The organism is Achromobacter sp. DH1f, from assembly GCF_000633435.1.
GTDB classification, from domain to species: Bacteria; Pseudomonadota; Gammaproteobacteria; order Burkholderiales; family Burkholderiaceae_B; genus Achromobacter; species Achromobacter deleyi.
In genome coordinates, this window is sequence record NZ_AYMF01000043.1 from 1 (window position 1) to 55,688 (window position 55,688).

The 55,688-nt window shown below is 66.5% G+C and carries 51 protein-coding genes (1 of these 51 running past the window's edge); 19 read left to right on the plus strand and 32 right to left on the minus strand.

Going from position 1 to position 55,688, the window contains the following annotated elements:
• Nucleotides 1-131: 131 nt before the first annotated feature.
• The 5 genes from U858_RS0131095 to argB all read right to left on the minus strand — a co-directional run bounded on the left by U858_RS0131095 (nucleotide 132) and on the right by argB (nucleotide 5,253).
• Entirely contained in the window at nucleotides 132-1,181 is a 1,050-nt protein-coding gene (locus U858_RS0131095) for an Ldh family oxidoreductase (RefSeq protein ID WP_025141014.1), read from the minus strand.
• A gap of 12 nt (nucleotides 1,182-1,193) precedes the next feature.
• Nucleotides 1,194-2,687 carry a DASS family sodium-coupled anion symporter gene (locus tag U858_RS0131100; protein WP_025141015.1) on the minus strand — a complete coding sequence of 498 codons (1,494 nt, stop codon included), beginning with the start codon at nucleotides 2,685-2,687 and terminating at the stop codon, nucleotides 1,194-1,196.
• 287 nt (nucleotides 2,688-2,974) lie between these two features.
• Complete coding sequence (slmA, locus tag U858_RS0131105) at nucleotides 2,975-3,550, minus strand: nucleoid occlusion factor SlmA (protein ID WP_025141016.1); 576 nt, start codon at nucleotides 3,548-3,550, stop codon at nucleotides 2,975-2,977.
• A gap of 54 nt (nucleotides 3,551-3,604) precedes the next feature.
• On the minus strand, nucleotides 3,605-4,351 hold the full coding sequence (locus tag U858_RS0131110) for a pyrimidine 5'-nucleotidase (RefSeq protein WP_025141017.1): 747 nt from the start codon (nucleotides 4,349-4,351) through the stop codon (nucleotides 3,605-3,607).
• The gene (gene argB, locus U858_RS0131115) at nucleotides 4,351-5,253 is read right to left on the minus strand and encodes an acetylglutamate kinase (RefSeq protein WP_006391819.1); all 903 of its coding nucleotides are present in this window, start codon (nucleotides 5,251-5,253) and stop codon (nucleotides 4,351-4,353) included. The genes U858_RS0131110 and argB overlap by 1 nt, the downstream gene beginning before the upstream one ends.
• Nucleotides 5,254-5,588: 335 nt before the next feature.
• Here argB and U858_RS0131120 point away from each other — a divergent pair, with 335 nt between their 5' ends.
• Nucleotides 5,589-6,377 (plus strand): MetQ/NlpA family ABC transporter substrate-binding protein, encoded by a 789-nt coding sequence (locus U858_RS0131120; protein ID WP_025141018.1) that lies wholly within the window; start codon nucleotides 5,589-5,591, stop codon nucleotides 6,375-6,377.
• Nucleotides 6,378-6,495: 118 nt separating this feature from the next.
• Here U858_RS0131120 and U858_RS0131125 read toward each other — a convergent pair whose 3' ends face one another.
• Genes U858_RS0131125 through U858_RS0131140 form a run of 4 tightly spaced genes read right to left on the minus strand, consistent with a single transcriptional unit; the run spans nucleotide 6,496 to nucleotide 8,830 of the window.
• Nucleotides 6,496-6,990: a peroxiredoxin gene (locus U858_RS0131125; RefSeq protein ID WP_025141019.1), complete on the minus strand. Its 495-nt coding sequence runs from the start codon at nucleotides 6,988-6,990 to the stop codon at nucleotides 6,496-6,498.
• Entirely contained in the window at nucleotides 6,987-7,733 is a 747-nt protein-coding gene (locus U858_RS0131130; protein WP_025141020.1) for a BON domain-containing protein, read from the minus strand. Before U858_RS0131130 ends, U858_RS0131125 begins: the two co-directional genes overlap by 4 nt.
• On the minus strand, nucleotides 7,730-8,323 hold the full coding sequence (locus tag U858_RS0131135) for a phosphoheptose isomerase (RefSeq protein ID WP_025141021.1): 594 nt from the start codon (nucleotides 8,321-8,323) through the stop codon (nucleotides 7,730-7,732). The genes U858_RS0131130 and U858_RS0131135 overlap by 4 nt, the downstream gene beginning before the upstream one ends.
• Nucleotides 8,324-8,353: 30 nt before the next feature.
• Nucleotides 8,354-8,830: a YraN family protein gene (locus tag U858_RS0131140; protein WP_025141022.1), complete on the minus strand. Its 477-nt coding sequence runs from the start codon at nucleotides 8,828-8,830 to the stop codon at nucleotides 8,354-8,356.
• A 69-nt stretch (nucleotides 8,831-8,899) separates the two neighbouring features.
• Here U858_RS0131140 and rsmI point away from each other — a divergent pair, with 69 nt between their 5' ends.
• Together rsmI and U858_RS0131150 are read left to right on the plus strand one after the other, a co-directional pair.
• A complete protein-coding gene (gene rsmI, locus U858_RS0131145) occupies nucleotides 8,900-9,829 on the plus strand; it encodes a 16S rRNA (cytidine(1402)-2'-O)-methyltransferase (protein ID WP_025141023.1) in 930 nt (309 codons plus the stop codon).
• Nucleotides 9,830-9,832: 3 nt separating this feature from the next.
• Entirely contained in the window at nucleotides 9,833-10,465 is a 633-nt protein-coding gene (locus tag U858_RS0131150) for a methylated-DNA--[protein]-cysteine S-methyltransferase (protein WP_025141024.1), read from the plus strand.
• Between the two features lie 4 nt (nucleotides 10,466-10,469).
• Here the strand turns inward: U858_RS0131150 and U858_RS0131155 are convergent, their stop codons facing one another.
• Together U858_RS0131155 and rapZ are read right to left on the minus strand one after the other, a co-directional pair.
• Nucleotides 10,470-11,432, minus strand: coding sequence for a septal ring lytic transglycosylase RlpA family protein (locus U858_RS0131155; RefSeq protein WP_025141025.1), 963 nt, complete (start codon nucleotides 11,430-11,432; stop codon nucleotides 10,470-10,472).
• Nucleotides 11,429-12,301, minus strand: coding sequence for an RNase adapter RapZ (gene rapZ, locus U858_RS0131160; protein ID WP_025141026.1), 873 nt, complete (start codon nucleotides 12,299-12,301; stop codon nucleotides 11,429-11,431). Before rapZ ends, U858_RS0131155 begins: the two co-directional genes overlap by 4 nt.
• A 201-nt stretch (nucleotides 12,302-12,502) precedes the next feature.
• Between rapZ and U858_RS0131165 the strand changes: the two genes are divergently transcribed.
• A complete protein-coding gene (locus U858_RS0131165; protein WP_025141027.1) occupies nucleotides 12,503-13,258 on the plus strand; it encodes a c-type cytochrome in 756 nt (251 codons plus the stop codon).
• A gap of 12 nt (nucleotides 13,259-13,270) precedes the next feature.
• Nucleotides 13,271-14,554, plus strand: a complete 1,284-nt coding sequence (locus U858_RS0131170) for a cytochrome c (RefSeq protein ID WP_025141028.1) — start codon at nucleotides 13,271-13,273, stop codon at nucleotides 14,552-14,554.
• Here the strand turns inward: U858_RS0131170 and U858_RS0131175 are convergent, their stop codons facing one another.
• The 9 genes from U858_RS0131175 to U858_RS0131215 form a co-directional block, all read right to left on the minus strand.
• Nucleotides 14,555-15,988 (minus strand): PLP-dependent aminotransferase family protein, encoded by a 1,434-nt coding sequence (locus tag U858_RS0131175; protein ID WP_025141029.1) that lies wholly within the window; start codon nucleotides 15,986-15,988, stop codon nucleotides 14,555-14,557.
• Nucleotides 15,989-16,010: 22 nt separating this feature from the next.
• Nucleotides 16,011-16,937 (minus strand): HPr(Ser) kinase/phosphatase, encoded by a 927-nt coding sequence (gene hprK / locus U858_RS0131180; RefSeq protein WP_006216298.1) that lies wholly within the window; start codon nucleotides 16,935-16,937, stop codon nucleotides 16,011-16,013.
• Nucleotides 16,938-16,957: 20 nt separating this feature from the next.
• Entirely contained in the window at nucleotides 16,958-17,413 is a 456-nt protein-coding gene (locus U858_RS0131185) for a PTS sugar transporter subunit IIA (protein ID WP_006224727.1), read from the minus strand.
• A gap of 407 nt (nucleotides 17,414-17,820) precedes the next feature.
• Nucleotides 17,821-18,159: a ribosome hibernation-promoting factor, HPF/YfiA family gene (gene hpf / locus U858_RS0131190; RefSeq protein WP_025141030.1), complete on the minus strand. Its 339-nt coding sequence runs from the start codon at nucleotides 18,157-18,159 to the stop codon at nucleotides 17,821-17,823.
• Nucleotides 18,160-18,380: 221 nt separating this feature from the next.
• Complete coding sequence (gene lptB, locus U858_RS0131195; RefSeq protein WP_025141031.1) at nucleotides 18,381-19,175, minus strand: LPS export ABC transporter ATP-binding protein; 795 nt, start codon at nucleotides 19,173-19,175, stop codon at nucleotides 18,381-18,383.
• A 33-nt stretch (nucleotides 19,176-19,208) separates the two neighbouring features.
• A complete protein-coding gene (lptA, locus tag U858_RS0131200) occupies nucleotides 19,209-19,850 on the minus strand; it encodes a lipopolysaccharide transport periplasmic protein LptA (protein WP_025141032.1) in 642 nt (213 codons plus the stop codon).
• A complete protein-coding gene (gene lptC, locus U858_RS0131205) occupies nucleotides 19,847-20,479 on the minus strand; it encodes an LPS export ABC transporter periplasmic protein LptC (RefSeq protein WP_025141033.1) in 633 nt (210 codons plus the stop codon). The genes lptA and lptC overlap by 4 nt, the downstream gene beginning before the upstream one ends.
• A gap of 33 nt (nucleotides 20,480-20,512) precedes the next feature.
• Nucleotides 20,513-21,121, minus strand: a complete 609-nt coding sequence (locus U858_RS0131210) for an HAD family hydrolase (protein WP_025141034.1) — start codon at nucleotides 21,119-21,121, stop codon at nucleotides 20,513-20,515.
• Nucleotides 21,118-22,107 carry an SIS domain-containing protein gene (locus tag U858_RS0131215; RefSeq protein ID WP_025141035.1) on the minus strand — a complete coding sequence of 330 codons (990 nt, stop codon included), beginning with the start codon at nucleotides 22,105-22,107 and terminating at the stop codon, nucleotides 21,118-21,120. The genes U858_RS0131210 and U858_RS0131215 overlap by 4 nt, the downstream gene beginning before the upstream one ends.
• Before the next feature lie 105 nt (nucleotides 22,108-22,212).
• On the opposite strand from U858_RS0131215, the gene purT reads away from it, so the two are divergent.
• From purT to U858_RS0131255, 8 genes are all read left to right on the plus strand, one after another.
• Nucleotides 22,213-23,430, plus strand: a complete 1,218-nt coding sequence (gene purT, locus U858_RS0131220) for a formate-dependent phosphoribosylglycinamide formyltransferase (protein ID WP_025141036.1) — start codon at nucleotides 22,213-22,215, stop codon at nucleotides 23,428-23,430.
• A gap of 293 nt (nucleotides 23,431-23,723) precedes the next feature.
• Nucleotides 23,724-24,269, plus strand: a complete 546-nt coding sequence (locus tag U858_RS0131225; protein ID WP_025141037.1) for a GbsR/MarR family transcriptional regulator — start codon at nucleotides 23,724-23,726, stop codon at nucleotides 24,267-24,269.
• Nucleotides 24,270-24,396: 127 nt separating this feature from the next.
• Nucleotides 24,397-25,971 (plus strand): cytochrome ubiquinol oxidase subunit I, encoded by a 1,575-nt coding sequence (locus U858_RS0131230; protein ID WP_025141038.1) that lies wholly within the window; start codon nucleotides 24,397-24,399, stop codon nucleotides 25,969-25,971.
• A 13-nt stretch (nucleotides 25,972-25,984) separates the two neighbouring features.
• On the plus strand, nucleotides 25,985-27,139 hold the full coding sequence (cydB, locus tag U858_RS0131235) for a cytochrome d ubiquinol oxidase subunit II (RefSeq protein WP_025141039.1): 1,155 nt from the start codon (nucleotides 25,985-25,987) through the stop codon (nucleotides 27,137-27,139).
• Between the two features lie 15 nt (nucleotides 27,140-27,154).
• Nucleotides 27,155-27,280, plus strand: coding sequence for a cytochrome bd-I oxidase subunit CydX (gene cydX / locus U858_RS0131240; RefSeq protein WP_025141040.1), 126 nt, complete (start codon nucleotides 27,155-27,157; stop codon nucleotides 27,278-27,280).
• The gene (gene cydD, locus U858_RS0131245) at nucleotides 27,277-29,022 is read left to right on the plus strand and encodes a thiol reductant ABC exporter subunit CydD (RefSeq protein WP_025141041.1); all 1,746 of its coding nucleotides are present in this window, start codon (nucleotides 27,277-27,279) and stop codon (nucleotides 29,020-29,022) included. The genes cydX and cydD overlap by 4 nt, the downstream gene beginning before the upstream one ends.
• Complete coding sequence (gene cydC, locus U858_RS0131250) at nucleotides 29,019-30,716, plus strand: thiol reductant ABC exporter subunit CydC (protein WP_025141042.1); 1,698 nt, start codon at nucleotides 29,019-29,021, stop codon at nucleotides 30,714-30,716. The genes cydD and cydC overlap by 4 nt, the downstream gene beginning before the upstream one ends.
• A gap of 55 nt (nucleotides 30,717-30,771) precedes the next feature.
• Entirely contained in the window at nucleotides 30,772-31,323 is a 552-nt protein-coding gene (locus tag U858_RS0131255) for an adenine phosphoribosyltransferase (protein WP_025141043.1), read from the plus strand.
• A 29-nt stretch (nucleotides 31,324-31,352) separates the two neighbouring features.
• Here the strand turns inward: U858_RS0131255 and U858_RS0131260 are convergent, their stop codons facing one another.
• Entirely contained in the window at nucleotides 31,353-32,243 is an 891-nt protein-coding gene (locus U858_RS0131260; RefSeq protein ID WP_025141044.1) for a LysR family transcriptional regulator, read from the minus strand.
• 383 nt (nucleotides 32,244-32,626) lie between these two features.
• Between U858_RS0131260 and U858_RS0131265 the strand changes: the two genes are divergently transcribed.
• Together U858_RS0131265 and U858_RS0131270 are read left to right on the plus strand one after the other, a co-directional pair.
• Complete coding sequence (locus U858_RS0131265; RefSeq protein ID WP_025141045.1) at nucleotides 32,627-33,010, plus strand: DUF4148 domain-containing protein; 384 nt, start codon at nucleotides 32,627-32,629, stop codon at nucleotides 33,008-33,010.
• A 435-nt stretch (nucleotides 33,011-33,445) separates the two neighbouring features.
• Nucleotides 33,446-34,558, plus strand: coding sequence for a porin (locus U858_RS0131270; RefSeq protein ID WP_025141046.1), 1,113 nt, complete (start codon nucleotides 33,446-33,448; stop codon nucleotides 34,556-34,558).
• A 163-nt stretch (nucleotides 34,559-34,721) separates the two neighbouring features.
• Here U858_RS0131270 and ilvA read toward each other — a convergent pair whose 3' ends face one another.
• A complete protein-coding gene (ilvA, locus tag U858_RS0131275) occupies nucleotides 34,722-36,230 on the minus strand; it encodes a threonine ammonia-lyase, biosynthetic (protein ID WP_025141047.1) in 1,509 nt (502 codons plus the stop codon).
• 163 nt (nucleotides 36,231-36,393) lie between these two features.
• On the opposite strand from ilvA, the gene U858_RS0131280 reads away from it, so the two are divergent.
• Entirely contained in the window at nucleotides 36,394-36,939 is a 546-nt protein-coding gene (locus U858_RS0131280; protein ID WP_025141048.1) for a YqaA family protein, read from the plus strand.
• Between the two features lie 132 nt (nucleotides 36,940-37,071).
• Nucleotides 37,072-41,034, plus strand: a complete 3,963-nt coding sequence (locus U858_RS0131285; protein ID WP_025141049.1) for an FAD/FMN-binding oxidoreductase — start codon at nucleotides 37,072-37,074, stop codon at nucleotides 41,032-41,034.
• Between the two features lie 101 nt (nucleotides 41,035-41,135).
• Here the strand turns inward: U858_RS0131285 and U858_RS0131290 are convergent, their stop codons facing one another.
• Together U858_RS0131290 and U858_RS0131295 are read right to left on the minus strand one after the other, a co-directional pair.
• Entirely contained in the window at nucleotides 41,136-42,104 is a 969-nt protein-coding gene (locus U858_RS0131290) for a tripartite tricarboxylate transporter substrate binding protein (RefSeq protein WP_025141050.1), read from the minus strand.
• A gap of 84 nt (nucleotides 42,105-42,188) precedes the next feature.
• Complete coding sequence (locus tag U858_RS0131295; protein ID WP_025141051.1) at nucleotides 42,189-42,908, minus strand: YggS family pyridoxal phosphate-dependent enzyme; 720 nt, start codon at nucleotides 42,906-42,908, stop codon at nucleotides 42,189-42,191.
• 209 nt (nucleotides 42,909-43,117) lie between these two features.
• Between U858_RS0131295 and U858_RS0131300 the strand changes: the two genes are divergently transcribed.
• Entirely contained in the window at nucleotides 43,118-44,359 is a 1,242-nt protein-coding gene (locus tag U858_RS0131300; RefSeq protein WP_025141052.1) for a PLP-dependent aminotransferase family protein, read from the plus strand.
• A gap of 127 nt (nucleotides 44,360-44,486) precedes the next feature.
• Nucleotides 44,487-45,503, plus strand: coding sequence for an amino acid ABC transporter substrate-binding protein (locus U858_RS0131305; RefSeq protein WP_025141053.1), 1,017 nt, complete (start codon nucleotides 44,487-44,489; stop codon nucleotides 45,501-45,503).
• 1 nt (nucleotide 45,504) lies between these two features.
• Here the strand turns inward: U858_RS0131305 and U858_RS0131310 are convergent, their stop codons facing one another.
• The 8 genes from U858_RS0131310 to dprA all read right to left on the minus strand — a co-directional run.
• Nucleotides 45,505-46,140, minus strand: coding sequence for a hypothetical protein (locus tag U858_RS0131310; RefSeq protein ID WP_025141054.1), 636 nt, complete (start codon nucleotides 46,138-46,140; stop codon nucleotides 45,505-45,507).
• Between the two features lie 64 nt (nucleotides 46,141-46,204).
• Nucleotides 46,205-46,786 carry a hypothetical protein gene (locus U858_RS0131315; RefSeq protein ID WP_029954606.1) on the minus strand — a complete coding sequence of 194 codons (582 nt, stop codon included), beginning with the start codon at nucleotides 46,784-46,786 and terminating at the stop codon, nucleotides 46,205-46,207.
• A gap of 19 nt (nucleotides 46,787-46,805) precedes the next feature.
• Nucleotides 46,806-49,202, minus strand: coding sequence for a DUF6493 family protein (locus U858_RS34520; RefSeq protein ID WP_157838885.1), 2,397 nt, complete (start codon nucleotides 49,200-49,202; stop codon nucleotides 46,806-46,808).
• An 8-nt stretch (nucleotides 49,203-49,210) separates the two neighbouring features.
• A complete protein-coding gene (locus U858_RS0131325; RefSeq protein WP_025141057.1) occupies nucleotides 49,211-51,787 on the minus strand; it encodes a DUF6493 family protein in 2,577 nt (858 codons plus the stop codon).
• A complete protein-coding gene (locus tag U858_RS0131330; RefSeq protein ID WP_025141058.1) occupies nucleotides 51,784-53,175 on the minus strand; it encodes an SWIM zinc finger family protein in 1,392 nt (463 codons plus the stop codon). The genes U858_RS0131325 and U858_RS0131330 overlap by 4 nt, the downstream gene beginning before the upstream one ends.
• Before the next feature lie 58 nt (nucleotides 53,176-53,233).
• Nucleotides 53,234-53,707: a membrane protein gene (locus tag U858_RS0131335; protein ID WP_025141059.1), complete on the minus strand. Its 474-nt coding sequence runs from the start codon at nucleotides 53,705-53,707 to the stop codon at nucleotides 53,234-53,236.
• A 96-nt stretch (nucleotides 53,708-53,803) separates the two neighbouring features.
• The gene (locus U858_RS0131340; RefSeq protein ID WP_025141060.1) at nucleotides 53,804-54,712 is read right to left on the minus strand and encodes a hydroxymethylglutaryl-CoA lyase; all 909 of its coding nucleotides are present in this window, start codon (nucleotides 54,710-54,712) and stop codon (nucleotides 53,804-53,806) included.
• Between the two features lie 74 nt (nucleotides 54,713-54,786).
• A protein-coding gene (gene dprA / locus U858_RS0131345) for a DNA-processing protein DprA (RefSeq protein ID WP_025141061.1) crosses the window boundary here: on the minus strand, nucleotides 54,787-55,688 show its 3' portion. It continues 214 nt past the right edge of the window; 902 of the gene's 1,116 nt are visible here — the last part of the coding sequence; the start codon falls outside the window, past its right edge; the stop codon is at nucleotides 54,787-54,789.

The window sequence follows — 55,688 nt, forward strand, 5'->3', positions numbered from 1 at the left end:
GACGGGGTAGTCCGGAGCGAAGGCTCCGGACCGCAATCGTAGCCCCGCCCTTACCGCCCACCAACGCAACAGGCGGCTCAAGAACCCCTGAGCCGCCCGTACAAAACAACCATCAAACCAATACAAAAAACCTACGGCAACGCATCCGCCACACCCAAGTCAGCAGCCAGCGTCTTCAACCCGTCCCAGATGCGGGAGTCGAATTCTAGGGAGTCTGCGTTCAGGGCGCGGTTGCGGGCTTCGTATTCGCCGGGGTATTGGACGCCGTCCACGCCCGGTTGCGGCGGGCAGGCGTGCAGGTAGTCGATGAACGCGCCCACTTCCATTGAGCGCCAGTCCGTATTGAAGTCCACCTGCGGGTCAAGCAGCAGCGCGAACATGTTGTTCGTTGCCACCCCGTTGCGCGGATGTTCCGGTTGGATCGTGCCGCCGCCCGACAGCACGCCGGCCAGCAGTTCCGCCACCAGGCCCATCGCGTAACCCTTGTGGCCGCCGAACGGCAGCAGTGCGCCGGGCGGGTCCGCGAACAGCGCGTTCGGGTCCGTCGTCGGGTTGCCCTGGGCGTCGATCAGCGATCCCGGCGGGGCTTGTTCGCCCTTGGCGGCCAGCACCCGGGCCTTGTTCACGGCGATCGAGCTCGTCGCCATGTCCACGATGAACGGCGGGCGGCCGCCCGGCAGCGGGCCGGCGAAGCACAGCGGGTTTGTCGTCAGGCAGGCGCGGGCGCCGCCGAACGGAGCAACCGTGGGGGCGCGATTGATCACGTTGGTGAAGGCCAGCAGGATCAGGCCCTTGGCCGCCACCATCTCGCCATAGTGGCCCATGCGGCCCAGGTGGTGGCTGCGGCGCAGCGTCAGGATGCACTGGCCGTGTTCCTGCGTGCGTTCGATCGCCTTTTCGATCACGACCTTGCCTACGTGCTGGCCCAGGCCGTTGTGGCCGTCGTATGCCAGCATCGCGCCGCGGTCGTTCAGCAGTTCGGGGCGGCCGTCGGCTTGTGCCAGGCCGTCGCCCAGCACGCGGCGGTAGTTCGTCAGGATCGACAGGCCGTGGCTGGTGTAGCCGACCCGGTCCGATTCCACCAGGTGCTCGGCCACGTCGCGGGCGATGTCTTCCGGCACGCCTTGTGCGACCAGCACGCGGCGTCCGAATTCATTGGCTTGGGCGATAGAGATTTTCATGATGCGGCCTCCTTACAGCCAGCCCAACCAGCGCCAGTAGGTCATGCCCATCAGGATCATCAGCGCGTAGCCGATGATAGTGACCAGGATGCCCACCTTGGCGAACTGCTTGGCATTGAAGGTTTCCGTGCCCAGGCACACCATGTTCTGCGGCGCGTTGATCGGCAGGATGAAGCCGTAGCTCACCACGAAGCCCAGCAGCATCGTCATGCCCAGGCGGCTGAAGTCGCCCGGCAGCGTGGCCAGCACCGAGATCAGGATCGGCAGCATCGCCGAGGTCAGCGCCGTGGCGCTGGCGAAACCCAGGTGGATGATGATCAGGAACGCGGCCAGGATCGCGAAGATCGCCAGCGGTCCCAGGTGGTCCAGGCCCGTGTGTTGCACGACCTGGTTACCCAGCCATTGACCGGCCTGCGTCGTCAGCAAGGCGGTGCCCAGGCTGATGCCCACGCCGAACACGATCACCGTGCCCCATGGGATACGCGATTGCACGTCTTTCCAGGTCATCACGCCAAAGCGCGGCAGCATCAACAGCACCAGGCCGAAGTAGGTGGTCGAGGTCGTGTCGAAGCTGTGCAGCTTGCCTTCGGTGGACCAGAACAGCAGCAGCATCACCGACACCGCCATCAGGCGCTTTTGCGCGCCGGTCATGGGGCCCAGTTCAAGCAGCGATTTTTCGACGGCTTCCTTGCCCCCCGCGATGCTGTCGCTTTCCGGCGGCAGCAGCTTGAGCACGATGATGATCAGCACGGCCGACATGATCAGCGACCACGGTGCGCCGGCGATCAGCCAGTCCGACCAGGCCACGCGCTGGCCCAGCATCTTTTCCATGAAGCCGACCGTCAGCAGGTTCTGCGCGGCGGCGGTCTGGATGCCGACGTTCCAGATGCTGGTGGCCTGCGCCACGATGATCATGATGCCGGCGGCGATGTTCGAGCGCTTGTCTACGCCGAATGCGGCGATGACACCCATCATGATGGGCACCACGGCGGCGCTGCGGGCAGTGGCGCTGGGCACCACCAGGCTCAGCACGATCGTCACTGCGATACATCCGATCAGAATGCGACGCGTGCTGGTGCCGACCTTGGACAGGGTCACCAGCGCGATGCGCCGGTCCAGTCCGGTGAACGTCATGGCCGCGGCAATGAACAGCGCGCCGGTGACGAGCGCCAGCGCCGAGTTGGCAAAGCCCGTCAGCGCCATGCTGATGGCGGCGGACGTGCCGTACAGCACGCCCGGGTCTTTGATTGTCGGAGCCGTGCCCAGCAGGAAGGCCATCAGCGTCGTGATCATGATCGCGCTGGCTTCGTAGGACACGGCTTCGGTAATCCAGACCACCACCGCGAATGCCAGGATGGCCAGCATGCGGTGGCCGGCGACCGGCAGGTCTGCCGGCAACGGCAGCATCAGCACGCCGATCATCACGATGAAGCCGGCGATGAGTCCGATTGGGATTTTTGCTTTCTTTGGGGCTTGCGAGGCAGGGACAGCGGCTGGCGCAGTCATATCCATCTCCGGTTGAGGTCAAACTGACGGCACATCGCAACCAGGCCTGGGGCGTGATCAAAGCGAAGTGCCGACGCTACAGAATGATCGTGACGGCATTAAGGAAAACCCGTATTGATATGGGTCAAACCGGTGGAGAATCGCGCTTGTGGAAAACCCATCCCGCGCATTATGCTCGTCCGCCCGCGTTGGTCGCAAGCGTGAGATTGTTGCATAATTAAAATCAAATAGCCCGGTGGTGGGCGGCAACAAGCGTTTAATTCGTTCGTGTTATGAAATGACGGGTGTCAGCCCAGCGCCAGACGCAACTGTTCGTCCAGGTGCAGCGTGGGCGCAACGCGCCAGCCGCTTTGGGCGTAGCGCAGCCAACGGCCCAGCACCAGGTGCGTCAGCAGGCTGGCATGCGCCGCCACATTGGCCTCGGGCGGCAGGCCGCCGTCGGTGACGGCGATGCGCAGCGATTGCTTGAGCGACGCCTCGATGCGGTCGTTGATGTGGTTGATGCGTTCTTGCAGGCGGTTGTCTTCGGTGACCAGGGCGTCGCCGGTCAGCACCCGCGTCATGCCCTTGTTGCGTTCCGAGAAGGTCAGCAGCATCGACACCGTCTTGTGGGCTTGCGACAGGCCGTAGGGCTCGGCGGTCGCGATCTGGTTCACCAGCGTGAAAATGCTGGTTTCGATGAATTCGATCAACCCTTCGAACATCTGCGCCTTGCTGGCGAAGTGCCGGTACAGCGCGGCTTCGGAGACTTGCAGCCTGGCAGCCAGCGCGGCAGTGGTGATGCGCGACGCGTGCGGCTGCTCCAGCATCTCGGCCAGGGTCTGCAGAATCTGGGTCTTGCGCTCGCCGGGTTTGCTCGCCATGGACGGGTCTGGTCTTACGCAGGCTGACGGTGGATGAGAAGAGGGCGCCGGCCGCTATCCCCGCAAGGGACGCCGGCGCAACAGCAAATCACTGACGGAGTTTACCCGCAAGTCGACGTAAGCCGGCCGCTGCGAACGGCCGCGTGCGAACGGTGTGCCGGGGTGGAAAACGTGCACCGTGCGCAGCCCCGCCTGGCGTGCGCCGCGCAGGTTGGCCAGGGTGTCTTCCACCAGCACGGCCTGGCGCGCCGGCACGCCTTCGCGGGCCAGCACGTAGCGCAGCAGCGCGGGCGAGGGCTTGGGGCGGAACTCGCCGTGCAGGCGCATGTGTTCGATGGCCCACAGGCTGTCGAACTGGCGCAGGATGCCCAGGCGGCGCAGCACCGCGCGCGCATAGTGCAGCGGCGCGTTGGTCAGCAGCACTTTGCGACCGGGTAGCTGGCGCAACTTGTAGGCCAACCCCTTTTCGGCGCGCACCAGCGGATTCACATCGAAGTCGTGGCTGCGGTGCAGGAAGGCGTGGGGGTCCACGCCATGGTTGCGCACCATGCCGATCATGGTGGCGCCGTAGCGCTTCCAGTATTGCTTGCGTACCTGGTTGGCTGTGTCGACGTCGACGCCCAGCGCCTCGACCACCGCCAGGGTCATGCCCTGGTCGATGCGCGGAAAGATCGCGTGGGAGGTGTCGTGCAGCGTGTTGTCCAGGTCGAACAGCCACAGGCGCCCGGGGGCGCCCGTGGCCGTACGACGCGAGCGGCGCTGGCGCACCGCCGGCCGCAGCAGGGTGCGCTGCGCTCGCATCAATGCGAGCTGATCATCGTGCCAACGCCTTGGTCGGTCAGGATTTCCAGCAGCAGGCAGTGCGGCACGCGGCCGTCGACGATGTGCACCGAGTTGACGCCGTTCTTGGCGGCGTCCAGCGCGGACGAGATCTTGGGCAGCATGCCGCCCGAGATCGTGCCGTCGGCGAACAGTTCGTCGATGGTCTGGGCCGACAGGCTGCGCAGCAGCTTGCCTGCCTTGTCCAGCACGCCCGGGGTGTTGGTCAGCATCAGCAGCTTTTCGGCGCCCAGCACTTCGGCCATCTTGCCGGCGACGACGTCGGCATTGATGTTGTAGGCCGTGCCGTCTTCGCCGTAACCGATGGGCGAGATGACGGGGATGAACTGGTCGTCCTGCAAGGCCTTGACCACGGCCGGTTCGACCAGCGTGATGTCGCCCACGAAGCCGATGTCGATCGGTTCAGCGGGGTTTTCCTTGTTGGCCATCAGCTTTTTCTGCGCCTGGATCAGACCGCCGTCCTTGCCGGTCAGGCCCACGGCCTTGCCGCCGACCTCGTTGATCATCATGACGATGTCTTGCTGGACCTGGCCGCCCAGCACCCACTCGACCACTTCCATGGTCTCGGCGTCGGTGACGCGCATGCCCTGGATGAAGGTGCCTTGCTTGCCGATGCGGCGCAGCGCGTCGTCGATCTGCGGACCGCCGCCGTGCACCACCACCGGATTCAGACCCACCAGCTTGAGCAGCACCACGTCATGCGCAAAACTGCGCTGCAATCGCTCTTCCGTCATGGCGTTGCCGCCGTACTTGACCACGATGGTTTTGCCGTGGAATCGTCGGATGTAAGGCAGCGCTTCGGAAAGCACCGCGGCTTTGACAGCAGGAGACGAGACGGCAGCAGGGTCGGGGGTGTCGGTCATGGCAGCTAAGTCGGCAATAAGTAGAGTATGAAAGTTAGAGGTTGGAAGCCCGCGCGCCGCTGGCGGCGCGATGGCGTTGCCCCCCGAGGGGGCGTAGGGTCCCGCAGTAAAAAATGCCTGCACAGGAACGCGTCGGGACGCGGTAGCGCAAGCATACGACGGATTGTAGACCCCACAGGTTCCTTATGCTTTAAACCCATGTTTATATGCCCGACAAATAACCGGCATTCGGGTAAATTGGGGGCGTTTTCACAACGGAGCGCCCCTCACAAGGGGGCATCTCCCCACCCGGCTGGGCATATGCCCCCAATTTCTACCTATAAAAGAGGCAACTCATGCGTTTGAATTTCGTCCGCTCTGCCCTGGTGGCGTCGGCCCTCCTGGTGTCGGCCACCGCCGCCCACGCTGAAAAGATCGTGGTGGGCGCCACCCAGGTCCCCCACGCGGAGATCCTGGAAGTGGTCAAGCCCCAGCTCGCCAAGGAAGGCGTGGACCTGGATATCAAGGTCTTCAGCGACTACGTGCAGCCCAACCTGCAATTGGCAGACAAGCAGCTGGATGCGAACTTCTTCCAGCACAAGCCCTACCTGGACAGCTTCAACAAGGACCGCAAGGCCACGCTGGTGCCGGTCGCCCTGGTGCACGTCGAACCCTTCGGCGGCTACTCCAAGAAGATCAAGAGCCTGGCCGAGCTGAAGGACGGCGCCACCGTCGCCATCCCGAACGACCCGTCCAACGGCGGCCGTGCGCTGGTGCTGCTGCAAAAGCAGGGCGTCATCAAGCTGAAGGACCCGTCCAACATCCTGGCCACCGCCGCCGATGTGGTCGAGAACCCCAAGAAGCTGAAGTTCCGCGAACTCGAGGCCGCCATGCTGCCGCGCTCGCTCGATGACGTCGACCTGGCCCTGATCAACACCAACTACGCGCTGGAAGCCGGCCTGGTGCCGACCAAGGACGCGCTGTTCATCGAGGGCGCCGATTCGCCCTACGCCAACGTGCTGGTGACCCGCTCGGACAACAAAGACGCGCCCGGCATCAAGAAGCTGGTCAACGCGCTGCACTCGGCCGAGGTGAAGAAGTTCATCCAGGAGAAGTACAAGGGCGCAGTGGTTCCGGCGTTCTGATACGCCGCAAGGCCTGATCCCGTTGTTGAAGCCGCCCGCTTGCCGGGCGGTTTTCTTTGTCACAGGCTAAAAAAAACCGCCCGGCAAACGGGCGGCTTCTGTTGCGATCGGGGCAGGGTCAGCCTGCCGCCAATGCCTTTTCGACGGTGGCGTGGAATTCGGCCACGTCGTATTCGCCCAGATAACGCTTGATGACGTGTCCCTTCTTGTCGATCAGGAACGCCGTGGGCGTCAGGCGGATGTCGCCGAAGGCGCGGGCGATGTCGCCCTTGGTGTCCAGCGCCACCGGGAAGGGCAGCTTGCGGCTTTCGGCGAAGTTCAAGACGAAATTAGGCGGGTCGTAGTTCATGGCGACCGCAATGGCCTCGTAGCCCTTGCCGGCGTATTCGTTATAGGCCGAGATGGTCTCCGGCATCTGCTTGACGCAGGTGACACAGCTGGTGGCCCAGAACTTCACCAGCACCACCTTGCCGCGCAGGTCCTGCATCGAGAAGGTCTTGCCTTCGAGCGTGGTGAAGGTGACGTCGGGTGCGGTTTGCGCCGGCCGCATGACGAACCAGGCGCCAATGCCGACCGCCACGAGGACGGCCAGGGCTACGATGGCTTTTTTCATTTGATGGGCATGGCTTCTACGGCGCTGCCACCGCTGGGCGCGGGAGCGCTGCCGCTGCTGCTGGCTGCGCCCGAGCTGTTCTCGATGGGGGCCTTGGTTTCAGTGGAGTTCGACTTGTTGCTGTTCGACAGGCGAATGGCTTCTTCGCGGCTGATGGTTTCGAACAGTTTTACCACCTTTGCGACGCCGCCGACATCGGCTGCGGCGTTGGCGGCGTAGTCGCCTTCGGCCTGGGTCAGCTTGCCCATCAGGTACACGACGCTGTGGTCGGTGGTCAGGGCGATGGTGCCCGACGGCACGTACTTGGTGTTGATCAGCGCCGTCTTGACCTTGGAGGTCAGCCAGGTGTCGTTCGAGCGGACGCCGAACGAGGCGATCGGGCCGACATTGAGCTGGTTGACCACCTGCTTCACGTTTTCGACGCCCTGGGCGATGGCGGTGGCCTGCGACTTGGCTTCTTCGGTGGGCACGTCGCCGGTCAGCAGCAGATGGCCGCCGTAAGCCATGGCATTGACGCGGGCGGTGTCGCCCAGCTTCTGGGAGATCTGGCTCTGGGCCTTGAAGGCCATGTTCTGGTCTTCGAGCTGGATGCCCGAGGTGCGCCGGTCGGTCACGACCACCGCCGTGGTGGCGGCAGCGCCGCCCACGATCAAGGGCGCGCAGGCCGACAGCGACAGCGCGGCGCCGGACAGGGCGGCGGCAAGCAGCAGGGGGCGGGCGGCGGTTCGGACGTCAGGAATCATTCGGTGTCTCCAAGCAGAAGAGCGTCAATGCCGTCGCAAAGCGCGTGCAGCAGCAGTATATGGACTTCCTGGATGCGCATCGTGCGATCGCTGGGAACACATAGATGGACGTCCATCGGCGTAATGAGTTCCCCCATGACGCCGCCGCCCTTGCCGGTCAAGGCCAGCACATGCATTTCGCGGCTGGCCGCGGCTTCCATGGCGCGGACCACATTGGGCGAATTGCCGCTGGTGGAAATGGCCACCAGCACGTCGCCGGCCTGGCCGAAGGCGTTGACCTGGCGTTCGTAGATCTCGTCGAAGCCGTAGTCGTTGCCCACGGCGGTCAGGATGGAGGTGTCGGTGTTCAGGGCGATGCCGGCCAGGGGCAGGCGCTCGCGTTCGAAGCGGCCCACCAGTTCGGCGATGAAATGCTGGGCGTCGGCAGCGGAACCGCCGTTGCCGCAAGCCAGAATCTTGCCGTTGTTGGCCAAGGCGCCGAATAGCACGTCCACCGCCACTGCCAGCGGTTCGGCCAGGACGTTCATACTTTGTTCGCACGCAGCCATGGCGTCGCGAAAGTGCGACGTCATACGAGAGGTCATATCCATGGGCGCGATTATCTCACGCGCCAGCAAAAATCAGCCCAGCTCGAATGCGGCGCGCAGCCACTGGACCTGGCCGCCCTCGAAGAGCACGGCGTCGAAGCGCACGGCGGGCGGGGTGCCGCCCCAATGGCGCCGGGTCAGTTCCGGCAGCCAGTGGGCCGCGGCGCGGGCCAGCCGCGCCTGCTTGGCCCGGTCGATGCTCGCGGCGGCCCCGCCAAAGGCGCCTGCCTGCCGCGAGCGGACTTCGACGAAGACCAGGATGTCGCCCTCGCGCATCGCCAGGTCGATTTCCCCCGCGCGGCAGGCCAGGTTGCGGGCCAGCAGGGCCAAGCCGCCCGCCAGCAAGAGACGCAGCGCCGCGTCTTCGTGGCCATCGCCCGTGCGTTGGCGCGGCGAGCGCCGTGCGGGCGGCCGGTCGGGCGGATTGGGGCGCCGGGCGCTGCGACGGCGGCGCTTGTCGGCGCGCTGGCGGATGGCCAGGGCCAGTTCGAAGGCAAGGGTGTCATCCATCAGGCGGGTTCCGGAAACGGGCGTCGATGGCGGCTACACTGGCATGGTTTTCCGTGTAAGCAGGCAGCAATGAATCAAAATGTCTCACCCCCGGTGGCCGGCGATGCCTGGACCCGCGTCGCTGAACGCGTGGCCGGCCAGCATTGGCCCGCGCAGGCGCTGTATGTGGTGGCCACACCGATCGGCAATCTGGGCGACCTGGGGCTGCGCGCCTGGCACGCGCTGCAGCGCGCCGACGTGATCGCGGCCGAAGACACCCGCGCCAGCCGCACCTTGCTGGACGCCTGGGGGGTCACGACCCCCTTGATGGCCGCCCATCGCCACAACGAGGCCGCGGCGGCGCAGGCCATCTGCGAACGCCTGGCGCAGGGCCAGCGCGTGGCGCTGGTGTCCGATGCGGGTGCGCCCGCCGTCAGCGATCCTGGCGCCCGCGTGGTGCGCGCGGTGCGCGAGGCCGGTTTCACCGTCGTGCCCGTGCCGGGCCCCAGCGCCGTGATCACGGCGCTGATGGGCAGCGGGGTCACCACGGATGAAAATCCCGCCTATGCCTTTGCCGGCTTTCCGCCGTCCAAGGCCGTCGCCCGCCAGCGTTGGCTGCGCAGCTGGTGTGCGCTGCCCGCACCGGTGGTGATGTTCGAATCGCCGCACCGCCTGGCGGCCACGTTGGCCGATCTGCTCGAGGTCTGCGGCCCCGAGCGTCACCTGACTGTCGCGCGCGAGCTGACCAAGCGCTTCGAGGAAATCGCCACGTTCACGCTGGGCGAGGCCGCGGCCTGGCTGGCGGCCGATTCGCACCGCGAGCAAGGCGAGTTCGTGCTGATCGCGCATGCCCGGCCCGGCCAAGAGGCCGACGACGAGGCCGACCCGCGCACCGACGCGTTGCTGGACGCCTTGCTTGAAACGCTGTCCCTGCGCGATGCTTCCAAGGTCGCGGCCAAGGTCACCGGCCTGCCGCGGGACGTTCTGTACAACCGGGCCCTGTCCCGCAAGAATTCGTAAGACATGGTTTACACAGCTGTCGCTCCCAAGCGTTCCGGCCAACCCGACGAACGCATCGTCTATCGCGATATCCCCACGCCGTTGGGTGAAATGCGCCTGGTCGCCAGTGCCAAGGGCCTGCGCGGCGCCTGGTTCACCGACCAGACGCTGCTGCCCTCGGCCGAGGGGTGGGTCCGCGTGGACGCCGATCCCATCCTCGAGCAGGCGCGCCGCGAGCTGGACGAGTGGTTTGCCGGCCAGCGCCGCGACTTCGACGTGGCGCTCGACCCGGTCGGCACGCCGTTCCAGCATGAAGTGTGGCGCGCGCTGTGCGCCCTGGATTTCGGCCAGCTGGCCAGCTATGGCGAACTGGCGCGCACGGTGGGCCGCCCCAAGGGCGCACAGGCCATCGGCGGCGCGGTGGGGCGCAATCCCATCATCATCATCATTCCGTGCCACCGCGTGATTGGCGCCGACACCTCGCTCACGGGCTTCGGCGGCGGCTTGCCGCGCAAGCAGGCATTGCTGGAACACGAGGGCAGCCGCTATCTCAGCCGCAACCCGCGCGCGCGCCGGGTCTGCGACGGCCAGGTCGAACTGCCGTTCGAGCCGCCGGCCTTCGACTGGCCGCGGGCGCAGCAGGCCCGCGACGCCTGACGGTCTATTGCGCCGCGATGCTGGGCGTGATGCCGATGCGGTCTGAGACGAGCTGCACCGCATTCATGGCGCTCTGGCGATCAGGGTAGGGCCCGATCTTGACGCGGTACAGGTTGTTGGATTGTTCGACGCTGGCGGGCGGCGCACCCTCGGTGCCCAGCTGCGTATTGATGCGGCTGACCAGCGACTGCGCATTGGCCGGCTGGCTGAAAGCACCCACCTGTAGGTAGACGCTGCCAATGCCGCCCGCGGCCGGCTGGCGTACAGGCGCGCTGCCTGGCGCGGGCGCCGGTTGCTGAGCCAGCGGTTGCGGGTCCAGCGAGATGGGCGCGGCGGCCACGGGCGTGGCCACCGGCGTGGAGCCGATGGCCGACGCGGGCGTCGCCGCCGGTGCGCCCGATGAGGCCAGGCGGCGAATCTCGTCTTGCGGGATGCTCTCGACCACGACCTGGCCGCTGCCCGGTCCGATGATGCCCAGCTTGTAGGCCGCCACGTACGACAGATCCATGATGCGGTCGCTGTGGAACGGGCCGCGGTCGTTGACGCGCACGATGATCGTCTTGCCGTTGACCAGGCTGGTGACCCGCGCGTAGCTGGGAATCGGCAACGTGGTGTGCGCGGCCGTCATGGCGTACATGTCGTAGGCTTCGCCGATCGACGTCGAGTTGCCATGGAATTTCTTGCCGTACCACGACGCAATGCCTTGCCGCTTGTACGGCTGGCCGGTGGTGTCGGGCACGTAGCGCTGGCCGAACACCACGTACGGACGGTTGGCGCCGCTGGCGTAGGGCTCGATGCGCGGCACCGCGTCCGGCACCTGGTCCAGGTTGGACGGCGGGTTGGCGTCCGGGCCGTCGTCTTTGTAGTACCCGCCGCCTTTCTTGCGGCCTCCGGTGGAAGAGCAGCCGGCCACGGCAATGGCCAGCAACAGCATCATCAGGAACGTCAGCGGGCGGGGCAGGGTCATGCGGATTCGTCGGGCAGTTGGGTGCGATGGCGCACCAGCAGCGGGTCGTGGTCGGCAAAGCGCTTGGCGAGCTGTTCGACCACGTAGACCGAACGATGCTGCCCGCCGGTGCAGCCGATGGCGACCGTCAGGTAATTGCGGGTGTCTTGGGTGTATTGCGGCAGCCAGCGGTTCAGGAAGCCGGCGATGTCGTCGATCATCTGCCCCACCTGGTCGTAACCGGACAGCCAGGTCGCGACGGGCTCGTCGCGGCCGGTCAGCGGACGCAGGTTGCGGTCGTAATAGGGGTTGGGCAGGCAGCGCACGTCGAACACCAGGTCTGCGTCGCGCGGCACGCCGCGCTTGTAGGCGAACGATTCGAAGGTCAGCACCAGCGGGGCGCGATCGGCCTGGATCAGGTCGCGAATCCAGGCGCGCAACTGACCCGGGGTGAGTTCCGACGTGTCGATGACGTGTTCCTGCTCGCGCAGCGGCGCCAGCAGTTCGCGTTCCAGTGCGATGCAGTCGGTCAGCGACGGAGCGGTGCCGCCGCGTTGCAGGCGGTCGGTCAGGGGATGGCGGCGGCGTGATTCCGAATAGCGCTGCACCAGGGTGTCGGTGCTGGCATCCAGGAAAACCACGCGCAGGCTGGTGCCCATGGCGCGCAAGGCGGTGACGACGTCGGGCAGTTCGGCCAGTTCGCCGGGGGACCGAACGTCAATGGCGACCGCCACGCGTTCCAGGCCGTCGTCGCGGGCGTTGGCGATGAATTCGGTCAGGAACCGGACGGGCAGGTTGTCGACGCAGGTATAGCTGGCGTCCTCGAGCATGCGCAGGGCGACGGATTTGCCTGAGCCTGATATGCCGGTTACGAGGACGACTTTCAACATGGACATGATTGTGGCACGCTTTTCCAGGACGATGCCGGCGGGTTGGCATCTGATATGGCCGTAAACTGCAAATCTGCGCCTGTACCGGTCAGTACGCCCTGACGTAAGCTCGGGCATCCGCACAAGAGAGATTCACCTACGCGCCCCGCCGTCATGCGCCTTGGGGGGGTTGGAATTTGACTTAGTGTTAACTGGTCCTAGATGTTAGCCCTCATTTCCTTTTGTAGTGTTTCACTGCCGCGGCATTGGGCAAAATCCCGCCTGTTGGCCGCCGCGCTTGTCGTGTTTGCGACAGCGCCCGCGATGGCCCAGGACACCGCGCCATCGCTGCAGCCGGGCACAATGCAGGCCCGCGTGGCAGCCTGTACGGCCTGTCACGGTGCGCAGGGCCGGGCTGGCGCCGATGGCTACTACCCCCGCCTGGCGGGCAAGCCCCAGGAATATCTCTATCACCAACTGCTGAATTTCCGCGACGACCGCCGTCAGTACCGGCCGATGGCGCACCTGCTGGCGGGCCTGCCGGATGCCTATCTGCATGAAATGGCGGCCTACTTTGCAGGCCAGCATGTGCCCTATCCGCCGCCCGCGCGCGTGGACGTCCCCGGCGCCACCTTGGAGGCCGGACGCAGGCTGGCCCTGTCCGGCGACGCTGCCCGTGGCCTGCCGGCCTGTGCGTCCTGTCATGGCGCGTCCTTGGGCGGGTTGCTACCCGCCATTCCCGGCTTGTTGGGCCTGCCGCGCGACTACATCAGTTCGCAGATCGGCAGCTGGAAAAGCGGCCAGCGCCGCGCCGCCACGCCTGATTGCATGGCCGACATCGCCAACAAGCTCACGCCCGAAGACATCGGCGCCCTGACGGCGTGGCTGTCGTCGCAACCGGTTGCCGACACCTATGGCCCCGAGCCCGCCGGCTCTCTGCACCTGCCCGCCGAATGCGGCAGCCAGGCGCAACGGTAACGGGGGCGCACGATGACATTGATGAAACGAATCCTGGGGTCCCTGTTGGCGCTGATCGTGGTGGTGATGGGCGCCCTGTATTGGCTGGGCACGCGCGATGACACCAGCACAGGTCCTGCCGCAGCGCCGTCCGACCCGCAGCAGCGGATCGAGCGCGGACGCTACCTGGCGCTGGCCGGCAATTGCGTGGCCTGCCACACCGCTCGCGGCGGCCCGGCCTATGCGGGGGGCACACCCATTCCCACGCCGTTCGGCACCCTTTACGGGCCCAACATCACCCCCGACGACAAGACCGGCATCGGCGCCTGGAGCGCCGACGATTTCTGGCAAGCCCTGCACAATGGCAAGTCGCGCGACGGCACGTTGCTGTATCCCGCCTTTCCGTACACCGAATACACCCGTGTGAGCCGCGCGGATGCCGATGCGCTGTTCGCCTACCTGCGCACCGTCACGCCGGTCAACCAGGCCAATCGGCCGCCTGAGCTTGATTTCCCGTATGACCAGCGCATCTTGCTGGCGGCGTGGCGCGCGCTGTATTTCAAGCCTGGCGCGCTGGAGCCCGATGCCGGTCAATCCGAGCAATGGAATCGCGGCCGCTACCTGGTCGAAGGCGTGGGCCACTGCGCGGCCTGTCACGCGCCGCGCAACAGCCTGGGCGCGACCCGTCCGGCCGACGGCCTGACCGGCGGTGTGATTCCGGGGCTGGAATGGTATGCGCCACCCCTGACCAACGACCCGCGCGCCGGGTTGGGGCGTTGGTCCGCCCAAGACATCGCCGACCTCCTGCAAACCGGCATCGCGGCGCATTCCAGCGCCAGTGGTCCGATGGCCGAAGTGGTGCTGGGCAGCACGCAGCACCTGACGGATGAAGACGCGCTGGCGATGGGGGTGTATCTCAAGTCGTTGCCGGACACGCCGGCGTCTACCGCTGCGTCCGCCGCGCCTGTGTCGGCCGCGGCCATGGAACTGGGGGGCAAGATCTACCGCCAGCAATGCGTGCAGTGCCACCAGGCCGCAGGCGAGGGCAGCGCGGGCGCCTGGCCTGCGTTGGCCGGCAACCCCACCGTGACCGCGCCATCGCCCGTCAATGCCATCCGCATCGTGCTCGACGGCGGCTTTGCGCCCGCCACGGCGGCCAACCCTCGTCCGCACGGCATGCCGCCTTTCGGCCAAATGCTGAACGACAACGACATCGCCATGCTGGTGTCCTACATCCGCAACAGTTGGGGCAACGCGGCGGGCGGGGTGACGTCGCTTGAGGTCAAGCGCGCACGGGCCGCGGCAACCCGTAACTGATCAGCGCGACCGCGTGGCCTGGCTGCAGGCCGCGCGGGCCATTTCGCCCAGGATGCGAATGGCATCGTCCTGGCCTGGGTCCCACGGGTGTCCGTAGTTCAGGCGCAGCGCATTGCCGAACTGGCCGCTGGCCGAGAAGATCGGGCCCGGCGCCACGCTGATGCCGCGCGCCAACGCCTGCCGATGCAGCGCCAGCGCATCGACGGCAGCAGGCATTTCCAGCCACAGGAAGAAGCCGCCTTGCGGCCGCGTCACTCGGGTGCCCGCCGGAAATTCGCGGGCGATGGCGTTGGCCATCAAGTCCTGCTGGGCCTGCAAGGTCTCGCGCAGCCGCCGCAGGTGACGGTCGTAACCGCCTTGCTCCAGGTATTCGGCGATGGCGCCTTGCGCGGGGCTGGACGCCGATAGCGTGGACGACAGCTTCAGGCGCTGCACGCGTTGCGTGTAGCGCCCCGCGCTGGCCCAGCCAATGCGGTAGCCCGGTGCCAGGCATTTCGAGAACGACGAGCAGTGCAGCACCAGGCCCTGGGTATCAAAGGCCTTGGCGGGTACGGGGCGCGTCGCGCCGAAATACAGCTCGCCGTAGACGTCGTCTTCGATCAGCGCAATGTCATGGCGCGTCAGCAGCTCGACCAACTGGCGCTTCTTTTCGTCGGGCATCAGGCTGCCCAGCGGATTCTGGAACTGCGTCATCAGCCAGCAGGCCTTGGGCGCATGGCGCGCGATGGCAGCCTCCATGGCGCCCAGGTCTACGCCCGTGCGTGGATGCGTGGGCACTTCCAGCGCTTTCAGCCCCAGGCGTTCCAGCGCCTGCAAGGCACCATAGAAGGTTGGCGCTTCGACGATGACCGTGTCACCGGGCTGCGTGACCGCTTGCAGGCAAAGATTCAGCGCTTCCAGCGCGCCGTTGGTGATCACGATGTCGCTGGCCGGCACGTTGATGCCCGCGATCAGGTAGCGCAGCGCGATCTGCCTGCGCAGGCCCGGGTTGCCCGGCGACAGGTCTTCCATCGTGGCCAATGGGTCCTGGCGCTTCAGGTGCGCGGCCATGGCCTGGGCCAGCCGCGGCAAGGGAAACAGCAGCGGCGATGGAAATGCCGAGCCCAGCGGCGTGACGTCGCGGTTGCGCACCGAATCGAGGATGTCGAAGATGCGTTCGCTGATCGCCAGTTCGGTGGATTCGCCGTCGGGGCAGGATGTGTCAGGCTCGGGCGGCAGGCTGTCGCTGCGCGTGTTGACGTAGTAGCCGGAGCGGGGGCGGGCGCGGATCAGGCCGCGCGCTTCAAGCAGGTAATAGGCCTGGAACACGGTCGACGGGCTGACGCCGCGGCTGGCGCAGGCATCGCGCACCGACGGCAGCTTGTCGCCCACGCGCAGGACGCCATCGCGGATCGACTGGGCGATTTCGTTGGCGAGTTTTTCGTAGAGGCTCACGGGGCCGCTGGGCGACGCGCGTTTACTTGCTGCTTTGCAGGATCGCCATGGCTTGGCGTTCCATGAATTCGCCCAGGGTGTCGATGCCGCGCAGCTTCAGGATGGTGTTGCGCACGGCGGCCTCGACCAGCACCGCCAGGTTGCGGCCGGCGGCCACTTGCAGCATGACCTTGCGCACGGGCAAGCCCAGCATGTCCTGGGTGATGTCCTGCAGCGGCAGGCGTTCGAACTTGTCCTGTGCGGTCGCGCGCACCAGGTGCACGATCAGCTTCAGGCGCATCTTGCGGCGTACCGAGGTCTCGCCAAAGATGGTGCGGATGTCGAGCAGGCCCAGGCCGCGCACTTCCAGCAGGTTCTGCAGCAGTTGCGGACAGTGGCCTTCGATCATGTTGGGCGCGGTGCGCGAGAATTCCACCGCGTCGTCGGCCACCAGGCCGTGGCCGCGGGAAATCAGTTCCAGCGCCAGTTCGCTCTTGCCCAGGCCCGATTCGCCGGTGATCAGCACGCCCAGGCCCAGCACGTCCAGGAACACGCCATGCACGGTGGTGGTGGGCGCCAGCTTCTTGCCCAGGTAGATGCGCAGCAAGTCGATCAGTTGCGCGGCGGCAACCGGCGTGGAAAGCAGCGGCACCTGGTGCTGGTCGCATTGATCGACCAGGTCTTGCGGCGGCGTCAGGCCGTCGGCCAGCAAGATGGCCGGGACGCCGCCGATCAGCAGCTCGTCCATGTGGTGCATGCGGCGGCGCAGGTCGAAGCGGGTGTAGTACGCCAGCTCTTCCTGGCCGAACACCTGGATGCGCGAGGGGTGGATCAGGTTCAGGTGACCCACCAGGTCCGCGGCTGCCATGCCGTCATCGGGAATTGCGCGGTCTGCGGCCCCTTGTCCGGAAATCCAGTTGAAGGGGATTTTGTCGGCGTTGTCGTCGACGAGTTCCTGCACCGTAAGCATGGCAGCGTTTCCGCGAGGGGTCAGAGTTGGCCGGTGGTGAGCATCTTGTGGACGATGGCCGGATCGGCCTCCGTGGCCAGCGCCTCGCGCAATGCCTTGTTGGACATCAGCTGCGCCAGTTCGGCCAGGATATCCAGGTGCTGTTGCGTGGCGGTTTCCGGCACCAGCAGACAGAGCAGCATCGAAACGGGCTGGCCGTCGGGTGCGTCGAACGTGATGGGCTGCGCCAGGCGGATGAACGCGGCCAGGGCTTGTTCCAGGCCCTTCACGCGGCCATGCGGCACCGCGACGCCCTGGCCCAGGGCGGTCGAACCCAGGCGCTCACGTGCGAACAGGCTGTCGAACACGAGCGCGCGCGCCAAGCCATGGTTGTTTTCAAAGAGAAGGCCAGCCTGTTCGAACGCGCGCTTCTTGCTCGTGGCGAGCATATCGAGGACGACGTTGCCGGCGGGAAGGATGCGCGACAAATGATTCATCGGACCATTATAGGGTTATATGATGCACTGCAAAAATGCCGGGCCAGGATGCCTTGCGCGGCGGGCTTCGAGTGGCCCGGCTCGGCGCATGCCAGGGCGGATGGGCCCCGGGGCGAGAGCGACAGCATAGACCGATCGCGGCGCGTTGTGGGCATTCTCGTGCACCCGCTCGCAGTCCGGGCCGCAAAGTGCGGCGATTTCACGGACAGGCAGGGCGAATCGGATCCGTCGACGCACGTCGAGAATCGGGGACAAAAGATGTGGGCAAATCAGGGGAGGGGGACTGCGGGAGGGGAGTTTGCCGATGCCCCGGCTGGACGAATCGTCTAGCGGGACACCGGGACTTAGGCAGGATTCAGGAATCGCTGTTTAGCTTGGCTCGCACGGCGAGCGGGTCATGAAGCGCGTTACTGCTGGGGTGGCGAGAGACTCGCCGCTTGCCGCTTCACGGACTCTGCCGTGTGACTTCGTACCTTGTCCTTGTGCTTGATGACCTGACGGTCGACTTTGTCAGCAAGAAGGTCTATCGCTGCGTAGAGATTTTCATCGGTTGCTTCACAATGAATATCCTTGCCGCTAAGACGCATGGTGATTTCGGCTCTGTGCCGCAGGGGCTCTACTGAGAGCATGACCTGGGTATCGATGACGTGATCGAAATGCCGCAGCACTCGCGCCAATTTGTTCATGACATATTCCCGGATGGCCGGGGTGACGTCGAGGTGACGACCGCAGATGCTCAGGTTCATAGTGTGCTCTCCTTCTAAAAGAGGAAAAAATGGTGCGCAAAATGCGCGGTGGGGTCGTTAGGCGTTCTCCTTGTTTGAGAGGGTTCGTTTAGTACTAGTGTATAGACTCGGGCCGATAAAACAAGCTGACCTAGCGCAAGTTCATGGCATTTTTATGGCGGATTCCCAGGGGGCGCTCCCAGGGAGCCACGAAGGGCCCTAGGGCTTTCCCCAGGGGCTTGTTACATGCGGAAGTGCTCGCCCAGGTAGACGCGCCGCACGGCCGGATCGCCGACGATTTCGTCGGGGTGGCCGTCGGTCAGGACCTTGCCTTCGCTGATGATGTAGGCGCGGTCGCAGATGCCGAGCGTTTCGCGCACGTTGTGGTCGGTGATCAGCACGCCGATGCCGCGACCCTTCAGGAAGCGCACGATGCGCTGGATTTCGATCACCGCGATGGGGTCTACGCCGGCAAAGGGTTCATCCAGCAGGATGAAGCGCGGGCTGGTGGCCAGCGCACGGGCGATTTCCACGCGACGGCGTTCGCCGCCCGACAGCGAGATGGCGGCGTTGCTGCGGATATGGCCGATCTGCAGTTCTTCGAGCAGCAGTTCCATCTGCTCGTTGATCTTGGGCGTGGACAGCGGGCGGCCATCAGGCCCCAATTGCAGTTCAAGCACTGCGCGGATGTTCTGCTCGACCGTCAGGCGGCGGAACACCGAGGCGTCCTGCGGCAGGTACGACAGCCCCATGCGGGCGCGCTTGTGGATCGGCATGGCGGTGATGACCGAGCCGTCGATTTCAATGCGGCCGGCGTCGGCCGGCACCAGGCCCACGATCATGTAGAAGCTGGTGGTCTTGCCGGCGCCGTTGGGACCGAGCAGACCGACCACTTCGCCGCTGACCACGGACAGGGACACGTCCTGCACCACGGTGCGGCCGTTGTAGGTCTTGCGCAAGCCGGTTGCGCGCAGGCTGCCCTGCTTGACGCCCGAAGGGGCGGAGGTCACAGGAGTCTGCACAGAGGGTTGGTTCATCGTGGCTGCGTATGGTGGTGCATGGGAGGCGCTTTAGCGCCCTTTCTTTGATTCTTGCTGCTTGCGGCATTCGGCCACTGCAGCATCGGACTTGGCGCGCGGTTCGGCCACCGAACGGACCCGACCGCCCGCGGCGGCCGAATTCGGGCCGCCCTGGGCTTCGTAGGTGCCGCTCTTTTCGTTGTAGCGTACCCGTTCCCCGCGGATGGTGTCGAAAGGCTTGCCACAGACGTAGCGCACGACCACGGCCTGGCCGATCAGGTCGAACGTGCTCTTGGTGCCGTCGTATTCGGCGCGCAGGCCCTTGCCTTCGATCAGCTCGAAGGTCTCGGGGCGTTCCTGGCGGATGGTCACGACCTTGCCCTTGTTCGCCGTGGCGGTGCCGTACTGATTGCCGGCGGCGTCTTCGCGCATTTCGAGCACGTCGGAGGTCAGCGTCATCAGGCCGCGCGTCATGTTGACGTTGCCGGTGAAGACGCTTTGCTTCTTGACGTCGTCGTAGTGCAGGGTGTCCGACAGGATCGTGGTGGTGGGTTCCTCGGCGGGCGCGGCCTTGGCCGTGCTCGCGGCCGGCTTGGGGTCGGCCGCAAGCGCCGGCGCAACCGCCGATGCCATCAGCAGCACCGCGCCCAGCAGGCGCGTGGTGGGGGCAATGCGAATCCGAAGGTCGGTCATGGTTTCTTCTGGTCAGAGGTGTTGGCAGGCGTCTCGGTCTGGCGGCGCGACTTGTTTTCCGTGCCGGCGATCTCCACGTCGGTGGAGGCCGATACCTGCAGTTGGCGTGTCTTGTTGTTGTAGTGCATGCCCTTGCCGTTCATGCGCGAGCGTCCCTTGATGACCTCGGCCGGCAGGTCGGTATAGACCACGTCGTCGTCGGGCAGCAGGATGAGCTGCTGGCTGCGCACGTCCAGCACGTCGTTGTTGGCGTCGGGCTGGCGGTGCACATGGGCGTCGCCATTCATGACGATGCGCTTGCCACCCTGTTCCATGACGGCGGTCTTGGACACGCCCACGGTGATCGGGTTGGCCTCGCGCTGGCCAATGGCTCGCGGCTGGGTGATGTGGTACGAGTCGTCGTCCGGGAAATGCTCGGCGTATTCGCCTTCCAGGCGGTTGATCGGACGGCCGGTGGGGTCGGTGCGCAGCATCACGAAATTGCGCGACCACGCGTCCATTTCGTGCGTGACGCGGCGCGGCGGATCCGTCTGGATGGCGCGCTGCGCGTAGTCGGCCGCCCAGTACGTGCTGGCGACAAGCACCAGCAGCAGGAACAGCGCGATCAGGGAAGGAAAACGATCTTTCATCAGGTCTGCCGGTCAGGGCGTAGTTAGGGGCGCTTACTGGATGGCGCCCGGGCCGAGCAGGCCCGGCGCCGCCAGGAAGCCGCCCAGGCGGCCTTGCGAGGCCAGCACCAGGTCGCAGCATTCGCGCACCGCGCCGCCGCCGCCCGGTTGCGTGGCGATCCAGTGGGCCGCCTGGCTGACGTAGCCCGGCGCGTTCGGCACGCTGGCGGCAAAGCCGGCGCGTTGCATGGCCGGCAGGTCGATGATGTCATCGCCCATGTAGCCGGTCTGGTTCAGTTGGACCGCGCTGCGCTGTGCAAGTTCGGCCAGCGCCGCGCCTTTGTCGCGCACGCCCTGCATGACTTCGGAAATGCCCAGTTCGGCTGCGCGGCGCGCCACGATGGGGCCGGAACGGCCGGTCATCAGCGCCACCTTCAGGCCGCCTTCCATCAGCAGGCGCAGGCCGTGGCCGTCCAGCGCATGGAAGCGTTTCAGCGCTTCGCCGGTTTCGCCGTAGTACAGGCTGCCGTCGGTCAGGACGCCATCCACATCGAAAACCATCAGGCGCACGGCGGCGGCGCGTTCGCGCACGGCCGGGGTGATACGGGCCAGGACCAGCGCTTCGGCCGGGTGGGTGATCGAAGGAGGAAGGGTCATAGTCATACCACTTTGGCTGCCATCAGGTCGTGCATGTGCAGGGCGCCGAGCAGGGCGCCATCGGCGTCCAGCACCAGCATGTGATTGAGCCGCTGGTCGTCCATCTGGCGGGCGGCCTCGACGGCCAGCGCATCCGGATTGACGCTGCGGGGGGACCGGGTCATGCCTTCGTCGACCGTCAGGCTGCGGATGTCGCCGTAGCGCGCGATCAGGCGGCGCAGGTCGCCGTCGGTGAAGATGCCCAGCGGGCGGTGTTGCGCATCGGTGACCACGGTCATGCCCATGCCTTTGGCGGACATGACTTCCAGTGCCTGCGACACCGGCGTACCCGCTGCCACGATGGGCAGGGCGTCGCCCAGGCGCATGACGTCACGCACATGGGTCAGCAGGCGGCGACCCAGCGCGCCGCCGGGATGCGAGCGGGCGAAGTCCTGCGGGCCGAAGCCGCGGGCTTCCAGGCAGGCCACGGCCAGGGCGTCGCCCAGGGCCAGGGCCGCGGTGGTGCTGGCGGTGGGCGCCAGGTTCAGCGGGCAGGCTTCCTGCGCCACGCTTGCGTCCAGGTGGACGTCGGCCAGGCGGGCCAGTTCGGATTGCGGGTTGCCGGTGATGGCGACCAGACCCGCGCCCATGCGGCGCGCCACCGGCAGGATGGTCAGCAATTCCTGGCCGGAGCCGGAATACGAAATGGCGATCAGGACGTCGTCGCGGGTGATCATGCCCAGGTCGCCGTGCACGGCCTCGGCGGCATGCACGAAGAAGGCGGGCGTACCCGTGGACGCCAGCGTCGCGGCGATCTTGCGGGCGACATGGCCGGTCTTGCCGATGCCGCTCACGACCACGCGGCCGCGGCAGGCCAGCAGCATGGCGACAACCTGCGCGAAACTGTCGTCCAGGCGGGCAGACAGGTCGAGGATGCCCTGGCTTTCGATTTGCAGCGTCCGGCGCGCAGATGCCAGCGCGGTGTCGGACGATGTGGTGGGATGGTCGGTCATCAGGGGATTTTAATATCAGGTTGCGGGTTTGCCCCGGGCAGGGGGGTATGGCATCCTGGCGGCTCTTTTATCCGGCTATCAATCTTTCCTTTCCAGGCCCGCTCCATGTCCAGCATTCCCAGCCCCGTCCTTGGCACGCCCCTGTCCCCCTTGGCCACCCGAGTCATGCTGCTCGGATCGGGCGAATTGGGCAAAGAGGTCATCATCGCCCTGCAAAGGCTGGGCGTGGAAGTGATTGCGGTGGACCGGTATGCGGACGCGCCAGGCCACCAGGTGGCGCACCGCGCCCATGTGGTGTCGATGACGGACCCGGAAGCCCTGAAACGGGTCATCCAGCAAGAGCAGCCGCACGTTATTGTCCCCGAAATCGAGGCCATTGCCACCAGTTTGCTGGTGGAACTGGAATCGGCGGGCGTGGTGCGGGTCACCCCGACCGCCCGGGCGGCCCAACTGACCATGAACCGCGAAGGCATCCGCCGCCTGGCGGCCGAGACCCTGGGCCTGCCGACCTCGCCCTACCGTTTCGTGGATACCGAGGACGAACTGCGCCAGGCCATCGACGGCGGCATCGGCTATCCGTGCGTCATCAAGCCGGTCATGTCCTCGTCGGGCAAGGGCCAGTCGGTCATCAAGAGCGTGGACGACGTCGCGACCGCCTGGCGCTATGCCCAGGAAGGCGGTCGGGTGGGCGGGGGCCGCGCCATTGTCGAAGGCTTCATCCGCTTCGACTACGAAATCACCCTGCTGACCGTGCGCGCCCGTGGCGCGGACGGCCAGGTCGAGACCCGCTACTGCGAGCCCATCGGCCACAAGCAGGTCGACGGCGACTACGTCGAAAGCTGGCAGCCGCATCCGATGTCGCCCGCCGCGCTGGAGCGGTCGCGCGATATCGCGCTGGCGGTCACGTCCGAGCTGGGCGGCCTGGGCATCTTCGGCGTCGAGCTGTTCGTGGCCGGCGACCAGGTCTGGTTCTCGGAAGTCAGCCCGCGGCCGCACGATACCGGCATGGTCACCATGATCACCCAGGCCCAGAACGAATTCGAGCTGCACGCCCGGGCCCTGCTGGGCCTGCCGGTGGACACCTCGCTGCGCCAGCCTGGCGCCAGCAGCGTCATCTACGGCGGCGTCGATGCGCAGGCCGTGTCGTTCCACAACGTGGCGCAGGCGCTGGCCGAGCCGGGCACCGACATCCGCCTGTTCGGCAAGCCGGAATCCTTTGTCCGCCGCCGCATGGGCGTGGGGCTGGCCGTGGCCGAAGACGTCGCCGCCGCCCGCGCCAAGGCCAAGCGCGTATCGGCCGCCGTGACCGTCAAGGCCGGCTGACCTTTCCTTTGCCGGGCGCCGCGATGGCGCCCCGCAGTTGCGATACCTCGCCACCCGCCTGACCGGCGGGTGGCTTTTTTTCGTCGTGAGATTGCAACAGGAAGGCTCTAATTTGCAGGGGCGAACGGCGTATTCACCTGCGCTTGCGGCAATACCCCGTTCATGAGTGTGGTTTGCGCTTTCGCACAGTTTGTTCGATAATTTCAGGAATTTCTGAAAACGGCGTAACTAGTTATATCCGACCATTCAGGTCGGGAATGGCCGCCGTGGTTGCTGACTGGTCTGGATTGCCCATGGTGCTTACCCCTCAAAACGAACGTTTCGTCCTGCATTTCGGCGAAATGGGCAGCCGTTGGGGCGTGAACCGCACCGTCGGCCAGATCTACGCCCTGCTGTTCCTGTCGCCCGAGCCCCTGCACGCCGACGACATTGCCGAAACGCTGGGTTTTTCGCGTTCCAACGTCAGCCTGGGGCTCAAAGAGCTGCAGTCCTGGCGCCTGGTCAAGCTGGTGCACCAGGTCGGCGACCGCCGCGACTACTTCGAGACCCCTAAGGACGTCTGGGAGATCTTCCGCATCCTCATGGAAGAAAAGCGCAAGCGCGAAATCGATCCCACCCTGACCCTGCTGCGCGACACGCTGCTCGAGCCCCCGTCGGGGCCCAACGAAGCCTATGCGCAGCAACGCATGACCGAAATGCTGGAGCTCATCGAACTGTCCACCGGATGGTTCGATGAGGTTCAACGCCTGCCGCCCGAGACGCTGCAGAACCTGATGAAGCTGGGTTCGAAAGTGCAGAAAGTGCTTGGATTCGCCGGCAAATTGCGGGGCAAGAGCTGATTTCGATCCGCCCCGATTTTTCAGGAAACCTCTATGAAGTTGTATACATCGCCCGTATCATGGCGCGAGAGACGGCCTGGGAACCATGCCGGTTGCTGTGGCTACTCACCTGCATGGGAGCGCCCCAATGATTGATCTCGACGTCGTGAACCTGTCGCGATTCCAGTTTGCCGCGACCGCGCTTTACCACTTCCTTTTCGTTCCCCTCACGCTTGGCCTGTCGTTCATCCTGGCCATCATGGAAAGCGTGTACGTCATGACCGGCCGCCCCATCTGGAAGCGGATGACCATGTTCTGGGGCACCCTGTTCGGCATCAACTTCGCGCTGGGCGTGGCCACGGGCGTGGTGATGGAATTCCAGTTTGGCATGAACTGGTCCTACTACAGCCACTATGTGGGTGACATCTTCGGCGCGCCGCTGGCGCTCGAAGGGCTGATGGCCTTCTTCCTGGAAGCCACCTTCGTCGGCCTGTTCTTCTTCGGTTGGAACCGCATGTCCAAGGTCAGCCACCTGGTGGTGACCTGGCTGGTGGCGTTCGGCACCAACTTTTCGGCGCTGTGGATCCTGATCGCCAACGGCTGGATGCAGAACCCGGTCGGGTCCGTGTTCAACCCGGACACGATGCGCATGGAAATGACCGACTTCGCCGCGGTGATCTTCAATCCGGTGGCCCAGGCCAAGTTCGTGCACACGGTCAGCGCGGGCTACGTGGCCGGCGCCATGTTCGTCATGTCGATCAGCGCCTGGTACCTGCTCAAGGGCCGTCACACCGACCTGGCCAAGCGCTCGATGGCGGTGGCGGCCAGCTTCGGCCTGGCGTCCGCGCTGTCGGTGGTCGTGCTGGGCGACGAAAGCGGTTACCTCACGACCGAACACCAGAAGATGAAGATCGCGGCCATGGAGTCCATGTGGCACACCGAGCCCGCGCCCGCTTCCTTCAACCTGATCGCGATTCCCAATCAGGCCGAGCGCAAGAACGACTTCGCCATCGAGATCCCGTACGTCATGGGCATCATCGGCACGCGTTCGCTGACCACGCCGCTGCTGGGTATCGACGACCTGATCCTGCGCGCCGAAAACCGCATCCGAGATGGCATGGTGGCGTATGACGCCCTGCAGAAGATCCGTGCCAATCCCAAGGATACCGATGCGCGCATGGTGTTCGACCGGACCTGGCCGGACCTGGGCTACGCGCTGCTGGTCAAGCGGCATCAGCCCGACATGAGCAAGGTCACGGAAGACGACATCAAGAAGGCGGCCGTGGACACCGTGCCGAACGTGGCGCCGCTGTTCTGGGCGTTCCGCATCATGGTGGCCGTGGGCATGTACCTGATCCTGTTCTTCGGCGTGGCGTTCTGGCTGGCCTCGCGGGGGCGCCTGGACAGCCGCCGCGGCCTGCTCAAGGTTGCGCTGTGGAGCTTGCCGTTGCCGTGGGTGGCGATTGAAAGCGGCTGGTTCGTGGCGGAATACGGCCGCCAGCCCTGGGTGATCGAAGGCGTGCTGCCGACGTATTACGCGGCATCCGGCCTGACCATCGCCGACCTGGCCATCAGCCTGGCGATCTTCCTGGTGCTGTACACGGTGCTGCTCATCATCGGCGTCAAGGTGATGCTGCACGCGATCAAGGCCGGACCGAAATCCGACGCGCCTGCGCCCGCCGGCGCCGCCGCCGATCCTGTCCGCGCCGCCGTGCGCGCCTGAGGGGAGAGAAGCCATGGATACCCTTATTCCTTTCGACTACGCCACCTTGCGGGTGGTCTGGTGGGCGCTCTTGGGCGCGCTGCTGATCGGCTTTGCCGTCATGGACGGCTTTGACCTGGGCGTGGCGGCGCTGCTGCCCGTGGTGGCCAAGACCGACGCCGAGCGCCGGGTCGTCATCAACGTCGTCGGCCCCGTCTGGGAAGGCAACCAGGTGTGGCTGATCACGGCGGGCGGCGCCATCTTTGCCGCCTGGCCCTTGCTATATGCCGCCTCGTTCTCGGGCTTCTACCTGGCGATGATGCTGGCGCTGATCGCGCTGATCCTGCGTCCGGTGGGCTTCAAGTACCGCAGCAAGATGGAAGGCACCCGCTGGCGTAACAGCTGGGACGGCGTGCTGTGCTTCTCGGGTGTGGTGGCCTCGCTGGTGTTTGGCGTGGCGGTGGGCAACATCATCCTGGGCGTGCCCTTCACGTTCGACGGCAATGCGCTGCGCATGGTCTACCAGGGCCATTTCTACCAGCTGTTCACGCCGTTTGCGCTGTTGTGCGGCGTGCTGAGCGTGGTGATGCTGGCCATGCACGGCGCGGTGCTGCTGGCATGGCGCACCGAAGACCCGATCTCGTCGCGGGCCCGCAACTGGGGCCGCCTGGGCGCGGTGCTGACGCTGGCGCTGTTCATCGCCGGCGGCTTCTGGGTGGCTGGCGGCATCGGCGGCCACGCCATCACCAGCACGGTCGACATGCAAGGTCCGTCGGACCCGATGCTCAAGACGGTCGCGGTGCAGACCGGCGCCTGGATGGCCAACTACGCCACCTGGCCGCTGATGTGGATCGCACCCATCCTGGGCGTGGCCGGTGCGGTGCTGGTGCTGCTGTTCCTGACGCTGCGCGCCAATGTGCTGTCGTTCCTGGCGTCGTCGGTGTCGATTGCCGGCGTCATCCTGACGGTGGGCTTCTCGTTGTTCCCGTTCCTGATGCCGTCCTCGACCAACCCCAAGGCCGGCCTGACCGTCTGGGACGCGTCGTCCAGCCACATGACGCTGTGGATCATGGTGATCGCCGTGGTCATTTTCCTGCCGATCGTGACGCTCTACACCGCCTGGGTGTACCGCGTCATGCGCGGCAAGGTGACCCATGAATCCGTGGGCGACACGCCCAACTCATACTGACAAGGAGCCTCCACCATGTGGTATTTCTCGTGGATACTCGGCCTGGGACTGGCGTGTGCGTTCGCTATTCTCAACGCCATGTGGTTCGAGCTGCGCGAAGGTCACTCGCATGACCCGCGTGCCAGCCGTGAAGACGAGTGAGCGGCGGCGCTAGCAGCCTCGAGCACGATCCTTCGGCAAGCCTGCGCAAGCCGCCGCGCGAGCAATCGCGCTGGCTGATGTCCCTGGCCCGGGCGGCTCGGTTTCCGCTGATGCTGGCGGGGGCCGCGCCGCTGGTGTCGGGCGTGTTGCTGGTGGTGCAGGCCTGGCTGCTGGCCAACGTGCTCGACGCGGCCATTGCCAGGCAGGTGCCGCGCCAGGAACTGCTGGCCGGCATCCTGGCCATCGCGGCCCTGATGGGCGTGCGCGCCTGCATCACCTGGCTGGGCGAGCGCGCGGGGGCCGATGCCTCTGAACGCATCAAGCGCCACGTGCGCCAGGCATTGTTCACACGCTTGCTGGACAAAGGCCCCGACTGGAGCCGCAGAAAGGCGTCGGGCGAAATCGCCAGCGCGCTGGTCGACCAGGTCGAGGCCCTGGACGGATTTTTCGCCAAGTACCTGCCGGCCATGGCTGCGGCGGCATTGCTGCCCGTGGCTTTTGCCGTGGTGCTCTTGCCCGTAGACGTGGTGGCAGGCCTGGTGCTGCTGATCACCGCGCCCCTGATTCCGTTGTTCATGGCGCTGGTGGGATGGGGCGCGCAAGGCGCCAGCCGCCGGCACCTGAGGGCGTTTGCACGCCTGTCGGGCTTTTTTGCCGACCGGTTGCGCGGCCTGTCCACTCTGAAGCTCTACGGCCGCGCCGAAGCCGAGGCGGCGTCGGTCGCCGCTGCCAGCGACGCGCTGCGCCAGCGCACGATGTCGGTGCTGCGCATTGCCTTCCTGTCGTCCGCGGTGCTGGAATTCTTCGCCGCGCTGGGCGTGGCGGGCGTGGCCGTCTATATCGGCCTGACCTACCTGGGCTTCCTGGACGTGCGCTGGTCGCCGCTGACGCTGCAGGCCGGGCTGTTCTGCCTCTTGATGGCGCCCGAAGTCTATGCGCCGCTGCGCCAGTTCGCGGCCCACTACCATGACCGTGCCGCGGCGCTGGCCGCGGTGACGCAGATCGCCACGCTCTTTGACGGTCTGCCGCAAGACGCAGCGGCCCAGGCCGAGCAGGCCGCGCCTGCGGTTGTCACACCGGGCGCTGCCGCCTTGGCGGTGGCGGGCCTGAGCATGACCGCGCCCGGCCGCCCGCTGCCGGTGCTGGCCGATGCCACGCTGTCGCTGGCGGCGGGCGAACACGTCGCGTTGATGGGCGAAAGTGGCATCGGCAAGTCGACGCTGATCGAAGCCATTGCCCGCCTGCGGCCCTGTACCGGCGACGCGCGGATCGACGGCGCGCCGCTCACCCAGTGGCGTGAAGCCGACCTGCGTGCGCGAGTGGCGCTGATCGGCCAGAAGCCGCAATTGCTGGCAGGGTCCATTGCCGACAACATCCGGCTGGGTCGCCCGTCCGCGTCCGACGCCCAGGTGCTGGAGGCCGCGCGCCGCGCCTGCGTGCTGGAATTCGCAGAGAGCCTGCCGCAGGGCCTGGCCACGCCGCTGGGCAGCCGCGGCCATGGTCTGTCGGGCGGTCAGGCGCAACGCGTGGCGCTGGCAAGGCTGTTCCTGCGTGACCCGGGCCTGATCCTGCTGGACGAGCCCACCGCCCACCTGGACGAGGCCACGCAGGCGCGTGTGCTTGATGAAATCCTGGCGTTCGCCGCCGGCCGCACGCTGCTGCTGGCCACGCATTCGCCCGCCGTCGCCGCGCGGTTCGCGCGTGTGCTGCGCATTGCCGACGCGAAAGTGACAGACGCATGAAGAACCTGTTGTTGCTGTTGCCCCTGTATGTCCGCCGCAAGAGCGGGCTGTTGCTGGCCTTGTTCTGTGCCCTGGCGACGGTGGCGGCCGGCGTGGGGCTGCTGGGCGTGTCGGGCTGGTTCCTGACCGGCGCGGCGCTGGCCGGAGCGGGCGGCGCGTTCAACCTGTTCGCGCCGTCGGCGCTGGTGCGCGGGCTGTCGTTCCTGCGCATCGTCTCGCGTTATGCCGACCGGGTGGTGGGCCATTCGGCCACGCTGCGTCTGCTGGCGGACCTGCGCGGGACCGTATTCAACGCCTTGATCCGACTGACGCCGCGCCAACTGGCCCGCTACCGCAGCGGTGACCTGGTGGCCCGCATGACGGGTGACGTCGATGCGCTCGATACGGTGTTCCTGTTCGTGCTGGCACCGTTGGCGACCGCCATCCTGGCCGGCGCGATCCTGACGGCGGTGCTGGGCTACTGGGTGCCGGCGGCGGCGCTGGCGTTCGCGCTGGCCCTGTTGACCGCCTGTCTGCTCGTGCCGCTGTGGCTGGTGCGCGCGGCCCGCAAGCCGGGGGCGGCCGCACAGGAAAGCGCGGCCGGGCTGCGCGCGGCGACGCTGGATGCCGTCGATGGCCATGCCGACATGGTCGCGTTGCACGCGCAAGCGCAGACCTTCGCGCACTTCGAGCAATTGTGCATGGCCAGCGCACGGGCGCGCGCCAGCCAGGCCCGGGTGGCCGCGCGCGGCCAATGGTTTCTGCAGATCGCGGCCGGCCTCTCGGTGCTGGCGCTGCTGTGGTTCGGCCTGGACACCTTCGAGGCGGGCGCGTTGGCGGGGCCGCTGCTGGTGGGGCTGTTGCTGGCGGTCATCGGCATCTTCGAAGTCGCGGGCCCCATCATGCGCGGCGCCTCGCGCATGGGCTCGGCGCTGTCGGCCGCTGCGCGCATCCGTGATGTGGCGCAGCGCGAGCCCGACATGACGGACCCCGCCGTGCCGAGCCCGCTGCCGCTGCGCGGGGCGCTGGAACTGGACGGCGTCGATTTTTCCTATCCGGCGCGCCTGCGAGGCCAGGCCGTGCCCGTGCTGCGGGATCTGCACCTGCGCGTGGCGCCGGGCGAACGCGTGGCCATCGTCGGCGAGAGCGGCGCAGGAAAATCGACGCTGCTGCATCTATTGCTGCGCCTGGAAGATCCGCTGGGCGGCCACGTGCGCTTTGCCGGCGTGGATGCCCGCACATGTGCGCAGGCGGACTGGCATCGGCGCATCGCGCTCTTGTCGCAGGACGCGCCGGTATTCCTGGGCACGCTGCGCACCAATCTCTTGATCGGCGACCCCCAGGCCGACGACGCTGCGCTGTGGCGCGCGCTTGATGCCGCGCGCCTGGGCGAGTTCGTGCGCGGCTTGCCCGACGGCCTGGATACCTGGGCCGGGGAGACCGGCTCGCAGCTGTCGGCGGGCCAGGCGCGGCGCCTGTGCCTGGCGCGCGCGCTGCTGTCGCCGGCCGCGGTCATCGTGCTGGACGAACCGACGGCGGGCCTGGATGCGGCGACCGAGGCGCAATTCCTGGCCGACCTGGGCCCGGCGGTGCAGGGGCGCACCGTCGTGCTCGCGACGCACGCGGCGTTGCCGCCGGGCGCGGTCGACCGTCGCTATGCATTACGCGAAGGTCGGCTTCATGAATTGTCATCAGAGGCGGCAATCCTGGCTTAAGCGCGGTGGCGAGGTTATAGTTCGCCTTGCTTCAATTCTTCAGGGCCGTCTTACCATGCAGACCGACAACGCCGAGTACATCCGGCGCACTATCCGCAGCGTTCCAGACTGGCCCCAACCTGGTGTCATTTTTCGCGACATCACGCCCGTGCTGCAGGATCCTCGCGCATTCCGGGTGCTGATCGATCTCTTCGTCTACCGTTACATGCGCCAGCGCCTGGATCTGGTCGCGGGGGTGGATGCGCGCGGTTTCATCATTGGCAGCGTGCTCGCCTATGAACTGAACCTGGGTTTCGTGCCGGTACGCAAGAAGGGCAAGCTGCCCTATCGCACCGTGGCTGAGGAATACTCGCTGGAATACGGCAATGCGTCGGTCGAGATGCACACCGATTCCGTGCGCACTGGTCAGCGCGTCCTGCTGGTCGACGACCTGATCGCCACTGGCGGCACCATGCTGGCCGCCATCAAGCTGCTGCAGCGCCTGGGCGCCAACGTGGTCGAGGCCGCGGCCATCATCGACCTGCCCGACCTGGGCGGCTCGGCCAAGGTCGCAGCCACGGGCACGCCGCTCTATACCGTCTGTAAATACGACAGCGAAACGGCCTAGTCCAGGCGTCGGGCCTGGGCAGTCAATGCTCAGTTGTCCGACAGGCGCGGCTGGATGAAGTCCAGGAATGCCTTGGTCTTGGCCGGCAGCATGCGCGACGGCAGCAAGGCAAACAAGGGCAGCGGGGTGAGGCTCCAGTCGGGCAGCACCCGCACCAGGCCCGCTTGATTGATCGCCCGTTCCATTGCATCGAACACCAGCAGCGGCGTGATGCCCAGGCCTTGCCCGGCCAATCGTCCCAGCATGCCGACGTTGTTGGCCGACAGTCGGCCGGACACCTGCACGCGTTCCACCTTCTCGCCCGAATGCAGCATCCAGAAGGATGACTCCTCGCGCATGGTGGGGCGCAGGCATTCGTGGTGGCTCAGGTCAGCGGGCACGCGCGGTTCGCCATGGCGCGCCAGGTAGTCGGGCGAGGCATACAGCTGGTGGGCCATCAGCACGATCTTGCGCGAAATCAGGCTGGAATCAGGCTGCTGGCCAAAGCGCAGGATCAGGTCGAACGGATTGCTGATCGGGTCGATCGGCCGCATGCTCAGGTCGAAGTCGCATTCGATCTCCGGATGCTGTTCGCGGAACTCGCGGATCACGGCGGGCAGGAACAATTGCGCCAGGCTGGTGGGCAACGAAATGCGCAGGCGGCCCTTGGGCTGCACCGCCATGTCCAGCAATTGGTCGTGTGCGATGCGGGCTTCTTCGACAATGTGGCGGCAGCGCTCGAAGTAGATGGCGCCGGCCTCGGTCAGGTCGATCTTGCGGGTGCTGCGATTGAGCAGGCGCATGCCGACGCTGCGTTCCAGTTCGCTGACGCGGCGCGACAGCGTGGAGGTCGGAATATTCAGGGCCTCGGCCGCATGGCTGAAGTTCTTGCGCTTGGCGACTTCGACAAACAACGCGATGTCGTTAAGCTGGATATCCATGGGGCCCTCGAAAGTCAAAATTCCATTTCTGGCAGGTTTGTATCATAAATGGAATTATTGTCCCGGCAGTGGAAATGTCTATTTAGCCACGCCGAATGAATCCCTCACCAGGTGGTGAATTCATCTTCCGTTACCTAACTGGCTGGCGCCTGAACGCTTGCCGGCCTTGCTGCCATTACCTGTGCGAGAGGATTGCGCAATTGATGAGCAGACTGAACCGGATACGGCTTGCAATTGTCCCATCAGTGCAAATATGTTCACCAAAATAAGGGTTTTTACTAGGGCCTAATAACCAGATACTTCATCCCAGCAATCAAATTGTCATATCGCAGCAGCCGTCCCGGCCGCCGACGGTATGCAAGGTTTAGGATGGAGTCATCACAATGAAAGCCCTAGCTACCGCACTCATGGTTACCGCAACGCTGGTGGGCATGTCCGCCGCCCACGCCGACGGCAAGACCCGCGAACAGGTTCAACAGGAACTGCAAGCCGCCAAGGCCGCAGGCCAGGTCACGTTCGGCGAACAGGACTACCCGCCCGCCACCGTGCAGCGCACCAGCCTGTCGCGTGAACAAGTCCAGCAAGAACTGCAAAGCGCCAAGGTTGCCGGCCAGGTCACCAGCGCCGAACTGGACTACCCGCCCCGCGCCGCCGCGCCGGAATCGGTGGGCAAGACCCGCGAACAAGTGCGCGACGAACTGGCCCGCGCCAAGGCCAGCGGCGAATACACGTTTGGCGAACTGGACTACCCGCCCAAGGGCCGTTGAGTCGACGCCGCTGTTGCCGATCGAACAGAACCCCTGGCGTGACTAGGGGTTTTTTGTCTCGGCAGGGTGGGGCGATACGGCGCGGGATGTCGTGTTTATGCCGCAAAAACTGTGCGGCCGGCGCAACAAGTGATGTTGCTATACAGGCCAAAATCGCTGCGTCAAACCCCGCCAACCGCGCAATTGCGAGTAAGACTTCACATTTGATATCAAGGCGTTAACGCGGATTCTTGCTGACTGGGCCGACCTGGGCGCCGGGCATTATCCCACCCATGGAAAGTAGTTCGTCGAAATCCGGGTTACTTCAGATTGTTCCAAGATCGACACTAGATTCAGTGCACAGGCCGCTCGCTTTTTCGTAGCGGCCCGCTACCCGCGGCGGCTGTCGCCGTGCGGTTGCGGATTGCCTTTTATCTTGCCATTTTGGGGACTTTTATGAAGAAGACGCTATTGGCTGTCGCGTTGCTGGCCGGCTTTGCCGGCGCAGCGCAAGCCGCCGACTCCGTGACGCTGTACGGCTTGATCGACGCCGGTGTCGGCTACGAGCAAGTGAAGTTCGACGGCGCCAAGCAAAGCCGCTTTGGCGGCACGCAGGGCGTGAGCAGCGGTTCGCGTTTCGGCCTGCGCGGCTCGGAAGATCTGGGCGACGGCCTGCGCGCCGTGTTCAACCTGGAAGCCGGTTTTGGCCCGATGAACGGCCAGTCGTTGCAGAACGGCCGCCTGTGGGGCCGCCAAGCCACCGTGGGCCTGGACAGCGATAGCTGGGGCCGCCTGGAATTCGGCCGCCAGACCAACCTGGCTTCGAAGTACTTCGGCTCGATCGACCCGTTCTCGATCAGCTACAACACCGCCAACCTGGGTACCACGTTCGGCAGCGCCAACACGATGCGCCTGGACAACATGGTGCTGTACCAAACCCCCAGCATGGGCGGTTTCAAGGCCGGCGTGGGCTACTCGTTCAGCGCCGACGACAGCGTCAATGATTCGAAGCAGACCGGCTTTGCCACGGGCAACAACAACCGTGTCATCACCGCTGGCGTGCAATACCTGAACGGCCCGCTGAACCTGGCGGCCGCCTATGACCGCTTCGATCCGTCCAACGATCGCGCCGGCGGCCAGTCCAATGCCCGCATCCAGGAATACATCATCGGCGGTTCGTACGACTTCGAAGTGGTGAAGCTGGCTGCTGCCTTTGGCCAGACCCGCGACGGCTGGTTCATCGGCCAGAACATGGGCACCACGCCGGACGGCATGCAGAAGCTGGGTTCGTTCAAGCTGGCTGATGGTTTCCGCGCAAACTCGTACATGATCGGCGCTACCGTGCCGCTGGGCCGCCACGCGGTGTTCGGTTCGTGGCAGCGCGCCACGGCCAGCAACGACAAGCTGACCGGCGACGATGCAACGTTCAACGTCTACAGCCTGGGCTACACCTACGACTTCACCAAGCGCACCAACCTGTACGCGTACGCCTCGTATGGCGACAACTACGCGTTCCAGAAGGATGCGCGCGACACCGCGTTCGCCGTGGGTGTGCGTCACCGGTTCTAAGCCAAAGCCTGTCCGGCTGCACCTTGCTGAATGCGCGGCACATTCTCCGTGAGCCGCCGAGTGACAGCGAACCCCCCCTTCAGGTTGCAGCCGGGCGGGTCTTGAGCAAAGAAGGGAAGGGCCTCCATCGGGAGGCCCTCTCGCTTTCTACGCGCGGCAAACGCTACAGGAACAGCTTGTAGGCCGGGTTCTCGGTCTCGTTCCAGTGCGGATAGCCCAGTTCGGCCACGAAGTTGCGGAACTGCTTCTTGTCGGCCGCCGGCACCTGGATGCCGATCAGGATGCGGCCATAGTCGGCGCCCTGGTTGCGGTAGTGGAACAGGCTGATGTTCCAGTCTGGATTCATTGCGTTCAAGAAACGCATCAGCGCGCCCGGGCGTTCCGGGAATTCGAAGCGGTACAGAAGCTCGTCGCGCGCCTGCGTCGAACGCCCGCCGACCATGTGGCGCAAGTGGGTCTTGGCCATTTCGTCATGCGTCAGGTCCAGCGTGTCGAAACCGTGGCGGCGAAAGTGGCTGGCGATCTTGTCGGGTTCGGCCGGCGACGAGACTTGCAGGCCGACGAACACATGAGCGCGGTCGGAATCGGAAATGCGATAGTTGAATTCGGTCACGCTGCGCTCGCCCACCAGTTCGCAGAAGCGGCGGAAGCTGCCGCGCTGCTCGGGCATGGTGACGGCGAACACGGCTTCGCGCATTTCGCCGACTTCGGCGCGTTCGGCCACGAAGCGCAGGCGGTCGAAGTTCATGTTGGCGCCGCAGGCAATCGCCACCAGGGTCTTGCCCTTCAGGTTGTGCTCGGCGGCGTACTGCTTGGCGCCGGCCACGGCCATGGCACCGGCCGGTTCCAGCACGCTGCGGGTGTCCTGGAACACATCCTTGATGGCGGCGCAGATCGAATCGGTGTCCACCACCACGAAGTCGTCGACGTACTTGCGCGTGAGCTTGAAGGTTTCGGCGCCGACCATCTTGACGGCCGTGCCGTCGGAAAACAGCCCCACGTCGTTCAGTTGCACCCGGCGACCGGCGCGCACGCTGCGCAGCATGGCGTCGGAATCTTCGGTCTGCACGCCGATGATCTTGATCTCGGGGCGCAACTGCTTGATGTAGGTGGCCACGCCCGCGATCAGGCCGCCGCCGCCGATGGCCACGAAGATGGCGTCGATGGGGCCGGGGTGCTGGCGCAGGATTTCCATGCCCACCGTGCCCTGGCCGGCGATCACGTCGGGATCGTCGAAGGGATGCACGAAGGTCAGCTTTTCTTTCTTTTCCAGTACTTGCGCATGGGCGTAGGCGTCGGAAAAGCTCTCGCCCGCCAGCACCACTTCGCCGCCCAGGCGGCGCACCGCGTCGACCTTGACCTGCGGGCTGGTGGTGGGCATGACGATGACGGCGCGGCAACCCAGGCGGGTGGCGGCCAGCGCCACCCCTTGCGCATGGTTGCCGGCCGAGGCCGCGATGACGCCGCGGTTGCGCGCCGCCGGGGTCAGGTTGGCCATCTTGTTGTAAGCCCCGCGCAGCTTGAAGCTGAAGACCGCCTGGGTATCTTCGCGCTTGAGCAGAATCGTGTTCGACAGGCGTTGCGACAGCAGCGGCGCGGCTTCGAGCGGCGATTCGACCGCGACGTCGTAGACCTTCGAGGTCAGGATGCGTTTCAGGTAATCAGTGGACATGGACTGCGCTTGGGGGTTGGGGCCAGAAAGGAGGGCCGCGAGGGCGTGGGGCTGATTATTGCAGGGAAAGCCGGGGCAGCCCGCGATTTCGCGGCGGATCGCCACGCATCGGACCCGCTTGGCTGGTCGGCCAGGGCCGCGCCGCGGCTACACTCGTAGCCCTATGGAAGAAAGCCTCCTCTTTGCCGTTCACTGGCTGCTGGACCTGTTGGCCTTGCCCTCGGTGGGCCTGTCCGCCATTTTTGCCGTCTCGTTGATCTCGGCCACCTTGCTGCCGCTGGGGTCCGAACCGGCGGTGTTCGGCTACATCAAGCTGTCGCCGGATATGTTCTGGGCGGCGATCCTGGTGGCGACGGTGGGCAACACCATCGGCGGGGCGATCAGCTACGCGATGGGGTTGGGGGCTGAAAAGGCGGTCCACCGTTGGAAGGACAAACATCCGTCTGGAAAGGACCCCCACCCGAACGCCACCGCCGACGGCCGCATGCGTGGCCGCTGGAACGAACGGGCCCACGCCTGGATCCACCGCATGGGGCCGCCGGCCTTGCTGCTGTCGTGGCTGCCGGTGGTGGGCGACCCGCTGTGCGCCGTCGCCGGCTGGCTGCGGCTGCCGTTCTGGCCGTGCGTGGTCTATATGGCCATCGGCAAATTCCTGCGCTACCTGGCCATGACGGCCAGCCTCCTGTGGCTGTTCCCTGGCCAGGTCTAGTGCTGACGGCCGGCTTAATAAGGGACGTATTGCGTCGGAATATTCCTGTTTTCGAGCGCTTCCCAGGGGGTATTCGGGGGCAGTTCCGGCCAATGGCATAAAATAATTTTTTCAGGGCCCCCTCTTGCCGCCATGAACGCCCCACTCGCTAGCCACATCTTGAACGGGGCGATGCCGCCCGCCGCTCCCGCGCGACTGCGCGAAATCCCCTACAACTACACGTCGTTCTCCGACCGCGAGATTGTCGGCCGGCTGCTGGGCGATGACGCCTGGAGCCTCCTGGGCGACCTGCGCGGCGAGCGCCGCACGGGGCGTTCCGCGCGGATGCTGTACGAGGTGCTGGGCGATATCTGGGTGGTGCGCCGCAACCCCTACCTGCAAGACGACCTGCTCGACAATCCCAAGCGCCGCAAGCAGCTGATCGATGCACTGCACCATCGGCTGGGCGAAATCGACCGCCGTCGCGAACCCGGTGCGCCGGCCGAAGCCGGCCACGACCCGCATCGCGACGAGAAGGTCGTGGGCCTGTTGGGCCGGGCGCGTTCGGCCATTGCCGCGTTCGAAGGCGAGTTCGACCAGACCGCGATGCTGCGCAAGCAGGCGCAAAAGGTGCTGGGCCGCATCACGGCGCGCGACAACATCAAGTTCGACGGCCTGTCGCGGGTGTCGCACGTCACCGACGCCACCGACTGGCGCGTCGAATATCCGTTCGTGGTGCTCACGCCGGACACCGAAGACGAGATCGCCGCGCTGGTCACGGCCTGTATCGAACTGGGCCTGACCATCGTGCCGCGCGGCGGCGGCACCGGCTATACCGGCGGCGCGATTCCGCTGACCTGGAAGTCGGCGGTCATCAATACCGAAAAATTCGACAAGCTGGGCAAGGTCGAGTCCTGTATCTTGCCCGGGCTGACCGAGCCCGTGGCCGTCATCCATGCCGGCGCCGGCGTGGTCACCAAGCGCGTTTCCGAAGCCGCCGAAGCGGCCGGCTTCGTGTTCGCCGTGGATCCGACCTCGGCCGAGGCCTCGTGCGTGGGCGGCAACATCGCCATGAACGCCGGCGGCAAGAAGGCCGTGCTGTGGGGCACCGCGCTGGACAACCTGGCCTGGTGGCGCATGGTCGACCCGGACGGCAACTGGCTCGAAGTCACCCGCCTGGCGCACAACATGGGCAAGATCCACGACGTGGACATGGCCCGCTTCGAGCTCAAGTGGTTCGACGGCCGCGGCAAGCCGGGCGAGCGCCTGCTCAAGACCGAAACGCTGGAAATCGCCGGCCGCGTGTTCCGCAAGGAAGGCCTGGGCAAGGACGTCACCGACAAGTTCCTGGCCGGCCTGCCGGGCATCCAGAAAGAAGGCTGCGACGGTCTCATTACGTCGGCGCGCTGGGTGCTGCACCGCATGCCCAAGCACACCCGCACGGTCTGCATGGAATTCTTCGGCCAGGCGCGCGACGCCATCCCGTCGATCGTCGAGGTCAAGGGCTACCTGGACGGCGAAGGCCGTGCCCGCGGCGCCATCCTGGCCGGTCTTGAGCACCTGGACGAACGCTATCTGCGTGCGGTGGGCTACGCCACCAAGAGCAAGCGCGGTTCGCTGCCCAAGATGGTCCTGATCGGCGACATCGTCGGTGATGACGACGACGCCGTGGCGGCCGCCGCCAGCGAAGTGGTGCGCCTGGCCAACACGCGCCACGGCGAAGGCTTCGTGGCCGTCAGCGCCGAGGCCCGCAAGAAGTTCTGGCTGGACCGTTCGCGCACCGCCGCCATCGCTCGCCATACCAACGCCTTCAAGATCAACGAAGACGTCGTGATTCCGCTGCCCCGCATGGGCGAATACACGGATCACATCGAACGCATCAACATCGAACTGTCGACCCGCAACAAGCTGCGGCTGCTCGATGCGCTGGACGACTACCTCTGTACGCCGTTGCCGGTGGGCAAGGCGGAAGACGCGTCCGACGACGACGAAACCCGCGCCCAGGTACTGGCCGAGCGCACTCGCCAGGCGATTGACCTGCTGGCTGCCGCGCGCCAGCGCTGGCAGTGGCTGCTGGACAACCTGGACCTGCCGCTGGCGCAAGCCATGCCGCAGCTGGACGGCCTGGGCCTGTCGCCCGTGGCGGCTGCACTGGCCGAGCGCCTGGCGGCCCAGCCGCAGGCGCGTGTGTTCGACGTGGTGCAAGACCGCACGATCCGCGTGTCCTGGAAAACCGAAGTCCTGGCCGGCCTGCAGGCCGCGTTCTCGGGCGCGGCGCGCAAGCCCATCCTGGACGAACTCATCGCCATCCACGGCCGCGTGCTCAAGAGCCGCGTGTTCGTGGCGCTGCACATGCACGCGGGCGACGGCAACGTGCACACCAACATCCCGGTCAACTCCGACGACTACGGCATGCTGCAAGAAGCCCACCAGGCCGTCGAGCGCATCATGCAGATCGCGCGCGACCTGGACGGCGTGATCTCGGGCGAACACGGCATCGGCCTGACCAAGTACGAATTCCTGACCGAAGCCGAACTGAAGCCGTTCCAGGACTACAAGCGCCGCGTCGATCCCAACGGCCACTTCAACGCCGGCAAGCTGATGCCGGGCGCCGACCTGCGCCACGCCTGGACGCCCAGCTTCAACCTGATGGGCCACGAGTCGCTGATCATGCAGCAAAGCGACATCGGCGCGATCTCGGATTCCATCAAGGACTGCCTGCGCTGCGGCAAGTGCAAGCCGGTGTGCGCGACCCACGTGCCGCGCGCCAACCTGCTGTATTCGCCTCGCAACAAGATCCTGGCGACCTCGCTGCTGGTCGAGGCCTTCCTGTACGAAGAGCAGACCCGCCGCGGCGTCAGCCTGAAGCACTGGGAAGAATTCGAAGACGTGGCCGACCACTGCACGGTCTGCCACAAGTGCTACAACCCCTGTCCGGTCGACATCGACTTCGGCGACGTGTCGATGAACATGCGCGCCGTGCTGCGCCGCATGGGCCGCAAGTCGTTCAACCCCGGCACGGCCAGCGCCATGTTCTTCCTGAACGCCAAGGACCCGGCCACCATCAACGCCACCCGCAAGGCGATGGTGGGCGTGGGCTACAAGGTGCAGCGCGCCGCGCACGACCTGCTGTCGGGCCTGGTCAAGAAGCAGACGGCCGCGCCGCCCGCCACCGTGGGCAAGCCGCCGCTGCGCGAGCAGGTGGTGCACTTCGTCAACAAGAAGATGCCGGGCGGGCTGCCCAAGCAGGCCGCGCGCAAGCTGCTGGACATCGAAGACGCCAACTACGTGCCGATCATCCGCGACCCCAAGGCCACCACGGCCGACACGGAAGCGGTGTTCTACTTCCCGGGTTGCGGTTCCGAGCGCCTGTTCTCGCAGGTCGGCCTGGCCACCCAGGCCATGCTGTGGCATGCCGGCGTGCAGACCGTGCTGCCGCCGGGCTACCTGTGCTGCGGCTATCCCCAGCGCGGCAACGGCATGACCGACAAGGCCGAGCAGATCATCACCGACAACCGGGTGCTGTTCCACCGCGTCGCCAACACGCTGAACTACCTGGACATCAAGACCGTGGTGGTCAGCTGCGGCACCTGCTACGACCAGCTGTCGGGATATGAGTTCGACAAGATCTTCCCGGGCTGCCGCCTGATCGACATCCACGAGTACCTGCTTGAAAAGGGCATCAAGCTCGAAGGTGCCAAGGGCGTGCGCTACATGTATCACGACCCCTGCCACACGCCCATGAAGCTGCAGGACCCGATGAAGACGGTGCGTTCGCTGGTGGGCGACGGCGCCGTCAAGAGCGACCGCTGCTGCGGCGAATCGGGCACGCTGGCGGTCAGCCGGCCCGACATCTCCACGCAGGTGCGCTTTCGCAAGCAGGAAGAACTCTTGAAGGGCGATGCCGCGCTGCGCAGCGATGGTTTCACCGGCGACATCAAGGTGCTGACCTCGTGTCCGTCGTGCCTGCAGGGCCTGTCGCGCTACGAAGGCGATACCGGCATGGACGCCGACTACATCGTGGTCGAAATGGCGCGCCACATCCTGGGCGAAGGCTGGATGGAAGACTACGTGCGCCGCGCCAACGCGGGCGGTATCGAGCGCGTGCTGGTGTAATTCGCGCAATGCCTGCGCGCCACGGGGCGCGCACGGCACCTGCCAAAAGAAACGCGGCCCTCGGGCCGCGTTTTTTCATAGCCAGGCAGCGCCGGGGCTGCTTATTCCAGCTTGATGTTCGCCTTCTTGATCACGTCCGCCCAGGTGGTGCGTTCCTGTTCGGCGTAGGCCTTGAAGTCCTTGGCCGACAGCGGCATGGGGATCACGCCCATGTCCAGCATCTTCTGCGACACGGCCGGCGACTTCAGCGCGGCGTCCAGTTCGGCCGACAGCTTCTTGACGACGGGCTCGGGCAGGCCGCCGGGGGCGACCAGGCCTTGCCAGGCGTAGGCGGTGAAGTCGGGCACGCCCTGTTCGGCCATGGTGGGGGCGTCGGGCAGCACGGCCACGCGCTCGGGCGTGGCCGAGGCCAGCACGCGCAGCTTGCCGGCCTTGACGTTGGGCAGGCCCGCGGCCAGGTCGATGAACATCACGTCCACCTGTCCGCCCAGCAGGTCCTGGATGGCCGGGGCGGCGCCCTTGTAGGGCACGTGCAGCAGGTTGGCGCCCGTGCGCTGCTTGAACAGTTCCAGCGCCAGGTGATGCGGAGAGCCGGCGCCGGCCGAGGCGGCGGTCAGCTTGCCCGGCTCTTTCTTGGCGGCCTGGATCACGTCGTCCACCGTCTTGTACGGCGAATTGACGTTCACGGCCAAGAGCAGCGGGAACTTGGCGATGCCGCCGATGTACGTGAACTTGGACGGATCGTAGGACAGCTTGGCGTACAGCGACGGGTTGAAGGCCAGGGTGCCCGAGTCGGCCGTGCCGATCACGTAGCCGGTGGGTTCGGCCTGCGAAATGGCGGTGGCGCCGATGATGGTGGCCGCGCCGGGGCGGTTTTCGACCACGATGGTCTGGCCCAGCGGCTTTTCAATGCCGCTGGCCACCGTGCGCGCGACCACGTCGGCGCCGCCGCCGGCCGGGTAGGGCACGATCCAGCGGACGGGCTGGGCAGGCCAGGATTGGGCGGTGGCCGCGGTAGCGGCCAGCGACAGGGCGGCAAGCGCCAACAGGCGCCGTGCTTGCTTTTGCATGGGGTGTCTCCTCGTTTTTAGCGACGTCATTATGCCCCGCACTCGGGGCAATATGCGTCTGTTTCGAGGCCCGGAATCAGCGGCTTATTGCGGATCGGGGTAGCTGCGGGCGCCAAAAATGGCGGTGCCGATGCGGACCTCGGTGGAACCTTCTTCGATCGCCATCTCGAAATCGCCGCTCATGCCCATCGACAGCCTGTCCAGAGAGACGCCCTCGATGGCGTTCTGGCGCAATTGGTCGCGCAGTTCGCGCAGGGCTCGGAAGCAGGCGCGCACCTCGGCCGGATCGGGCGAATTGACCGCCATGGTCATCAGGCCCTGCACGCGCAGGGTCGGGAATTCGGTCGCGATGCGGCGCAGGAAGGCGGGCACCTCGGCGGCGTCCATGCCGAACTTGCTGGGCTCGGACGACGTCTTGACCTGCACCAGCACATCCAGGGTCCGGCCCTCATTGACCAGGCGGCGGTGCAGGGCCTCGGCCAGGTCCGCGCGGTCCAGCGACTGCAGCTCGGTGGCGTCGCGCGCCGCGTCCTTGGCCTTGTTGGTCTGCAAGTGGCCGATCAGCACCCACTGCACGCCCTGGCCCGCCAGCGCGGCGGCCTTCTGGCGCAGTTCCTGCGTCTTGTTTTCGCCAAAACGGGTCAGGCCCAGCGCCATGGCTTCGCGCACGGCGTCCACCTCGAACGTCTTGCTGACCGGCAGCAGCGTCACGCTGTCCGGCGCGCGGCCGGCGCGTTCGCAGGCCTGGGCAATGCGTTGCTGGATGCGGGCAAGGCGCCCGGCCAGGGTGTCGACAGCGGTCATGCAGTTCTCTTGGGGTCGGAATGTCCCATAGTGTAGGACCTGGGCAGTCGGTTTCACCACAGTCGGCCTTCTAGGACCGCATCTTCGTTGACCCTGTTTGATCGGCAGGCTTAGAATTTGTGGATATTTGTTTAGATTTCAATGTTTTAAAACCCCGGCGTGGTCTTGAAGGGCTGCGCGGTCCTTCCCTTTTCCTTATCCCCTCCGCCATGTCCAGTGTCGCGCCCGACTACGCTTTCGCCACGCCTTTCCTGAATCCCCCCGCATCCCCGATCCGCTCGCTCATGCCGTACGCGATGCGTCCCGGCACCATTTCGCTGGCGGGCGGCTATCCCGCCCAGGAACTGTTCGACGTGGACGGCCTGTCGATCGCCTCCACCCAGGTCATGGCGCGCCTGGGCGCCTGCCTGCAGTACTCCAACATCGACGGCCAGGCCAGCCTGCGCAACGAACTGGCGCGCCTGTCGGCGGTGCGTGGCCTGCATTGCAACCCGGATACCGAACTGGCCGTCACCGGCGGCTCGCAGCAAGCCATGGCGCTGTTGACCCGCGTGATGCTGCAACCCGGCGACCACGCCATCATCGAATCGCCCGCCTTCCCCAATTCCGTGCAGGCGCTGCGCTATACCGGCGCCACGGTGCACACGGTGCCGTCGGGCCCCGACGGCATCGACATCGACGCGCTCGACGAACTGGCCGCGCGCATCAAGCCCAAGATGGTCTGCGTGGTGGCGTCGTTCTCGAACCCCTGCGGCGCCACCATCTCGCGTCAGCGCCGCCTGCGCTTGCTGGAACTGGCCGTCAAGCACCGCTTCCTGATCGTCGAAGACGACCCCTACAGCGAACTGCGCTTTGCCGGCGAAGCCGTGCCGCCCATCATGGCGCTGGCCGAAGGCGAGGCCCGTCACTGGGCCGTGTACCTGGCCAGCATGTCCAAGACCATGGCGCCCGCCCTGCGTATCGGCTGGCTGGTCGCGCCGCCCGAAATCCGCCGCCGCTGCGTCGGCGCCAAGGCTGCCGACGACATGGCCTCGTCCGCCTGGATCCAGGAAGTCGTGGCCCAGTACCTGGCCAACGGCCGCTACGAAGAACACGTGCCGCGCATCCGCGCGGCCTACGGCCAGCGCTGCGATGCCATGGCCGACGCGCTCACGCGTGAATTGAACGGCCGCATCGTCTTTCGCAAGCCCGAGGGCGGCATGTTCTTCTGGGCGCGCCTGACCGGCGAGGTCGACGCCACCCGCCTGTTGCCCTACGCGATCGAACACGAAGTGGTCTATGTGCCCGGCAAGGCGTTCTACGCCGATGCGGCGCAGGCCGACGTGCATGCCATGCGCATGTCGTTCGCTACCATGAACGAAAGCCAGATCGCGCTGGGCATGCAACGCCTGAGCCGTGCGCTGGACGCTTGCGAGGCCAATCAACCCGTATCCATCTCGCTGGCAGCCTGATATACCTAAATAAGCGCTTGTTATTTGGCGCGGGCGCTTCATGTCTATAAGCTTCTCGCCTTGGCGCGCTTGCGCGCCCCGCTACAACAGGGCGCTGGCGCGTCCCGGTACAACAGGAATCCAGGTCATGAATATTGCTAAAGGGTTGGTGGGCGCGGCGCTGCTGTTGGCAGCGGTACAGGGTGCACAGGCGGCGACGCTGGACGTCGTGCGCCAGCGCGGGGCGGTAGCCTGCGGCACCACCACGGGTTTTGCGGGCTTTTCCGCACCCGACGCGCAAGGCAAATGGCAAGGGTTGGACGTAGATCTGTGCCGGGCCATCGCCGCGGCCGTGTTCGGCGACGCCGACAAGATCAAGGTCGTGCCGCTCAATTCGCAACAGCGCTTCACCGCGCTGCAATCCGGCGAAGTCGATGTCCTGACGCGCAACACCACCGTGACGCAGCAGCGCGACACCGCGCTGGGCATCATCCATGCCGGCATCAATTTCTATGACGGCCAGGGCTTCCTGGTGCCCAAGTCGCTGGGCGTCAAGAGCGCCAAGGAAATCAACGGCGCCACGATCTGCCTGCAGACCGGCACGTCCAACGAAAACACGCTGGCCGACTGGGCGCGCGCCAACAACGTGACGTACAAGCCGGTCGTGATCGAGACCTTCAACGAAGTGGTCAACGCGTTTGCGGCCGGTCGTTGCGACGTGTTCTCCACCGACGCCTCGGGCCTGGCTTCCATCCGCATTTCCAAGCTGCAGAATCCCGACGATTACGTCGTGCTGCCCGAGATCATCTCGAAAGAGCCGCTGGGCCCGTTCGTGCGCCAGGGCGACGACGCCTGGCTGAACATCGTGCGCTGGTCGCTGTCGGCCATGATCGAAGCCGAGGAATACGGCGTCACGTCCAAGAACGTCGACGAACAGGCCAAGAGCGCCAACCCCAACATCAAGCGCATCCTGGGCGTTACGCCCGGCGGCGGCGCCAACCTGGGGCTGGACGAAAAGTGGGCCTACAACATCGTCAAGCAGGTAGGCAATTACGGCGAGAGCTTCGAGCGCAACGTCGGCCAGGGCAGCCCGCTCAAGATCAAGCGCGGCCTGAATGCGCAATGGACGCAGGGCGGCCTGATGTACGCGCTGCCGATCCGCTGATCTAGTAAATCCCGTAGGGAACCTCGACCGCCAAGGGCTTGCCGCCCTGGGCGGGCCGCAGGGCGTAGGTGTGCACCACGCCGTCGTCGCTGGCAAGCGGCTCTTCCTTGCGCTCTACGGTGTAACGCTTGCCGTCCAGTTGCAGCGTATTCGGCGCGACGGCCTGGGCCTGGGCGGGCAGCAGCAGGCCGCCCAGTTCGTCGGCCATGTCCGAGAATTCGTGATCGACCAGTGCGCCTTCCGCGCGCAGCAGCTGCACGTGTGGCCGATACGGCGCGGCGTCCAGGTTCCAGCCGTTCACCAGATCGGTGATCCACGGGCCCGGAATGTTGTAGGTGGTGTCCAGCTCGGCCTCGCTGATCTCAGGCCCGACCACGATCAGGCAGCACACGGTCTTGCCGACCTTGGGGTCGTAGGCTGCCCATCGGCTGCCCGCGGCCGCCACGCCGGGCAGCATCGAGTAGCGGTATTGCTGATTGAGCTGGGCATCGGACACCTTGCGCCACGCCCCGACGACGGGCGGCTGCGATGGGGTGGATTCCGACGCGGGTGCTTGCGCGGGCGGTTGCGCCTGGCAGGCCAGCGTCATCGCGATGCCTGCGACCAGGGTGGCGGTCTTGAGCGGTAAACGGATCATGTCCTGTCCTGGGTGCCTGGATGTGATGGATGACGTCAGGGATCGGCCAGCGTGCGGCGGCGTTTTACCCCGGCAGCTTGCCTGGCTTGCGCGTTGCGCGTTCGGCCAGCCGCTGCGCCATGTCCTGCTGGCGCTGCATCAGGTCGGCGATCTGCTCGGCATAGAGATCGGTAAAGTCGCCGTCCAGCGGCTGCGGATCGGTCAAGTCATCGATCACCACCACGGATCCTGCCTGATCCACGCCCCAGATCCGGCCGCCATCGCCCACGATTTTCAGCAGGGGCAGGACGCCGGGCAGACCGGCCTCAGCCAGCCGGCGCTGTTGCGCCGAGATGCTGGCCCATTCGGGCAAGTCCGGGGTATCGATGCCCAACAGCACCAGGCCGCGCCAGAACGTCCAGGCGGGGCCGACCTCGAACTCTTTTGCATGCGGCCAGACAGCTTCGCGCGCCATCACGCACAAGCCGTTGGTGCGCTGGCAGAAGGCGGCAAACGCTGCCGGCAGCGCAAAGCCCACCGCGGCTTCAAGCTCCCCGATCGCTTCTGCGTCGGGGGCGGGCGCGGCGACGACCTCGAAGAACTCGGTGTCCACGGGCTCCAGGATTTCCCACATGCGTTGGTGAAACTGTTCGGCGGTCAGGGTCATGCAAGTTTCCTTAATCGATTTACAACGCCAGCAGCGCCTTGGCGGCTTTGGCGGCGGCGGACGTGCCAGTAAAGCCCGCCAGCCAGCCGCGCAGGTCCGCGGCCTGGACGGATTGCGCGTGGCGCAGCGACTCATCCAGCAGCACGGTAAGCAAGGCGCCAATACCGCGCGTCTTGGGGTCCAGGCGTGGCAGCAGACCGCCCAGCACGGCGATGACGGCTGCAGGCGCCATTGTCGCCGCGTCGGTGAAGGACGCTGCCCAGCGGGTCAGGACGATCGCGGGCACGCAGGCGGCGTAGGCCTGCGCGGCAGCGGTTGCGTCCACGCGGTGCGGAATCGCGGCGGCAAACGCTTCCACGGCCTGCGCGCGTACCTCGGCCTGCTTGGCCGCCATGCCCAGGGCAAGCAGCTGGACGGTTTCCGCGTGCCACGCGCCCGGATGCCCGGCAAGCACGCGCAGCACGGCGGCGGCGCGATGCTCGGCTTCGTCGCCTGCCGCCGTGTTCATGATCGCCATGCTGGCCGCGGCCAGCGGCAAGGTCGACGCGGGGTTGGCCAGGCCGAGTTCGGCGCAGACCAGCGCATGGGCGTCGCCCCAGTCGCTGTATTGCAGCGGACCCGACGCAATCAGCGCCGGTTGCGTGGCCGAAGGCGCTTCGTCGGGCGCGGCATGGATCACGGGACTCCACCACACCCACTGCGGCGAGCCGTCGGCCTTCAAGGTGCTCGATCCGCGGCTGCGCCATTCGATCCGCACGGTGTCGGTGATCTGCGGCCACGCGCCGCCGGTGGCCGCGACCACGCGTGCCCGATGCTCGGGATGCACGCGCAGCAAGGCCTGGGTGAGATCCACCGGTAATGGGGCGCCGCCTTCCCGGCCCGCCTCGAAGCGGGCCAGCAGGGTATCGGCATCGATCCAGCCTAGCGTGTCGGTGGGCGTGGCGAGCAGCGGGCGGCGCGGCGCCTGGCCCTGCACGATCGCGGCCACCTCGCGCAGGCGGGTGATGAAGCTGGGCAGCAGGGTGGATTGCTCGGCGCTCGGCAGCGCCTGGCGTTTGCCCTCGCGTTCTTGCACCCACTCACCGTTGACCAGGCTGGTGGAGGTGTTCTGCCAATACTGCTGCGGCAGGAATGGGAACTTAGGGTCATGCGCCGCCAGCAGCAGTGCGGCCGCGTAGTGCTGTCTGTCGCGCTCGGCCAGGCGGCGGGCGCGCTTGGCCAAGGGCGCGATCGCGGCAGCCACCTGCCCGGACGTTGCCAGCCATGCCAGTGCCAGCTCGAATTCCAGGGCGTCGGCGGGCGCCTCCAGCAGCGCGGCATAGCGTTCCTGGGCGTCGTCGTCCGTCCAGGGATTCAGGGGCGCGGGTGATGGCAAATCGGATGGCGTGCCCGACAGGCCTGGGGCGCTGGCGCTTGCTGCAAGACCTTTGTCCACCGTTTCTTCGGTCTCGGCAGCCTCGGCTTGCGGCAGCAGGACGGCCACCGCCGGCGCCAGGGTGTCGCGCTGCTGTTGCGCCAGATCCACCCGGCCCATCTTCACCAGCGCCTTCACCGCCGCCCGTTGCACGTCGGCATGCGGATGCCCCAACCCCAGGGCCAGCGCCTGCGCCAGGGCCTGCGAATCGCCCCGTGCCTGTGCGCCCAGGGCTTCCAGGATGCGCAGCACCGACAGCGCCGCGGCCTTCGGCCCCGAGAATGCGCCGCCGCAAGCGTCCACGAAAGGCGTGGCGTCGAGCAGGTCGTGCTTGTGCAGCGTCTCGAACTGCTTCACTGCCAGCGACACGGTGGCGGTGATCGACGAGCCCAGGCACAGCCGCAACAGTTGCTGGTCGGCCGCCGCCTCGTCGGGCGTGGGGGCCAGCGTGGCATAGACCCGCGAATACCAGCCGGCGCGATAGGCGGAGAAATCCCGGTTCAGCGCTTCAAGGCAACTGCGCAGCACCCGGCGCCGGTCCAGCGTGCCTTCGTGGGTCAGCAGCACGACCGTGTTGTGCCAGTTCAATTCCTCGCGCGAGAACTTGTCGATGTTCGCCAGCGAGATCTCGCCGCCGCCTTCCACCTCGAAGACGCGCCAGAACACGTTGTCGCGCAGCGCGTGGTCGTGGCGCAGCATGAACAGGCGCACTTCCTGCTCGTGGCGTCCGCCCAGCCCGCCGACCAGGGCCAGCACGTAGTCATCCGTCGGGTCGACCTGCAGGCCGTTGAACAGTTCGTTCAGGCGGATCGGCAGGAAATTCGGGCGCTGGGACCAGCTTTGCGTCATTTCACGCAGCCGCTTGGGCGACGCGTCCACTGTGCGCATATCGTCCGACTGCACCTGTAGCAGGGCGTCGTACAGGGTGCGCAGGGTCGCGCCATCTTCAATCAGCCGCGCCGTGTCGCGGTAGTAGTCCCAGAGATTCTTGTAAGCCGTCATGCGTTTGGTCATCCCTCTTGAGTCAGCCGTGCGGCGGCTGCGGCGGTTTCGGACAACGGCGTTGCCCGCGATGCGACGGCTTCCAGGCTGCGCAAGGTCACTGCCATCACGGACGCACCCTTGCGCCGTGCGGCCAGCGCGTCGGGCAGTGCCACCGGCATGCCATAGTCATTGGACAGGCGGGCAACAAGTTCGATGAGCTTGACCGCCTGGGCCAGCGGCTTGCCTTGGGCGTCGAGCAGATGCGGCAGCAGCGCCGCCAGCGTTTGCAGTACGCGGCAACCGGCTAGCGCGCTGATGGACGCGGCGTCGGCCAGCGTCTGCGCGAGCCGTCCGGCCAAGGCGAAGCCCTGCGTCAGATGCGCCGCGATCTGCGCGGCGAACGGCGCGGGGTCGAGCAGGCCGGCGTCGGCCAGGCGAGCGATCGCCTCGGCGGCCTGGGCGCGTTGCTCGGCCATCTTCGCCGATGCCGCCAGGGCCAAGGCCGAGTACACGGGTGCACCGGGCACCTGCCGGGACGCGCCCAGTGCCGTCAGCAACGGTGCAAGGCCGCGCACGTTGATGACCTGCACCGCCGCGCACAGCATCGGATGGAAATGCGCGGCCAGCGTGTCAGGGTTGAACCGCAGCAGCCAGGCCGTCCATTGCACGACCTGGTCGTAGCCGTCCTGCTGTCGGGCCTCCTGGACGCGGAAGGTGAATTCGGCCGGTACGTCGGCGACATCCAGGGCCGGCGAGGCGGACGCGTGGGTCACTGCGGCGGTGTCCGTCGGCATCCAGAACGGCTTGGGACCCTCTCCCAACACCTCCAGGTCGCGCGAGAAAGTACCTTCTCCCGGCGTGGCAACCATTCGCTGCCAGGCGAAGCGATGCGCCGGAACGGGTGTCGGGGCGACGAAGGGTTCACCCCGTGCCCGACTCGACCGCAGGTCGTGGAAAGCCCCCGCCAGCAGGGCCAGCGGCGAATGCGTCGGAAGGTATTGGTAGCCCGAGCGCGAGGTCCAGGTTTCGTTGACCGTCCAATCTCCGGTCTCGACGTCGTAGCCGCTGCTGGTGAAGGTGTTTTCCTGCAACACCACGCCCACGGGGTCCGGCTTGCCTGCGCTGGCCACGACATACCGGGCATAGCCATTGAAACTGAGGTCGTCCCGGCCCAGCAGCGCGGCGGCCAGAAGGCGCCGCGGCGAGGCATTGTGTTCATCCCATACCGACGCGATGATCTCGGCCGCGCGATGTTGCAGCGCCTCAGGCAGCGCAATCTGCGGACGGCGGGCCAGGTAGTCGAAGAGGCGCGGTAACTCGGCGCCGTGTCCGACGCCCTCGAACTGCGCCCCGATCAAGGCGTGCAGTGCCTCGTCGTCGCTGATGTCGGGCGCAGGCTCGGGAAGGTCCGGCAGCGACGTGCTGCGCGGTGCCGGTATCGTGATTGTGCGGCTGACGTCGTCCTCTTTCGTGCGAGCCCCGCCCTCTGCATCGGCGGGTTGCATCTCGTGTGTCGCAACCATGAGCTTGCGCGCCAGCGGCGCCAGGTCCAACGGCATGCCTTCCAGCGCTTCGCCGACCCTCTGCGAGATGCGATCGCCTTGCCCGGCATCCGTCTTGAGCGCGGCAAGCAGCGCGAGCTGGGCCTTGACCAGCTTCTTCTCCGTACGGGTCAGGACGGCGGGCGCGGCCTCGATCATCGCGTCCACGTCCAGTTGTGCGGCGGCGCGCTTGAGCATGTCCTGGGCCAGGCCTACCGCCGTGCTGGGAGCCGTGGCGAGCACCGAGAAATACGTGTGTTGCCTGGCCGCGACTTCGTGCGCGGACGGATCGGCCAATCGATGCACGCGCAAATACCAGGCAATGACTTTCGCCGAGAAGTCTCGCAGCAGGGCGTCCAATGACTCGGCCAGCAGGCGTTCCCGGAACACCGGGCTGGCCTGGCATAGCGTCAGGATGGCGGCGTCCCAGGCAAGGCCGGTACGCTCGATGAGCTGGTAATCGGCGCCCATTCCGTCGACGCGGAACAAGGCCCAGAACTCGCGTTCGACCCAATCGGGGTGCGCCTGCAGATGCGCGGCCATGAGCTTGCCATGGTCTTCGTCCCGTTGCCCGTCCGCGCCGATGGCGCTGACCTGCTGTACGAAGCACCGAAGATAGGCTTGGGACAGCGGCGCCTGGTCATCCAGTCGTACCAGCGCGCGGCATACGGGCCAGACCAGAGGTTCGGCCCACCAGGATTGTTCCGCAAACAGCTCGACGAATGCGGCCCGCCACGATGCATCCCGTTCGCTTGCCGCGGCGATGACGGCGGGCGCCATCACGGCATGGCGTGCGGCATAGTCTTGCTTGCGCGTCATATCCGCCGGCGCCAGGGTCTCGGCCACGAGCTTGGGCTTGCCCAGCGCGGTCAAGACGAAACACGCCCTGGGCGTTGGCCCCTCGGCGGTGAACAGGCGCGATGGCGGCAAGGTCTTGGCCAGCGCGGCGCGGTCTTCTTCGTTCGCGCCGGCCAGCGCGCGGGCAATGGCGGTGACGTCCGTCGCGTCGTCGCCAGCGGCCTCGCGCAGCGCCGCGCGGCGTTCGGTCAGGCTCAGGGTCATGCGTCGGCTCCAGGCGCGTTCAGCGGATCGAGAAACATGCGCACGGCCAGCGTGTGCTTGCAGGGGCCGCGCGCGCCTTGGTATTTGGCGTTCCACGGGCAGGTGCAGCGATCGTGCGACGGTTCGACGCCCAGCGCCACGCGGTAGCGCTGCGGCCCCGACTGCACCGTATACCGCCCCTCGCCCTCGGGCAGCACCGCGCCGTCCGCCAACAGCTTGCGTGCGTCGGCCAGCCGCGGATGCAGCGCATCGAGCAGCCCCGCCTGCACCGGCAGCGGACGATGGAAATACGCGCCCGCCGCCAGATCGAAGCCCACCTGGCCGGACGACGCCAGCACGCCCAGCGCAGACGCGATCTGCGCCTGCGGCAGCAGCGCCCGCGCGGCCAATTGGGCAATATCGATGCGGGGTTCGAAGGCCAGCAGCGTCGAGACGAATGCCGCGTCCTCGTTTGCATCGCCGCCTGCGATCAGATGCAGCACCGAACCCTCGCCCGAGAAGCCGCGAGATTTCTCCGGGCTCAGGCCCAACGTGACTCGCGCGCCGGGCAGTTCCAGCACCCAGGCGCTGGCCTGGGGTTGGCCACCCGCCTCTGCATCCGCGCCGTAGGCGCGCAGCGCCGTGGCGTAGCGCAGCAGGGGTTCCAGCACACGCAGCCGCTCCGGTCCCGCCACGCACACCGCGCCTGGCGTCGCCTGCGTGGCCAGCCGCAGCGAGCGGGCGGCCTGGGTGGCCCACATCACCGTCTTGGTCGCCGATGAGCGCGGCAGCGCCTGCACGAACTGGCGCAGTGCGGCGCCGGTGAGCTCGTGACGCGCCGTCATGCCCGCCGACAGCATCTGCGTTTCGGCAAACCCCTTGAGCCAGCGCGTGGGCAGTGGGACTTTCTCTTCGACGATCTCGCCCGCTGGCGTCGCCACCCGCAGCGCATCGTTGCCCACGTTCAGGTGCAGCGGTTCGGACGCGCGCAGCCCGGCCAGCGCCTGGCGCAGCGGGGGGTTCACATCTACGTTGGTGACGCCGGCCGCCGAATGCGTGGCGTCCAGCGCCGCCGCGTCCACGTCCAGGCGCGCATACACGCCGCAGCACACGCTGAAGGACTCGAAGCGCAGTCCCTCGGGCGTGGACGTCACGACCGGGTCCGCCGCCCGCAGCACCGCCGCCAGCGTGTTCGGCGGCACATAGAAGCGCGTGCGCGCCACCCGTGCCAGCATCAGCAGCGCTTGCGCCACCACGGCGGGCTGGGCCACGAATCCGGAAAAGAAGAAGGGATGCGCCACCGCGCCCGTCGGGGCAAGCCCGCCGCTGGTGGCCAGGCTCAGGTCGGCCTGGCCCTGCCGTTGGGCGAATTCGGAGGGGGCAAGATAGGCATAGGCCAGCTCCGTCATGCGTCAGGGCTCCTGGGTAGAGGCGCGACGAGCCTCTGCCGTCGCGAGGGCTTGCGGCTCAACTGCGCCGGTACAGTTCGGCAATTTTGGTGAATGCGTTGCGCAGTTCGCGTGTGCCGCCCTGGAAGATCACGGGTCGTCCGCTATGCGTGAACACCACCAGCCGCTTGGAAAACAGCATCGGCACGAACCGCGCGCCGCGCACGTCTTCCCAGGCGACCTCGCGGCGCGCGAACCAGCTTTGGCGCAGGCCGCGTTCGTCGATGGTGGTGATGGATGTCTGCATGTGCCAGGAGATGAACAACAGGCCGATGAAGCACACTCCCACGCCCACAGCCAGCGCAGCGTCGAATGGCTGCGCGGGGGCGCGGATGGCGGTCGTGACGACCTGCACGCCCAGCACGGCCAGGATGACCCAGGTCAGGATGCGGACCCAGTCCGGCCATGCCTGCCCCGAGAGGGGCAGGGGGCCGATGGCGCGCAGCAGGGCGGCAAGTTCCTCGGGCGGAGGGGCGGAGACGGGGGACGTCATGCGGCTGCGGAATTCCGATAGCGTTGCGAGAAGATGCGCGCCAGGCGGTCCTGGCGCTCACGCGAAACGCGCGCAGCCATTCTACGAGGTTTCGCGTCAGGCGGCCCGCTTGGCGGCAATGGCGTTGCCGGCCCGGCTGGAGCCCTTGCGGTTCAGGTTGGCCGACATCCATTGGCCGATGTCGACCACGGCGTCGAAGTCCACGCCCGTGTCGATATCCAGGCCACGCAGCATGTACAGCACGTCTTCGGTGGCCACGTTGCCGGTGGCGCCCTTGGCATAGGGGCAGCCGCCCAGGCCCGCCACCGATGCATGGAAGATCGAGATGCCGGTTTCCAGCGATGCCAGGATGTTGGCCAATGCCTGGCCGTAGGTGTCGTGGAAATGGCCCGACACACGCGCCGGGTCCACCACGCGGGTGACCGCCGCCATCACGTCGCGCACGCGTTGCGGCGTGCCGACGCCGATGGTGTCGGCGACGTCGATTTCATCGACCTGCATGGCCAGGTAGCGCTGGGCCACGTCGACCACCGCGTCGATCGGCACTTCGCCCTGGTAGGGACAGCCCAGCGCGCAGCTGATGCTGCCGCGCACGCGGATGCCGGCTTCGCGGGCGGCTTGCACCACGGGCTCGAAGCGCGCGATGGATTCGGCGATGGAGCAATTGATGTTCTTTTGCGAGAAGGCTTCGCTCGCCGCGCCGAAAATGACGATCTCGTCCGCGCCGGCCGCCAGCGCGCCTTCGAAGCCCTTCATGTTGGGCGTCAGCACCGAATAGATGGTGCCGGGGCGGCGCTCGATGCGCGCCATGACGTCGGCGCCGTCGGCCATTTGCGGCACCCACTTGGGCGACACGAACGAGGCCGCCTCGACATTGGGAAAGCCGGCCGCGGCCAGGCGGTTGACCAGTTCCACCTTGATGTCGGTGGACACGAATTCTTTTTCATTCTGCAGGCCGTCGCGGGGGGAAACCTCGACGATCTTGACGCGGGAGGGCAAAGCCATGTCTCTTCCTGTATCGGTATCGGGCGGCGGCCGCGGCAACTCGACGGCGCCATCGTCAATATTAGCGCCAACGCCTATTTCAGGCGCTGGAAGCGGCCATCGTCCAGGCGCGCCACGCGGGCGGCCAGTTCCAGTTCCAGCAATTGCGCCTGCAGCGTGGGCGTATCCAGGCCGCAGCGCGCCTGGATGGCATCCAGGTGCAGGGGGTCGAACCCCAGGGCGTCGAGCACGGGGTGGTCGGGCAAGGCGGCGGGCGCCCGCGCCTTGGCGCGCGTCGTGCCGGCTATGGGCCCGCCGCCCAGTTCGTCGGTGATGTCGGCGGCAGTCTCCACCAGCTTGGCGCCCTGGCGGATCAGGGCATGGCAGCCCCGCGACAGCGGCGAATGGATGGAACCCGGAATGGCGAAGACCTCACGCCCGCTTTCGCCGGCCAATCGCGCCGTGATGAGGGACCCGCTTTGCTTGGCGGCCTCGACCACCAGCACGCCGCGCGCCAGCCCCGCCACGATGCGGTTGCGCTTGGGAAAGTGCTGCGGCAGGGCGCCTGTGCCCAGCGGCAGTTCGGACACCAGTGCGCCGTGGGCCGCAATGCGGTGCGCCAGGTCACGATGCTTGGCGGGATAGATGCGGTCGATGCCGGTGCCCATCACTGCGACCGTGCCTGCGCCGCCCGGGCCGGCATCCAGCGCGCCTTCGTGAGCCGCCGCGTCGATGCCCAATGCCAGCCCGCTGACGACCCGCCAGCCGTTGCCCGCCAGGTGGCGAGCGAAGGCGCGGGCATTTTCCTGGCCGCCCGGCGTGGCGTTGCGCGCGCCCACCACGGCCAGCGCCTGGCCTTGCAGATAGCCCGGATCGCCGGTCACGTAGAGCAGGATGGGCGGGTCGGCGATGGTGAGCAGGCTTTGCGGATAGGCGGGGTCGGCCAGGGTCAGGATGTGGTGATCGGGGGCGTCGACCCATTGCAGGGCGCTGTCGA

Excerpts from the sequence above, each read along its gene's own strand:
- U858_RS0131095 (WP_025141014.1), bottom strand. The coding sequence starts at position 1,181 with ATGAAAATCTCTATCGCCCAAGCCAATGAATTCGGACGCCGCGTGCTG.
- U858_RS0131100 (WP_025141015.1), bottom strand. The coding sequence starts at position 2,687 with ATGACTGCGCCAGCCGCTGTCCCTGCCTCGCAAGCCCCAAAGAAAGCA.
- slmA (WP_025141016.1), bottom strand. The coding sequence starts at position 3,550 with ATGGCGAGCAAACCCGGCGAGCGCAAGACCCAGATTCTGCAGACCCTG.
- U858_RS0131110 (WP_025141017.1), bottom strand. The coding sequence starts at position 4,351 with ATGCGAGCGCAGCGCACCCTGCTGCGGCCGGCGGTGCGCCAGCGCCGC.
- argB (WP_006391819.1), bottom strand. The coding sequence starts at position 5,253 with ATGACCGACACCCCCGACCCTGCTGCCGTCTCGTCTCCTGCTGTCAAA.
- U858_RS0131120 (WP_025141018.1), top strand. The coding sequence starts at position 5,589 with ATGCGTTTGAATTTCGTCCGCTCTGCCCTGGTGGCGTCGGCCCTCCTG.
- U858_RS0131125 (WP_025141019.1), bottom strand. The coding sequence starts at position 6,990 with ATGAAAAAAGCCATCGTAGCCCTGGCCGTCCTCGTGGCGGTCGGCATT.
- U858_RS0131130 (WP_025141020.1), bottom strand. The coding sequence starts at position 7,733 with ATGATTCCTGACGTCCGAACCGCCGCCCGCCCCCTGCTGCTTGCCGCC.
- U858_RS0131135 (WP_025141021.1), bottom strand. The coding sequence starts at position 8,323 with ATGGATATGACCTCTCGTATGACGTCGCACTTTCGCGACGCCATGGCT.
- U858_RS0131140 (WP_025141022.1), bottom strand. The coding sequence starts at position 8,830 with ATGGATGACACCCTTGCCTTCGAACTGGCCCTGGCCATCCGCCAGCGC.
- rsmI (WP_025141023.1), top strand. The coding sequence starts at position 8,900 with ATGAATCAAAATGTCTCACCCCCGGTGGCCGGCGATGCCTGGACCCGC.
- U858_RS0131150 (WP_025141024.1), top strand. The coding sequence starts at position 9,833 with ATGGTTTACACAGCTGTCGCTCCCAAGCGTTCCGGCCAACCCGACGAA.
- U858_RS0131155 (WP_025141025.1), bottom strand. The coding sequence starts at position 11,432 with ATGACCCTGCCCCGCCCGCTGACGTTCCTGATGATGCTGTTGCTGGCC.
- rapZ (WP_025141026.1), bottom strand. The coding sequence starts at position 12,301 with ATGTTGAAAGTCGTCCTCGTAACCGGCATATCAGGCTCAGGCAAATCC.
- U858_RS0131165 (WP_025141027.1), top strand. The coding sequence starts at position 12,503 with ATGTTAGCCCTCATTTCCTTTTGTAGTGTTTCACTGCCGCGGCATTGG.
- U858_RS0131170 (WP_025141028.1), top strand. The coding sequence starts at position 13,271 with ATGACATTGATGAAACGAATCCTGGGGTCCCTGTTGGCGCTGATCGTG.
- hprK (WP_006216298.1), bottom strand. The coding sequence starts at position 16,937 with ATGCTTACGGTGCAGGAACTCGTCGACGACAACGCCGACAAAATCCCC.
- U858_RS0131185 (WP_006224727.1), bottom strand. The coding sequence starts at position 17,413 with ATGAATCATTTGTCGCGCATCCTTCCCGCCGGCAACGTCGTCCTCGAT.
- hpf (WP_025141030.1), bottom strand. The coding sequence starts at position 18,159 with ATGAACCTGAGCATCTGCGGTCGTCACCTCGACGTCACCCCGGCCATC.
- lptB (WP_025141031.1), bottom strand. The coding sequence starts at position 19,175 with ATGAACCAACCCTCTGTGCAGACTCCTGTGACCTCCGCCCCTTCGGGC.
- lptA (WP_025141032.1), bottom strand. The coding sequence starts at position 19,850 with ATGACCGACCTTCGGATTCGCATTGCCCCCACCACGCGCCTGCTGGGC.
- lptC (WP_025141033.1), bottom strand. The coding sequence starts at position 20,479 with ATGAAAGATCGTTTTCCTTCCCTGATCGCGCTGTTCCTGCTGCTGGTG.
- U858_RS0131210 (WP_025141034.1), bottom strand. The coding sequence starts at position 21,121 with ATGACTATGACCCTTCCTCCTTCGATCACCCACCCGGCCGAAGCGCTG.
- U858_RS0131215 (WP_025141035.1), bottom strand. The coding sequence starts at position 22,107 with ATGACCGACCATCCCACCACATCGTCCGACACCGCGCTGGCATCTGCG.
- purT (WP_025141036.1), top strand. The coding sequence starts at position 22,213 with ATGTCCAGCATTCCCAGCCCCGTCCTTGGCACGCCCCTGTCCCCCTTG.
- U858_RS0131225 (WP_025141037.1), top strand. The coding sequence starts at position 23,724 with ATGGTGCTTACCCCTCAAAACGAACGTTTCGTCCTGCATTTCGGCGAA.
- U858_RS0131230 (WP_025141038.1), top strand. The coding sequence starts at position 24,397 with ATGATTGATCTCGACGTCGTGAACCTGTCGCGATTCCAGTTTGCCGCG.
- cydB (WP_025141039.1), top strand. The coding sequence starts at position 25,985 with ATGGATACCCTTATTCCTTTCGACTACGCCACCTTGCGGGTGGTCTGG.
- cydX (WP_025141040.1), top strand. The coding sequence starts at position 27,155 with ATGTGGTATTTCTCGTGGATACTCGGCCTGGGACTGGCGTGTGCGTTC.
- cydC (WP_025141042.1), top strand. The coding sequence starts at position 29,019 with ATGAAGAACCTGTTGTTGCTGTTGCCCCTGTATGTCCGCCGCAAGAGC.
- U858_RS0131255 (WP_025141043.1), top strand. The coding sequence starts at position 30,772 with ATGCAGACCGACAACGCCGAGTACATCCGGCGCACTATCCGCAGCGTT.
- U858_RS0131260 (WP_025141044.1), bottom strand. The coding sequence starts at position 32,243 with ATGGATATCCAGCTTAACGACATCGCGTTGTTTGTCGAAGTCGCCAAG.
- U858_RS0131265 (WP_025141045.1), top strand. The coding sequence starts at position 32,627 with ATGAAAGCCCTAGCTACCGCACTCATGGTTACCGCAACGCTGGTGGGC.
- U858_RS0131270 (WP_025141046.1), top strand. The coding sequence starts at position 33,446 with ATGAAGAAGACGCTATTGGCTGTCGCGTTGCTGGCCGGCTTTGCCGGC.
- ilvA (WP_025141047.1), bottom strand. The coding sequence starts at position 36,230 with ATGTCCACTGATTACCTGAAACGCATCCTGACCTCGAAGGTCTACGAC.
- U858_RS0131280 (WP_025141048.1), top strand. The coding sequence starts at position 36,394 with ATGGAAGAAAGCCTCCTCTTTGCCGTTCACTGGCTGCTGGACCTGTTG.
- U858_RS0131285 (WP_025141049.1), top strand. The coding sequence starts at position 37,072 with ATGAACGCCCCACTCGCTAGCCACATCTTGAACGGGGCGATGCCGCCC.
- U858_RS0131290 (WP_025141050.1), bottom strand. The coding sequence starts at position 42,104 with ATGCAAAAGCAAGCACGGCGCCTGTTGGCGCTTGCCGCCCTGTCGCTG.
- U858_RS0131295 (WP_025141051.1), bottom strand. The coding sequence starts at position 42,908 with ATGACCGCTGTCGACACCCTGGCCGGGCGCCTTGCCCGCATCCAGCAA.
- U858_RS0131300 (WP_025141052.1), top strand. The coding sequence starts at position 43,118 with ATGTCCAGTGTCGCGCCCGACTACGCTTTCGCCACGCCTTTCCTGAAT.
- U858_RS0131305 (WP_025141053.1), top strand. The coding sequence starts at position 44,487 with ATGAATATTGCTAAAGGGTTGGTGGGCGCGGCGCTGCTGTTGGCAGCG.
- U858_RS0131310 (WP_025141054.1), bottom strand. The coding sequence starts at position 46,140 with ATGATCCGTTTACCGCTCAAGACCGCCACCCTGGTCGCAGGCATCGCG.
- U858_RS0131315 (WP_029954606.1), bottom strand. The coding sequence starts at position 46,786 with ATGACCCTGACCGCCGAACAGTTTCACCAACGCATGTGGGAAATCCTG.
- U858_RS34520 (WP_157838885.1), bottom strand. The coding sequence starts at position 49,202 with ATGACGGCTTACAAGAATCTCTGGGACTACTACCGCGACACGGCGCGG.
- U858_RS0131325 (WP_025141057.1), bottom strand. The coding sequence starts at position 51,787 with ATGACCCTGAGCCTGACCGAACGCCGCGCGGCGCTGCGCGAGGCCGCT.
- U858_RS0131330 (WP_025141058.1), bottom strand. The coding sequence starts at position 53,175 with ATGACGGAGCTGGCCTATGCCTATCTTGCCCCCTCCGAATTCGCCCAA.
- U858_RS0131335 (WP_025141059.1), bottom strand. The coding sequence starts at position 53,707 with ATGACGTCCCCCGTCTCCGCCCCTCCGCCCGAGGAACTTGCCGCCCTG.
- U858_RS0131340 (WP_025141060.1), bottom strand. The coding sequence starts at position 54,712 with ATGGCTTTGCCCTCCCGCGTCAAGATCGTCGAGGTTTCCCCCCGCGAC.